At 67.4% G+C, this 52,992-nt stretch carries 61 protein-coding genes (2 of these 61 running past the window's edge); 14 read left to right on the top strand and 47 right to left on the bottom strand.

Going from position 1 to position 52,992, the window contains the following annotated elements; all coding sequences use genetic code 11:
* From mgtE to AASM09_RS05485, 14 genes are all read right to left on the bottom strand, one after another.
* Positions 1 to 700, bottom strand: the 5' portion of a protein-coding gene (gene mgtE, locus AASM09_RS05420) for a magnesium transporter (RefSeq protein ID WP_010483662.1). It extends 662 nt beyond the left edge of the window; the window shows 700 of its 1,362 coding nt (coding positions 1-700); it begins with the start codon at positions 698 to 700; its stop codon lies beyond the left edge, outside the window.
* A gap of 274 nt (positions 701 to 974) precedes the next feature.
* On the bottom strand, positions 975 to 2,744 hold the full coding sequence (gene ptsP, locus AASM09_RS05425; protein WP_049427624.1) for a phosphoenolpyruvate--protein phosphotransferase: 1,770 nt from the start codon (positions 2,742 to 2,744) through the stop codon (positions 975 to 977).
* Positions 2,745 to 2,746: 2 nt separating this feature from the next.
* Complete coding sequence (locus AASM09_RS05430; protein ID WP_005408385.1) at positions 2,747 to 3,016, bottom strand: HPr family phosphocarrier protein; 270 nt, start codon at positions 3,014 to 3,016, stop codon at positions 2,747 to 2,749.
* Entirely contained in the window at positions 3,009 to 3,401 is a 393-nt protein-coding gene (locus tag AASM09_RS05435; RefSeq protein ID WP_005408386.1) for a PTS sugar transporter subunit IIA, read from the bottom strand. The genes AASM09_RS05430 and AASM09_RS05435 overlap by 8 nt, the downstream gene beginning before the upstream one ends.
* 405 nt (positions 3,402 to 3,806) lie before the next feature.
* Positions 3,807 to 4,691: an RNase adapter RapZ gene (gene rapZ, locus AASM09_RS05440; protein ID WP_049427492.1), complete on the bottom strand. Its 885-nt coding sequence runs from the start codon at positions 4,689 to 4,691 to the stop codon at positions 3,807 to 3,809.
* 26 nt (positions 4,692 to 4,717) lie between these two features.
* Positions 4,718 to 5,668 (bottom strand): HPr(Ser) kinase/phosphatase, encoded by a 951-nt coding sequence (gene hprK, locus AASM09_RS05445; RefSeq protein WP_005408388.1) that lies wholly within the window; start codon positions 5,666 to 5,668, stop codon positions 4,718 to 4,720.
* Positions 5,665 to 6,117 carry a PTS sugar transporter subunit IIA gene (locus AASM09_RS05450; RefSeq protein ID WP_049427489.1) on the bottom strand — a complete coding sequence of 151 codons (453 nt, stop codon included), beginning with the start codon at positions 6,115 to 6,117 and terminating at the stop codon, positions 5,665 to 5,667. Before AASM09_RS05450 ends, hprK begins: the two co-directional genes overlap by 4 nt.
* Positions 6,118 to 6,138: 21 nt before the next feature.
* Positions 6,139 to 6,456, bottom strand: a complete 318-nt coding sequence (gene hpf / locus AASM09_RS05455) for a ribosome hibernation-promoting factor, HPF/YfiA family (RefSeq protein WP_005415556.1) — start codon at positions 6,454 to 6,456, stop codon at positions 6,139 to 6,141.
* Between the two features lie 58 nt (positions 6,457 to 6,514).
* Positions 6,515 to 8,023, bottom strand: a complete 1,509-nt coding sequence (locus AASM09_RS05460; protein ID WP_370671849.1) for an RNA polymerase factor sigma-54 — start codon at positions 8,021 to 8,023, stop codon at positions 6,515 to 6,517.
* The gene (gene lptB, locus AASM09_RS05465) at positions 7,977 to 8,696 is read right to left on the bottom strand and encodes an LPS export ABC transporter ATP-binding protein (RefSeq protein WP_049427486.1); all 720 of its coding nucleotides are present in this window, start codon (positions 8,694 to 8,696) and stop codon (positions 7,977 to 7,979) included. The genes AASM09_RS05460 and lptB overlap by 47 nt, the downstream gene beginning before the upstream one ends.
* A complete protein-coding gene (gene lptA / locus AASM09_RS05470; protein WP_049427484.1) occupies positions 8,696 to 9,247 on the bottom strand; it encodes a lipopolysaccharide transport periplasmic protein LptA in 552 nt (183 codons plus the stop codon). Before lptA ends, lptB begins: the two co-directional genes overlap by 1 nt.
* Before the next feature lie 103 nt (positions 9,248 to 9,350).
* Positions 9,351 to 9,926 carry an LPS export ABC transporter periplasmic protein LptC gene (gene lptC / locus AASM09_RS05475; protein ID WP_049427482.1) on the bottom strand — a complete coding sequence of 192 codons (576 nt, stop codon included), beginning with the start codon at positions 9,924 to 9,926 and terminating at the stop codon, positions 9,351 to 9,353.
* Positions 9,923 to 10,471, bottom strand: coding sequence for a KdsC family phosphatase (locus AASM09_RS05480; RefSeq protein ID WP_049427480.1), 549 nt, complete (start codon positions 10,469 to 10,471; stop codon positions 9,923 to 9,925). The genes lptC and AASM09_RS05480 overlap by 4 nt, the downstream gene beginning before the upstream one ends.
* Positions 10,472 to 10,537: 66 nt before the next feature.
* Positions 10,538 to 11,539 (bottom strand): KpsF/GutQ family sugar-phosphate isomerase, encoded by a 1,002-nt coding sequence (locus AASM09_RS05485; RefSeq protein WP_049427478.1) that lies wholly within the window; start codon positions 11,537 to 11,539, stop codon positions 10,538 to 10,540.
* A gap of 54 nt (positions 11,540 to 11,593) precedes the next feature.
* Here AASM09_RS05485 and AASM09_RS05490 point away from each other — a divergent pair, with 54 nt between their 5' ends.
* Genes AASM09_RS05490 through AASM09_RS05500 form a run of 3 tightly spaced genes read left to right on the top strand, consistent with a single transcriptional unit; the run spans position 11,594 to position 13,431 of the window.
* Entirely contained in the window at positions 11,594 to 11,824 is a 231-nt protein-coding gene (locus AASM09_RS05490) for a BolA family protein (protein WP_005408396.1), read from the top strand.
* Positions 11,825 to 11,845: 21 nt separating this feature from the next.
* A complete protein-coding gene (gene murA, locus AASM09_RS05495) occupies positions 11,846 to 13,117 on the top strand; it encodes a UDP-N-acetylglucosamine 1-carboxyvinyltransferase (protein ID WP_049427476.1) in 1,272 nt (423 codons plus the stop codon).
* Positions 13,114 to 13,431, top strand: coding sequence for a hypothetical protein (locus tag AASM09_RS05500; protein WP_049427475.1), 318 nt, complete (start codon positions 13,114 to 13,116; stop codon positions 13,429 to 13,431). Before murA ends, AASM09_RS05500 begins: the two co-directional genes overlap by 4 nt.
* Before the next feature lie 123 nt (positions 13,432 to 13,554).
* Here AASM09_RS05500 and AASM09_RS05505 read toward each other — a convergent pair whose 3' ends face one another.
* From AASM09_RS05505 to purM, 7 genes are all read right to left on the bottom strand, one after another.
* Positions 13,555 to 14,238 (bottom strand): DUF3108 domain-containing protein, encoded by a 684-nt coding sequence (locus AASM09_RS05505; RefSeq protein WP_049427472.1) that lies wholly within the window; start codon positions 14,236 to 14,238, stop codon positions 13,555 to 13,557.
* Positions 14,239 to 14,240: 2 nt separating this feature from the next.
* Positions 14,241 to 15,068 (bottom strand): DUF3108 domain-containing protein, encoded by an 828-nt coding sequence (locus AASM09_RS05510; RefSeq protein WP_049427470.1) that lies wholly within the window; start codon positions 15,066 to 15,068, stop codon positions 14,241 to 14,243.
* A 67-nt stretch (positions 15,069 to 15,135) separates the two neighbouring features.
* On the bottom strand, positions 15,136 to 15,795 hold the full coding sequence (purN, locus tag AASM09_RS05515; RefSeq protein ID WP_049427469.1) for a phosphoribosylglycinamide formyltransferase: 660 nt from the start codon (positions 15,793 to 15,795) through the stop codon (positions 15,136 to 15,138).
* Positions 15,792 to 16,454 (bottom strand): DUF2238 domain-containing protein, encoded by a 663-nt coding sequence (locus tag AASM09_RS05520; RefSeq protein ID WP_049427467.1) that lies wholly within the window; start codon positions 16,452 to 16,454, stop codon positions 15,792 to 15,794. Before AASM09_RS05520 ends, purN begins: the two co-directional genes overlap by 4 nt.
* A 40-nt stretch (positions 16,455 to 16,494) precedes the next feature.
* The gene (locus AASM09_RS05525; RefSeq protein WP_049427465.1) at positions 16,495 to 16,917 is read right to left on the bottom strand and encodes a hypothetical protein; all 423 of its coding nucleotides are present in this window, start codon (positions 16,915 to 16,917) and stop codon (positions 16,495 to 16,497) included.
* Positions 16,914 to 17,402 carry a hypothetical protein gene (locus AASM09_RS05530; protein WP_049427463.1) on the bottom strand — a complete coding sequence of 163 codons (489 nt, stop codon included), beginning with the start codon at positions 17,400 to 17,402 and terminating at the stop codon, positions 16,914 to 16,916. The genes AASM09_RS05525 and AASM09_RS05530 overlap by 4 nt, the downstream gene beginning before the upstream one ends.
* 21 nt (positions 17,403 to 17,423) lie before the next feature.
* A complete protein-coding gene (gene purM / locus AASM09_RS05535) occupies positions 17,424 to 18,482 on the bottom strand; it encodes a phosphoribosylformylglycinamidine cyclo-ligase (protein ID WP_049427462.1) in 1,059 nt (352 codons plus the stop codon).
* Positions 18,483 to 18,581: 99 nt separating this feature from the next.
* On the opposite strand from purM, the gene AASM09_RS05540 reads away from it, so the two are divergent.
* From AASM09_RS05540 to hda, 3 genes are read left to right on the top strand one after another with little or no spacing between them, the layout of a single operon-like run.
* On the top strand, positions 18,582 to 19,721 hold the full coding sequence (locus tag AASM09_RS05540; RefSeq protein ID WP_049427460.1) for a DUF2066 domain-containing protein: 1,140 nt from the start codon (positions 18,582 to 18,584) through the stop codon (positions 19,719 to 19,721).
* Positions 19,718 to 20,887 (top strand): AI-2E family transporter, encoded by a 1,170-nt coding sequence (locus tag AASM09_RS05545; protein ID WP_049427458.1) that lies wholly within the window; start codon positions 19,718 to 19,720, stop codon positions 20,885 to 20,887. Before AASM09_RS05540 ends, AASM09_RS05545 begins: the two co-directional genes overlap by 4 nt.
* Complete coding sequence (hda, locus tag AASM09_RS05550; RefSeq protein WP_049427455.1) at positions 20,887 to 21,594, top strand: DnaA regulatory inactivator Hda; 708 nt, start codon at positions 20,887 to 20,889, stop codon at positions 21,592 to 21,594. Before AASM09_RS05545 ends, hda begins: the two co-directional genes overlap by 1 nt.
* 464 nt (positions 21,595 to 22,058) lie before the next feature.
* Here the strand turns inward: hda and murU are convergent, their stop codons facing one another.
* The 4 genes from murU to AASM09_RS05570 all read right to left on the bottom strand — a co-directional run bounded on the left by murU (position 22,059) and on the right by AASM09_RS05570 (position 25,688).
* On the bottom strand, positions 22,059 to 22,769 hold the full coding sequence (gene murU / locus AASM09_RS05555) for an N-acetylmuramate alpha-1-phosphate uridylyltransferase MurU (protein ID WP_049429349.1): 711 nt from the start codon (positions 22,767 to 22,769) through the stop codon (positions 22,059 to 22,061).
* Positions 22,766 to 23,791: an aminoglycoside phosphotransferase family protein gene (locus tag AASM09_RS05560; protein ID WP_049429350.1), complete on the bottom strand. Its 1,026-nt coding sequence runs from the start codon at positions 23,789 to 23,791 to the stop codon at positions 22,766 to 22,768. Before AASM09_RS05560 ends, murU begins: the two co-directional genes overlap by 4 nt.
* Positions 23,792 to 23,855: 64 nt before the next feature.
* Positions 23,856 to 24,125: a GlsB/YeaQ/YmgE family stress response membrane protein gene (locus tag AASM09_RS05565; RefSeq protein WP_005415577.1), complete on the bottom strand. Its 270-nt coding sequence runs from the start codon at positions 24,123 to 24,125 to the stop codon at positions 23,856 to 23,858.
* Between the two features lie 69 nt (positions 24,126 to 24,194).
* Positions 24,195 to 25,688 carry a M20 family metallopeptidase gene (locus AASM09_RS05570; RefSeq protein ID WP_100443776.1) on the bottom strand — a complete coding sequence of 498 codons (1,494 nt, stop codon included), beginning with the start codon at positions 25,686 to 25,688 and terminating at the stop codon, positions 24,195 to 24,197.
* Positions 25,689 to 25,888: 200 nt separating this feature from the next.
* Here AASM09_RS05570 and AASM09_RS05575 point away from each other — a divergent pair, with 200 nt between their 5' ends.
* The 4 genes from AASM09_RS05575 (at position 25,889) to AASM09_RS05590 (ending at position 29,036) form a co-directional block, all read left to right on the top strand.
* Positions 25,889 to 26,215: a ComEA family DNA-binding protein gene (locus tag AASM09_RS05575; RefSeq protein ID WP_049429368.1), complete on the top strand. Its 327-nt coding sequence runs from the start codon at positions 25,889 to 25,891 to the stop codon at positions 26,213 to 26,215.
* A gap of 352 nt (positions 26,216 to 26,567) precedes the next feature.
* Positions 26,568 to 27,653, top strand: coding sequence for a L,D-transpeptidase (locus AASM09_RS05580; RefSeq protein ID WP_049429351.1), 1,086 nt, complete (start codon positions 26,568 to 26,570; stop codon positions 27,651 to 27,653).
* 17 nt (positions 27,654 to 27,670) lie between these two features.
* Positions 27,671 to 28,396 (top strand): murein L,D-transpeptidase catalytic domain family protein, encoded by a 726-nt coding sequence (locus tag AASM09_RS05585; protein ID WP_010483599.1) that lies wholly within the window; start codon positions 27,671 to 27,673, stop codon positions 28,394 to 28,396.
* 34 nt (positions 28,397 to 28,430) lie between these two features.
* Entirely contained in the window at positions 28,431 to 29,036 is a 606-nt protein-coding gene (locus tag AASM09_RS05590) for a HutD/Ves family protein (RefSeq protein WP_049429352.1), read from the top strand.
* A 115-nt stretch (positions 29,037 to 29,151) separates the two neighbouring features.
* Here the strand turns inward: AASM09_RS05590 and AASM09_RS05595 are convergent, their stop codons facing one another.
* The 13 genes from AASM09_RS05595 to AASM09_RS05655 form a co-directional block, all read right to left on the bottom strand.
* A complete protein-coding gene (locus tag AASM09_RS05595; protein WP_049429353.1) occupies positions 29,152 to 30,756 on the bottom strand; it encodes a sulfite reductase subunit alpha in 1,605 nt (534 codons plus the stop codon).
* Positions 30,753 to 31,724 (bottom strand): FAD:protein FMN transferase, encoded by a 972-nt coding sequence (locus AASM09_RS05600; protein WP_049429354.1) that lies wholly within the window; start codon positions 31,722 to 31,724, stop codon positions 30,753 to 30,755. The genes AASM09_RS05595 and AASM09_RS05600 overlap by 4 nt, the downstream gene beginning before the upstream one ends.
* A gap of 54 nt (positions 31,725 to 31,778) precedes the next feature.
* Complete coding sequence (locus tag AASM09_RS05605) at positions 31,779 to 32,582, bottom strand: DUF4198 domain-containing protein (protein ID WP_049429355.1); 804 nt, start codon at positions 32,580 to 32,582, stop codon at positions 31,779 to 31,781.
* 121 nt (positions 32,583 to 32,703) lie between these two features.
* Positions 32,704 to 33,222, bottom strand: coding sequence for a DUF2271 domain-containing protein (locus tag AASM09_RS05610; RefSeq protein WP_005408420.1), 519 nt, complete (start codon positions 33,220 to 33,222; stop codon positions 32,704 to 32,706).
* 26 nt (positions 33,223 to 33,248) lie between these two features.
* A complete protein-coding gene (locus tag AASM09_RS05615; RefSeq protein ID WP_049429356.1) occupies positions 33,249 to 33,887 on the bottom strand; it encodes a PepSY-associated TM helix domain-containing protein in 639 nt (212 codons plus the stop codon).
* A gap of 163 nt (positions 33,888 to 34,050) precedes the next feature.
* Positions 34,051 to 36,471 carry a TonB-dependent receptor domain-containing protein gene (locus AASM09_RS05620; RefSeq protein WP_049429357.1) on the bottom strand — a complete coding sequence of 807 codons (2,421 nt, stop codon included), beginning with the start codon at positions 36,469 to 36,471 and terminating at the stop codon, positions 34,051 to 34,053.
* A gap of 145 nt (positions 36,472 to 36,616) precedes the next feature.
* Entirely contained in the window at positions 36,617 to 37,018 is a 402-nt protein-coding gene (locus AASM09_RS05625; RefSeq protein WP_049429358.1) for a hypothetical protein, read from the bottom strand.
* 165 nt (positions 37,019 to 37,183) lie between these two features.
* A complete protein-coding gene (locus tag AASM09_RS05630; RefSeq protein WP_049429359.1) occupies positions 37,184 to 37,861 on the bottom strand; it encodes a Fe2+-dependent dioxygenase in 678 nt (225 codons plus the stop codon).
* A 10-nt stretch (positions 37,862 to 37,871) separates the two neighbouring features.
* On the bottom strand, positions 37,872 to 38,591 hold the full coding sequence (locus tag AASM09_RS05635) for a tetratricopeptide repeat protein (RefSeq protein ID WP_049429360.1): 720 nt from the start codon (positions 38,589 to 38,591) through the stop codon (positions 37,872 to 37,874).
* Positions 38,592 to 38,659: 68 nt separating this feature from the next.
* The gene (locus AASM09_RS05640; RefSeq protein ID WP_049429361.1) at positions 38,660 to 40,966 is read right to left on the bottom strand and encodes a TonB-dependent receptor; all 2,307 of its coding nucleotides are present in this window, start codon (positions 40,964 to 40,966) and stop codon (positions 38,660 to 38,662) included.
* A 147-nt stretch (positions 40,967 to 41,113) separates the two neighbouring features.
* Positions 41,114 to 41,518, bottom strand: a complete 405-nt coding sequence (locus AASM09_RS05645; RefSeq protein ID WP_049429362.1) for a hypothetical protein — start codon at positions 41,516 to 41,518, stop codon at positions 41,114 to 41,116.
* 174 nt (positions 41,519 to 41,692) lie between these two features.
* Positions 41,693 to 42,025, bottom strand: a complete 333-nt coding sequence (locus AASM09_RS05650) for a non-heme iron oxygenase ferredoxin subunit (RefSeq protein WP_049429363.1) — start codon at positions 42,023 to 42,025, stop codon at positions 41,693 to 41,695.
* Positions 42,022 to 42,561 carry a GNAT family N-acetyltransferase gene (locus AASM09_RS05655; RefSeq protein WP_049429364.1) on the bottom strand — a complete coding sequence of 180 codons (540 nt, stop codon included), beginning with the start codon at positions 42,559 to 42,561 and terminating at the stop codon, positions 42,022 to 42,024. The genes AASM09_RS05650 and AASM09_RS05655 overlap by 4 nt, the downstream gene beginning before the upstream one ends.
* A 212-nt stretch (positions 42,562 to 42,773) precedes the next feature.
* Between AASM09_RS05655 and AASM09_RS05660 the strand changes: the two genes are divergently transcribed.
* Positions 42,774 to 43,424 carry a transposase gene (locus AASM09_RS05660; RefSeq protein ID WP_049429365.1) on the top strand — a complete coding sequence of 217 codons (651 nt, stop codon included), beginning with the start codon at positions 42,774 to 42,776 and terminating at the stop codon, positions 43,422 to 43,424.
* Positions 43,425 to 43,439: 15 nt separating this feature from the next.
* On the opposite strand, the gene AASM09_RS05665 is transcribed toward AASM09_RS05660, so the two are convergent.
* The 5 genes from AASM09_RS05665 to AASM09_RS05685 all read right to left on the bottom strand — a co-directional run bounded on the left by AASM09_RS05665 (position 43,440) and on the right by AASM09_RS05685 (position 48,732).
* Positions 43,440 to 44,696 (bottom strand): cysteine desulfurase, encoded by a 1,257-nt coding sequence (locus AASM09_RS05665; RefSeq protein WP_100443777.1) that lies wholly within the window; start codon positions 44,694 to 44,696, stop codon positions 43,440 to 43,442.
* A complete protein-coding gene (gene sufD / locus AASM09_RS05670; protein ID WP_049429366.1) occupies positions 44,693 to 45,955 on the bottom strand; it encodes a Fe-S cluster assembly protein SufD in 1,263 nt (420 codons plus the stop codon). Before sufD ends, AASM09_RS05665 begins: the two co-directional genes overlap by 4 nt.
* Complete coding sequence (gene sufC / locus AASM09_RS05675; RefSeq protein WP_049429367.1) at positions 45,955 to 46,719, bottom strand: Fe-S cluster assembly ATPase SufC; 765 nt, start codon at positions 46,717 to 46,719, stop codon at positions 45,955 to 45,957. Before sufC ends, sufD begins: the two co-directional genes overlap by 1 nt.
* Positions 46,720 to 46,783: 64 nt before the next feature.
* Complete coding sequence (gene sufB, locus AASM09_RS05680; RefSeq protein WP_006423171.1) at positions 46,784 to 48,259, bottom strand: Fe-S cluster assembly protein SufB; 1,476 nt, start codon at positions 48,257 to 48,259, stop codon at positions 46,784 to 46,786.
* A 17-nt stretch (positions 48,260 to 48,276) separates the two neighbouring features.
* Entirely contained in the window at positions 48,277 to 48,732 is a 456-nt protein-coding gene (locus AASM09_RS05685; RefSeq protein WP_005408436.1) for an SUF system Fe-S cluster assembly regulator, read from the bottom strand.
* 208 nt (positions 48,733 to 48,940) lie between these two features.
* Here AASM09_RS05685 and AASM09_RS05690 point away from each other — a divergent pair, with 208 nt between their 5' ends.
* Positions 48,941 to 49,408, top strand: coding sequence for an SET domain-containing protein (locus AASM09_RS05690; protein ID WP_012479369.1), 468 nt, complete (start codon positions 48,941 to 48,943; stop codon positions 49,406 to 49,408).
* A gap of 162 nt (positions 49,409 to 49,570) precedes the next feature.
* Positions 49,571 to 50,113, top strand: coding sequence for a type 1 glutamine amidotransferase domain-containing protein (locus AASM09_RS05695; RefSeq protein WP_049430050.1), 543 nt, complete (start codon positions 49,571 to 49,573; stop codon positions 50,111 to 50,113).
* Positions 50,114 to 50,151: 38 nt separating this feature from the next.
* On the opposite strand, the gene AASM09_RS05700 is transcribed toward AASM09_RS05695, so the two are convergent.
* The 4 genes from AASM09_RS05700 to AASM09_RS05715 all read right to left on the bottom strand — a co-directional run bounded on the left by AASM09_RS05700 (position 50,152) and on the right by AASM09_RS05715 (position 52,373).
* On the bottom strand, positions 50,152 to 50,748 hold the full coding sequence (locus AASM09_RS05700) for a DUF1439 domain-containing protein (RefSeq protein ID WP_005408439.1): 597 nt from the start codon (positions 50,746 to 50,748) through the stop codon (positions 50,152 to 50,154).
* 82 nt (positions 50,749 to 50,830) lie between these two features.
* Positions 50,831 to 51,361, bottom strand: a complete 531-nt coding sequence (locus AASM09_RS05705; RefSeq protein WP_049430049.1) for a hypothetical protein — start codon at positions 51,359 to 51,361, stop codon at positions 50,831 to 50,833.
* Between the two features lie 50 nt (positions 51,362 to 51,411).
* Positions 51,412 to 51,720 carry a DUF3861 family protein gene (locus tag AASM09_RS05710; protein WP_049430048.1) on the bottom strand — a complete coding sequence of 103 codons (309 nt, stop codon included), beginning with the start codon at positions 51,718 to 51,720 and terminating at the stop codon, positions 51,412 to 51,414.
* 254 nt (positions 51,721 to 51,974) lie between these two features.
* Entirely contained in the window at positions 51,975 to 52,373 is a 399-nt protein-coding gene (locus AASM09_RS05715; RefSeq protein ID WP_010483539.1) for an HU family DNA-binding protein, read from the bottom strand.
* A 370-nt stretch (positions 52,374 to 52,743) separates the two neighbouring features.
* On the opposite strand from AASM09_RS05715, the gene AASM09_RS05720 reads away from it, so the two are divergent.
* Positions 52,744 to 52,992, top strand: partial view of an OsmC family protein gene (locus tag AASM09_RS05720; RefSeq protein ID WP_049430047.1) — the 5' portion only. 183 nt of this gene lie beyond the right edge of the window; 249 of the gene's 432 nt are visible here — the first part of the coding sequence; its start codon is at positions 52,744 to 52,746; its stop codon lies beyond the right edge, outside the window.

The following is a 52,992-nucleotide window of genomic DNA, read 5'->3' on the forward strand; positions in this document are numbered from 1 at the left end:
AGATCCAGTCGTGGTCGGAGAACTGGCGGGCGACTTCCTGGTCGCTCTCGCCGACGTCGATGGCTGGCTGCTCGTCGTCGATCAGGCGGTTGATCGGGGTGGTGTCCTCGTGGGTCACCAGTGCCGCCAGCGACACCCGGCCGAGGTACTGGTGGCGGCGGCTGACCACGAACAGGTGGTCGGTGTGGTCGGGCAGTTCACCGCGCAGGCGCAGGTAGCGCAGCACGACGTCGACATTGACGTCGGCGCGCACGGTCACCACGTCCGGGTTCATCAGGCGGCCGGCACTGTCCTCTGGATAGGACAGCACCTGTTCCAGGCGCTCACGGTTCTCGCGGTCCATCGACTTGAGGACTTCGTCGATGACCGTATCCGGCAGGTCCTCGACCAGGTCGGCCAGGTCGTCGATGTCCAGGTCTTCGACCGCGGCGATGATCTCGTCCGGGTCCATGTCCGCGAGCAGGCTTTCGCGCACGTCGTCGCCGACGTGGACCAGCACCTCGCCGTCATCTTCCGGATCGACCAGGCCCCACACCACCTCGCGCTTGCCCGGTGGCAGTGACTCGAGCAGGTTGCCGATCTCGGCCGGGGCCAGGGTGTTGACCAGGCGACGCACCGGGCCCAGCCGGCCGCTGTCCAGTGCATCGGACAACATCCGCAGTTGGCGCGCAGTCTTGTCGTGGCGTACAGCTTCAGCCATCGCAGCTCCCGCGGGTATAAGAAAAGCCGCGATCCCGGCAAGGATGCGGCAACAGGGGTGTTCAGCGCGTCATTATCGCAAGGGGATGTTTCAACGCATACCCCGCTGGCCTGCGGCCACCGGGGTCCACGCATTCAACCTTATCCCCGCGCCTGTCGGCGCGCCCCTTGAACAACAAGGGGCTGTTTCTGCGGATCGAATCTGCGTCGGGCCAGCGGCCAGCGGGGTCCACAAATTCCGCCGGGCCATGCCCGGCGAGCGCGTGGCGCGGAAATCAGGACGCGTCCGCCACCAGCGCCAGCCAGCGCTCGATGGCGCGGCGGTCGCGCGCGGCCAGCAGCTTGGGCGCGCGTGCACGCAACGTCGCCAGATCGGCCTCGCGGATCGCGCGGCGGACCTCGAGCAGGGTGCCGGGATGCAGACTGAATTCGGTCAGGCCCAGTGCCAGCAGCAGTGGCGTCATCCGCGCATCGCCGGCCATCTCGCCGCAGACCGCCACCGGGATGCGGTGGCGCGCGCCGGTCTCGATCACCATCTGCAGCAGCCGCAGCACCGCCGGGTGCAACGGCGAATACAGCTCGCCCAGCGCTTCATTGTTGCGGTCGGCCGCCAGCAGGTACTGCACCAGGTCATTGGTACCGATCGACAGGAAATCGACCAGGTCGATGAAGCTTTCCAGCGCCAGTGCAGCGGCCGGGACTTCGATCATCGCGCCCAGTGGCACGTGGTCGGACACCATGTGGCCTTCGTTGCGCAGCTGTTCGGTCAGCTTGAGCATGCGCCGGCGCACCGCCAGCAGCTCCTCGCGGGTGCTGACCATCGGCACCAGCACCCGCAGCTTGCCGTAGGCCGAGGCGCGCAGGATCGCGCGCAGCTGGGTGTCGGCTACCTTCGGCCGTGCCAGCGACAGGCGTACGCCACGCAGGCCGAGCGCCGGGTTTTCCTCGTTGCTCAGGGTCAGGCCGGTGCGATCAGCCTTGTCCGCGCCCAGGTCGAGGGTGCGGATGGTCACCGGTCGCCCGCTCATGCCCAGGGCGGCATCGCGGTAGGTCTGGAACTGTTCTTCTTCGTCGGGCAGCTCGTTGCGCTGCAGGAACAGGAATTCGGTGCGGTACAGGCCCAGGCCGTGGGCGCCCAGCGCATGCGCCTGGGTCACGTCCTCCAGCGATTCGGCATTGGCCAGCAGGGCGATGTCGACCTGGTCGCGGGTGCGGCTGGGCTTGCTGCGCAGGCGGCCGAGCTCGCGCTGTTCGCGCGCGTGTTCCTTCAGTCGTGCGCGATAGTCGCGCAGATTATCGGCCTGTGGATTGGCGGTGATGCTGCCGTCGGCGCCATCGATGATCAGCACGTCGCCATCGGCGATGCGGCTGAGAAGCTGCGGCACGTTGACGATCAAGGGCAGGTGCAGGCTGCGCGCAAGGATCGCGCTGTGCGAGAGCGCGCTGCCGGCGGCGGTGACGATGCCGACTACGCCCTGTGCCTGGAGCTGTGCCAGTTCAGAGGGCGCGATGTTGTCGCAGACCAGGATCTCGCCGGCCAGGCCTTTCACCGCAGGTGGGCGTTCGGGCTGCAGGAAGGCATGGATGCGGCCGATCACATGGTCGAGGTCGTCCATGCGGCTCTTCAGGTAGGCATCGTCCATCCCGTCGAAGACCTTGGCCAGGCGGTCGCGCTGCAGGCGCAATGCATAGCCGGCGCTGTACGGTCCGCTGCGGATCAGTTCGTCCAGGCCATAGAGCAGCTCGGGATCGTCCAGCAGCAGCGCATGCAGGTCGAGGAACTCACCCACTTCCTGGTTCAGGGCCCCATGCAGGCGCTGGCGCAGCTCGTGCATCTCCGTGCGTGCGGCATCCACCGCGCGATGCAGGCAGGCCAGCTCGGCCTCGACCTGGTTGGCGGCAACGCGCTGCTCGGCCACTTCCAGTGCATGCGGCAGGCGCACGCGGGCGCGGCCCATTGCCGTGCCGCGGGCGGCACCGTGGCCCGCCAGCAGCAGTACCGGCCGTTGGCCGGAAGGGGGCTGGCCGGCGCGTGCGCGTGGCACGCTCAGCTGTCCTCGTCGAAACGGCGTTCGAACAGGCCGACCACCGCCTCCATCGCGGCGGCTTCGTCCTCGCCATTGATGCGCACGGTGACCGGGGTGCCCTGGCCGGCGGCCAGCAGCATCACGCCCATGATGCTCTTGGCGTTGATCTCACGGCCTTTGGCGGCCATGGTCACGTTGCAGCGGAACGGCGCCAGGGTCTGCACCAGCTTGGCGGTGGCCCGGGCGTGCAGGCCCAGGCGGTTGCTCACGGTGAGTTCTCGTTCAAGCATCGTCGACTATCGCTCCATTACGGGTACCCGCCGCGGCTGTGGCGGGCAGTTGATCCAGTCCCTGTTCCGGATAATTCATCACCCGCAGCAACATCGGCAGGCTCAGCGCCGACACCCGGCGAACCGGGGTCCCCAGCCGGGCCAGCTGCCCGGCAAGGTTGGCGGGGCTGGCGCCGTACAGGTCGGTCAGGATCAGCACACCGTCACCCCCATCGACCCGCCGCAGGGCGGCCGAGGCGAGCGGGAGCAGGGCGTCCAGGTCTGCGTCGAACGGTACTTCGAAAGCTTCGGTTTTCAGCGGCAATTGCCGCAGGAGCCGGGTCGCCACGTCAAGCAGGGCGGTCCCGACCCCGGGATGTGTTACGAGGAGAATGCCACAGGTCATTACTGCACGTTAACAGGTCAAGGTGAATTGGCGATAGCAGCAGGAGAGGGGCACTGTGTCCCGTATTCAGCGATGCTCGGATCGGAGCCCTTTTTCTGTTGAAAAGGGATCCGACCCTGCCCGTTTTTTGATGCCTGACAGAGATTCATCCACGCATGGCGTGGATCTACCGTGTCGACCAGGGTCGACACCTACCAACAGCAGCAGAGATCTGTCAGAGGTGGGGCGGTCTGGATCGGCAGGACCGTTGGCGCCATGGATGGCGCCATCGAGCCCCCAGGGACGGGTTTACGGCGTGTCCTGCCGATCCAGACCGCCCCGCATCCCTCGAAATGCAGGCGTTTGACGTTGCCGTTGCCGTTGCCTTGGCCTCGGCGGGTGCCGGGCGCAGCCCGGCCGACCCCCTCAATCCTGTTCGCGGTGGTAGGTCGCCACGTCTTCCCAGCCCATCTCGCGGGCATGCCGGGCCATGCGCTCGGCCAGGAACACCGACCGGTGCTTGCCGCCGGTGCAGCCGAACGCCACGGTTACATAACTGCGGGTGCCATCCCCCAGCTTCGGCAGCCAGGTATCGAGGAAGTCCATCAGCTGGGCCACGTAGCGCTGCACATCCGGCTGTGCTTCCAGGTAATCGCGCACGCCGGGTTCGCGACCGCTCATCGCCCGCAGGTCCGGATCCCAGTGCGGGTTGGGCAGCACCCGTGCGTCGAACACGAAGTCTGCTTCGGCCGGCACGCCACGCTTGTAGGCAAACGATTCGAACAACAGCGACAGGCTGGTGGCATGGCCCATCGCGAACTCGGTGACGATGCGACGGCGCAGCTGGTGCACATTGAGGCTGCTGGTATCGATCACCGCATCGGCGTCGCGCCGCAGCGGCGCGGTCAGTTCGCGTTCGCGGGCGATGGCTTCGGGCAGGGACAGCCCCAGCTGGCTCAACGGATGGCGGCGGCGGGTGTCTGCGTAGCGCTTGAGCAGCGTCTCGTCGCTGGCTTCGAAGAACAGCACCTTCACCTCCACGCCGGCGTCGGCGGCCAGCTGCCGCCAGTCGCCCAGCTGGCTCAGGTCGGCCTGCCCACGCACGTCGATGCCTACGGCCAGCCGGCGCGGTGCACTGCGGCCGCGATTGGCCAGCAGGCTGCGTACGAAGTCCGGCAGCAGGTTGATCGGCAGGTTGTCCGAGCAGTAGTAGTCCTGGTCCTCGAAGGTCTTCAGGGCGACGGATTTACCCGAGCCGGACAGGCCGCTGACGATGATCAGGGTCGGGGCGGAGGGGGGGACGGTGCTCATGGACAGGCTCTTCGAAGGGCAGGGGGTCAGGGCGTTCGCCGTTCCAGCAGGTTGCTGTGGCGGGCGATGAACATCGCCGCCGGGTCGATGCCCTTGGTCCGCAGGATATGCAGGCGGGTGGCCGCCTCGGTCAGCACGGCCAGATTGCGGCCGGGCATCACCGGCAGCGTGATCAGCGGCACGTCCAGGTCCAGCACATGGCGGGTGCCCGAATCGCCGGTCAGGCGCTCGTAGCCATGCGGAGTGGGTTCGGTCATCGGCTTGGTCAGGTGGACGATCAGCCGAAGGTACTTGTTCTTCTTTACAGCCGTGTCGCCGAACATCTCGCGCACGTTCAACACGCCCAGGCCGCGCACTTCCAGCAGGTCCTGCAGCAGTTCGGGGCAGGTGCCGTCGAGCACGTCGGGTGCGATCTGGGTGAACTCGGGCGCATCGTCGGCCACCAGGCGATGGCCACGGCTGAGCAGCTCCAGCGCCAGCTCGCTCTTGCCGGACCCCGCTTCGCCGGTGATCAGCACGCCGATGGAGTAGATCTCCATGAACACGCCATGCAGGATCACCCGCGGCGCCAGCGTACGCGCCAGGTGGTAGGACAGGTGGTTGAGCAGTTCGTGGCCGCGCTTGGGCGAGAGCCACAACGGGGTGCCGGATTCATCGGCGGCGGCACGCAGGTCTTCCGGGCACGCCTGGTTGCGGGTCAGCACCAGTGCCAGTGGGTGCGACTGCATGATTTTTTCGATCGTTTCCCAACGCTGGCGCGGTTCCAGCGCATCCAGCCAGGACAGTTCCTCGGTACCGAGGATCTGCACCTTGTTGGGATAGATCGCATTGAGGTAGCCGGCCAGCGAGGGGCGCCGCGAGACCGTATTGCCGGCCTCCAGCTCGCGCTTCTCGCCGGATTTGCCTGCAGCCCAGCGCAGCCCCAGCCGCTCGCGCTGCTGTTCGAACAGTTCACGGGCGGTGATGCTGGTATTCATGCGGCACTCGCAGGTGGGGTCATGTCCAGCGCCTTGCGCAGGGCCCGCGCGTCGCCTGCCTGGCGCAGGGCCTGGCGGATATCCGCCGCCGAGAACAATTCGGCAAGCTCGGACAGCAGCATCAGGTGCTGGTGGGTGTAGTGGGCGGGAACGGCCATCGCGAACACCAGGTCCACCGGCTCGTCGCCACCGAAGTCGACCGGGCTGGTCAGGCGCAACAGGGCGCCACGCGGGCGGTCCAGGGTCGGCGCGCGGCCGTGGGGAATGGCGATGCCGTGGCCGATCGCGGTGCTGCCCAGCGCTTCGCGCTGGCACAGGTTCAGATAGATCTGTTCGGCGTTGGCCTGGCGGCAGGCCAGCAACCCGGCGGCGGCCTGCAGGACGCTGTCACGGTCGGTGGCCGTGCAGAGCTGGGTCTGCACGGCCGCCAGGAGGTCAGTCAGGGGCATGTCTGCGGGGAACGGTGGCGATCAGCCACCATTGTCGCCCACCGGCAGCGGTGCGTGCTGCTGTTTTTTCTCCTTGTGCTTGATCACCAGGCGGTCAAGCTTGTCCGCAAGCAGGTCGATTGCGGCGTACATGGTCTGGCCGCCGGCCTCGGCGTGCAGGGTCTGTCCCGGGATATTGAGGCTGGCGTCGACGTGGTGCTCGGTCTTCTGCAGCTTGAGGGTCACCCGCGCTTCGCAGTGCTGGTCGAAGTGTTTGCCGATCCGGGCCAGCTTCTCCTCTACATAGGACTGCAGGGCCGGGGTGACTTCGACATCTTTGCCAAACGTTTCGATGCGCATCGGGTTTCTCCTGTGTTCGGATGTGCCAATGAACCTCTCCGCCGGGCGCGGCGGCGCGTCAAGCGATTCTGACCCTTTCGTGCGAGGCGGAAATGTTCATGGCTTCACGATACTTCGCCACGGTGCGTCGCGCTACTGGAATTCCCGACGATTTGAGCAGGTCAGCCAGCTTGGCGTCAGAAAGTGGCTTGCGCGGGTTCTCGTCGTCGATCAGGCGGCGGATCATCGCCTGGATGGCGGTGCTGGATGCTTCGCCGCCGCCCTCGGTATCGATGCCCGAGGCGAAGAAGGCGCGCAGCGGCAGGGTGCCGCGCGGGGTACGCACGTGCTTGCGCGCGATCGCGCGCGACACTGTGGATTCGTGCAGGCCGAGCTCGGCGGCGATCTCGCGCAGGGTCAGCGGGCGCAGGGCCTGCTCGCCGAACTCCAGGAAACCGGCCTGCTGCAGGATCAGGCTGCGCACCACCCGCAGCAGGGTCTCGCCACGCTGCTGCAGGCCCTTCAGCAGCCAGCGCGCTTCCTGCAGCTGGGCGCGCAGGTAGCCCGCGTCGGCGTCACCACAGCGACGGATCAGCTGTTCGTAGCCGCGATGGATCACCACCTTCGGCCCGGCGTGCCCGGCCAGCGCCGCACACCACACGCCGTTCTGCCGCCACACCACCACGTCCGGCACCACGTAGGTGTCCTGCGACAGGGGGGCGATCTGGGTACCCGGGCGCGGGTCCAGCGAGCGCAGCAGGGCGACCGCCGTCTCGACCTCGTCCACGGGTTGTTTCAGTTCGTGGGCGAGCCCGGCGACGCCGCTGCGCGGCAACCGCTCCAGCGGTCCTGCGGCAATCTGTCGCGCCAGCAGCAGGCCCGGCGTTTCATCGGGCAGCACGTCCAGCTGCAGCTGCAGGCATTCGCCGAGCGTGCGTGCAGCCACACCGACCGGATCGAAACGCTGGATGCGATGCAGCACGGCAAGGATCTCGTCCTCGTCGGCGTGGATCGCCGGCAACAGGGTTTCGGCGATGGTTCCCAGCGGTTCGCGCAGGTAGCCGTCATCGTCCAGTGCATCGATCAGCGCCGCGCCGATGCTGCGATCGCTGGCAGAAAGATGCGACAGGTGCAGCTGCCACAGCAGGTGGTCGGCGAGCGTCTCGGTTTCGGCCACGCGTTCGGCGGCGCTGCCGGTATCGTCGTCATCATCGAAGCTGCCACCGCTGCCGGTCGCCGTCCAGTCCAGTTCGGCCGGCGCCCAATCGTCGCCTTCATCGCTGCGTTCTGCAGGCGCTTCGTTGTCGTTGCCATCGCTGCCTTCATTGGCGGCGCTGCTGTCATTGCTGTCGGCCCAGTCCAGCAGTGGGTTGCTCTCCACTGCCTGCGCGATCTCCAGCTCCAGCTCGGTGGTCGACATCTGCAGCAGCTTGATCGCCTGCTGCAACTGGGGCGTGAGCACCAGTTGCTGTCCCAACGATGTCTGCAGCCGAGTCTTCATGCCTGTGCCGAAAGGAAGGAAAGGGACCCGGCGACCGCAGTCACAGCTTGAAGGAATCCCCAAGGTAGACCCGACGCACGTCGGCATTGTCCAGGATCGCCTCCGGCGAACCCTGGGCCAGCACGCTGCCCTCGGCGAGGATATACGCGCGGTCGCAGATACCCAAGGTCTCGCGCACATTGTGGTCGGTGATCAACACGCCGATGCCACGCTGCTTGAGATGGGTGACGATGCGCTGGATCTCGCCGACCGAAATCGGGTCGACACCGGCGAACGGTTCGTCGAGCAGGATCAGGCGCGGCTGCGCGGCCAGTGCGCGGGCGATCTCGCAGCGGCGGCGTTCGCCACCGGACAGGCTGGCGCCGAGCTGGTCGGCGACATGGCCCAGCTGCAGTTCGTCGAGCAGGCCGTTCAATTCGCGCTCGCGGCCGGCCGAGTCCAGGTCCTCGCGCAGTTCAAGCACCAGGCGGATGTTGTCTGCCACGGTCAACTTGCGGAACACCGAGGGTTCCTGCGGCAGGTAGCCCACACCCTGCTTGGCGCGGGTGTACATCGGGTCACCGGTGATGTCCTTGCCGTCGAGCACGATGCTGCCGGCATCGGCGGCGACCAGGCCGACGATCATGTAGAAACAGGTGGTCTTGCCGGCGCCGTTGGGGCCGAGCAGGCCCACCACTTCACCCGCATCGAGGGTCAGCCCGAAGTCCTTGACCACTTCGCGCTGCTTGTACGTCTTGCGCAGGCCCTTGGCGACGAGCATTACTTCTTGCTCCCGGCCGGCTGTGCCGGCGTGGCGGCCCTGGGTTGTGCCGCCGGCGCGGCCGGGGTCTTGTTCTTCGGCGGGATGACGGTACGCACGCGGCTGCCGTCACCACCGGAGTTCATCTCGCCGGTACGGGTGTTGTAGACCATGCGCTGGCCGGCATTGGTGCCGCGCGCGCTGGTGACCTTGTAGTTGCCGGTCAGGGTGATGATCTCGGTCTTGATGTCGTAATCGATGCGGTCAGCCAGCGCGTCCATCCAGGTGCCGTCATCAAGCTGCTGCTTCATCTTGGCCTGCTTGCCGGTGAACACCACGCGCACGGCCTCGCCGTCCTTGAGGTAGATCTCGGCCTCGGACGAGCGCAGGTCCAGCGTGCCCTGGGTGATGATCACGCCCTGCGACAGCACGGTCTTGCCGTCGCCGGTGAGCATGCCGGACTGGGCGCCGGAATCGATGTGCATGTCTTCGTTGCGGTCGGTGGACTTGGCGAAGGCGGCGCTGGGGACAAGAAGAGCGAGCGCGAGTACGGCGGCAAAGGGAATCTTCATCGGGGTCCGTTCTACCGGTGAGGGCCTCCCGGGCGGGCCGGGGGCGGAGGGTGGGGCTGCCGGCCCTGCGCCTGTCCGGAGACGTCGCGGGCTGGCGGCGGAATCAGCGTTTGGGCGTGTAGCGGCCCTTGGACTGGCTGAGGAAATGATACGTGTTGTTCTTCGAATCCACCTCAAAGCCGACGCCGGACTGTTCCATGCCCGGGCGGGTCATGGTGACCAGCGCATCGGTGCGGGCACGGTTCTCCTTCGGGAACACGTCCAGGTGGTCGGTGCGGAAGGTGGTCGGCACCACGCCCGGGCCCGCCGGGCTGTCGCCGGCGACATTGCCGCGCAGCTTCATCTCGTCGCCCTTGGCGCTGAGCCAGCCGGTCTCGGCACGCAGGGTCCAGTGCTTGCCATCCTTGTCCGGCATCTCGAACAGCGGGGTGGCGATGTTGATGGTCTGGTCGCCGCGCTGGCGTTCCAGCAGCGGTGCGCGCAGGGTGGTCGATTCCTTGCCGTGCTCATCCAGGGCGACAATCTGGAAGTCATGCAGGATGTAATCCACGCCGACCTCCTGGCCGGCACTGGCCGGGCCCTTGTCGCGGTTGCGCAGCGCCGCCCAGCTGCTGAGCAGTGCCGCCAGCAGCAGGCCGATGCCGAGCAGGGTGCGCCAGTTCAAGGTGGGCAGGTTCATGCGCCGAACCTCGCCAGCACCGCATCCACGCGGCCCTGAGCGGCCAGCAGGATGTCGCACAGCTCACGGGCTGCGCCACGGCCGCCATCGGCGCGGGTCTGCCAGTGCACGCGCTCGGCGATCCACGGGTGGGCGTTGGCCGGGGCCACGGCCAGGCCGACCGCACCCAGCGGCGCCAGGTCGGGCAGGTCATCGCCCATGAACGCCACCTGTTCCAGGCCGATGCCGTGCTGCGCACACAGCGCCTGCACGCTGGCCAGCTTGTCGCCCACGGCGATCTGGGTATCGATGCCGAGGTCGGCGCCGCGCTTGAGCGCGGACTGGCTGTTGCGCGCGGTGATCAGCACGGGATGGATGCCGTGCTGCTGCAGCAGTTTCAGGCCCAGGCCGTCCTGCACGAAGTACGCCTTGCTCTCGTTGCCGTCCTTGTCGTAGTACAGCCGACCGTCGGTGAGGGTGCCGTCCACGTCGAAGCAGGCCAGGCGGATCTGGGCCGCAGCGGCATGCAGGTGGGCGGGGAAGGCGGGCAGGGGGGACCAGGGCATCAGGGCGGCAGGCTCGTTGTGGGCGGGTGCGGCGTTACAGACTGAATGGGGTCTATGGACTGTCGGTTAAACCACCCGGGCCCGCAACAGGTCATGAATGTTCAGGGCGCCGACTGCGCGGCCCTGGCCATCAACCACGATCAGGCCATTGATTTTCTGGGTTTCCATCTGCCGGGCGGCCTCTACTGCCAGCTGGTCGGCGCCGATGGTGCGCGGGTTGCGGGTCATTACATCGGCGATCTTCGCGGTGCGCACGTCCAGCGCGCTGTCCAGCGCACGGCGCAGGTCGCCGTCGGTGAACAGGCCGATCAGCACGCCGTCGGCGTCGACCACGGCGGTCATGCCCAGCCGCTTGCGGCTCATCTCCATCAGCGCTTCGCTGAGGCTGGCGTCGGCGCCCACGCTGGGCAGGTCGTCGCCGGTGTGCATGACGTCGGTGATGTGCAGCAGCAGGCGGCGGCCGAGGCTGCCGGCCGGGTGAGAACGGGCGAAGTCATCGGCGGTGAAGCCACGTGCGTCGAGCAGGGCCACGGCCAGCGCATCGCCCATCGCCAGCGAGGCGGTGGTGCTGGAGGTGGGCGCCAGCGCCAGCGGGCAGGCCTCGGCCGGCACGCTCACGTCCAGGTGGACGTCGGCGGCGGTAGCCAGGCTGGACTGCGCACGGCCGGTCATGGAAATCAGTACGTTGCCCTGGCGCTTGAGCACCGGCAGCAGCATCAGCACCTCGTCCGATTCGCCCGAATAGGACAGGGCCAGCACCACGTCGTCCTCGGTGATCATGCCGAGATCGCCGTGGCCGGCTTCGCCGGGGTGCACGTAGAACGCCGGCGTTCCGGTAGAGGCCAGGGTAGCGGCGATCTTGCGGGCGATATGCCCGGACTTGCCCATGCCGGTGGCGACCACCCGGCCACGGCTGGCCAGGATCGCCTGGCAGGCCTGCTGGAAGGCCTCGCCGAGGCGGTCGGCCACCGCATCCAGCGCCTGCCGCTCGATCTCGAAGACGCGGCGGCCGCTGGCGATCAGGCCGGCAGGATCGACGGAACGGGGGGGCAACAGGGATTCGGCCATGCGGACGCCACGCAGCGGAAGTAGAATGGAGGCACATTTTATTAGGAAAGCCCGTTGGACGCCGACACCATCCGCAATCTGATCGAAACCGGCCTTCCCGGCGCCCGCGCCGACGTGCAGGGCGACGATGGCGTGCATTTCGAAGCGACCGTGGTCTGCGAGGCCTTCGCCGGCAAGATGCCGCTGGCCCGCCACCGCATGGTGTATGCCACCCTGGGCGACCTGATGGGCGGCGCGATCCACGCGCTGGCGCTGAAAACCGTGACCCCGGCCGAAGCCGGCTGAACCGCAGAAGATCCCGAATACATGGCCAAGATCGTTGTGACCGGCGGCGCTGCGCTGCACGGTGAAGTGAGCATCTCCGGCGCCAAGAACGCCGTCCTCCCCATTCTCTGCGCGACCCTGCTGGCCGATGAGCCGGTGGAGATCACCAACGTGCCGCACCTGCACGACGTGGTCACCACGGTGAAGCTGCTGGGCGAGCTGGGCGCCAAGGTCACCATCGACCAGGGCACGCTGTCGCGTGGCAGTGCGATCGTGGTCGATCCGCGCTCGGTGAACCAGCATGTTGCGCCGTACGAGCTGGTCAAGACCATGCGCGCCTCGATCCTGGTGCTGGGCCCGCTGCTGGCGCGCTTCGGCGCGGCGGAAGTGTCGCTGCCCGGCGGCTGCGCGATCGGTTCGCGCCCGGTTGACCAGCACATCAAGGGCCTGCAGGCGCTGGGCGCCGAGATCGTGGTCGAGAACGGCTTCATCAAGGCCACCGCCAAGCGCCTGAAGGGTGGTCACTTCACCTTCGACATGGTCAGCGTCACCGGCACCGAGAATGTGCTGATGGGCGCGGTGCTGGCTGAAGGCACCACCATCCTCGACAACTGCGCGATGGAACCGGAAGTGACCGATCTGGCGCACTGCCTGATCGCCCTTGGCGCGAAGATCGAAGGCCTGGGTACCGCCCGCCTGGTCATCGAAGGCGTCGAGCGCCTGTCCGGTGGCCGTCACGAAGTGCTGCCCGACCGCATCGAGACCGGCACCTTCCTGGTCGCTGCGGCGATGACCGGCGGCAAGGTCACGGTGAACCGTGCGCGCCCGAGCACCATGGATGCCGTGCTGTCCAAGCTGGTCGAGGCCGGTGCGAAGATCGACACCACCGACGACAGCATCACCCTGGACATGCAGGGCAAGCGGCCGAAGGCGGTCAACCTGACCACCGCGCCGTACCCGGCGTTCCCGACCGACATGCAGGCGCAGTTCATGGCACTCAACTGCGTGGCCGACGGTGTGGGCGTGATCAACGAAACGATCTTCGAGAACCGTTTCATGCACGTCAACGAACTGCTGCGCCTGGGCGCGGACATCCAGGTCGAAGGCCACACCGCCATCGTGCGTGGCAGCGAGCACCTGAGTGGCGCACCGGTGATGGCGACCGACCTGCGTGCGTCGGCGTCGCTGATCCTGGCCGGCCTGATGGCCAGCGGCGACACCACCATCGACCGCATCTACCACCTTGATCGTGGCTACGAGAACATCGAAGAGAAGCTGTCTTCGCTCGGCGCCACCATCCGGCGCGTGCCATGATCCTGCGCGGCAAGTTCAGCCCGCGCCGCAAGGCGCTGCTGGCCCTGGTGCTGATCGTGCTGGCGTGGCTGGGCTACGCCTGGTACGCCAACATCGCCATCACCCAGGGCATCGAGCAGAAGGACATGGACTGGAACGGCGACGGCACGGTCACGCGTGACGAGATCATCGAGTCGTTCTATGCGGTTGCGGTGAACGACAGCCAGGACGGCAACCGCCATTGCCGTACGTTTGTCTGGCGCAGCACCGGCGAGCAGATCCGCGTGGACTGCCGCACCGAGTTCACGCCGGCCGCGGCCGACGAAAAGAAGTAAGCAGAACGCCCGCGAAAGCGGGCGTTTTTTTACGGTAGATCCACGCCATGCGTGGATGAAGGCGCCGGGTCGCTGTCGGGGTCAGGAGCCCTTCCCGTTGGAAAGGGATCAGACCGCGGGCGCTCAGTTCATCGCCTTGATGGTCAGGTCCAGCGCATCGCGGCCGCTCTCACGCTGCAGCATCCGCGCCGGCACCGGGAAGTCCGGTACGATCCAGGCGATCAGCTCCTTGTTGCCATCGGCACGCGAGACCTTCGTGGCCTCGTAGCTCTTGCCGCCCACGGTGATCGACTCTTTGCCGATCACGCGGTAGGTCATGTTCTTGATCCGGCCCTCGTCCACCATGCGGTAGGTCAGCGGCTTGCCGGCCGCCAGGTCACGGGCGATCGCCAGATTGATCAGCAGCGCATCCATGTCACCGGACTTCAGAGCAATCGGTCCGGCGCGGTCCGGCTTGATGTCGCCGGTCCAGGTGGCCTGGTTGCTGCTCCAGTTGTAGGTGGCCTGCACGTTGCGCTTCTTCACCAGCAGGGCCGAACGGTCCTGGCTGCTGAGCGGGCGCAGCTGGCCGCGCACTTCCTCGAACACGGTGCTCTGGCTGAGGTCGGCCAGCTGGTTCTTCACCTGCAGGCTGTAGCGCCACTTGTTGGCGCCTTCGCTGGACAGGGTCATGGTGCCGTTGGCCTGCATGCCCATGTAGCTGGCCAGGTAGTCGGCCTTGAACGGCTCCAGCGCCATGGCCGGCAGGCTGGCCACAGTCAGGGCAGCGGCTGCGATCCAGGTGAGGGGGCGGGTCAGGGTGTTCATGCTCAGACTCCTTGGTATTCGATCAGGCGCAGGTCGACGCGGTCTTCGCCGTCTTCGCGTTGCAGGATGCGCACCGGGGTGGGGACACCGTTGGCGATCCAGAGGATGGTTTCGTTGTTGCCGCCGTTGGTCCGGTAGACCCGCAGCGCGTTGTAGGACAGGTCGCCGACCTCGACGTTCTCGGTCTGCGGCGCGGCCTGGTAATCGTGCTGGCGGACCTTGCCCATGTCCACGTAGCGGTAATGCATGGCGGCGCCCGGGCGGGCGTCGCGCATGATCGCCAGGTTGATCAGCAGTGCGCTCTGGTCGCCCGGCTGCAGCGGGATCGGCTGCGCACGTTCCTTCTTGACGTCACCGGTCCACTGCGCGGTACCGGCCTGCCAGTTGTAGGTGCCCACGGCCTTCTTGCCGAGGAACAGGCCCTTGCGCACCGTGCTCTGGCTGAGCGGTGCGTAGACGCCACTGCGCTCTTCGAACACCGTGCTCTGCTCGATGTTCAGGCCGAGCACGCTGGCAAAGCCGCGGCGGCCGACCACCTGCATGTCCACCCGCCACTGGCTGCCGCCGGTGTGGGTGACCTGCATGCTGGCATCACCTGCTTCCTTGCCCTTGTAGAAGGCCTGGTAGGTGGCGGTGAACGGCTGCAGCGGCGGCGGCTCCCAGGCCAGTGCCGGCAACAGCGGCACGCTGGGCTCGTTCGGTGGCAGCGCAGTGGGTGCGGGTGGCGGTGCCGGTGAAGCAGCAGGCGGCTGCGCCTGGCCCCAGCCCACGCCGGGAAGCACGGCAAGCGACAACAGCAGTGAAGTGGACAGCAGCGTCGTGGTCTTCATGGGGGACAGGGGCCGCAGGAGGGGGCAGGATGCCAGCCCCGCAGTCAGCGGGGCGTGTGCAAGGGCGTTACTGGTTCAGGTTTCCGGCGGAATCTAGGGCCAGGGGGCTAAACAGGGGGTGACCGTCCAACCAGGGCTGGCCCTCCCGTTCAGCCAGGCGACCCGCGCACAGCAGCTGCAGCGTAGCGATCAGCAGCGGGTGCTCCACCGCCAGTACCCGCTCGGCCAGGCTGCGCGCGTCGTCGCCCGGCAGCACGGGAACCCGTGCCTGCGCCAGTACGGCTCCGGCATCCAGCTCCGGCACTACCAGGTGCACGCTGGCACCGTGCTCGGCATCGCCGGCCTGCAGCGCCCGCGCGTGGGTGTCCAGGCCCTTGTGCAGCGGCAGCAGCGACGGGTGGATGTTGACCAGGTGGCCAGCGAAGCGCTGCACGAAGGCCGGACCCAGGATGCGCATGTAGCCGGCGCAGACGATCCAGTCCGGCTGTACTGCTGCCAGCGCATTGCCCAGTGCCTGCTCGTAGGCGGCGCGGTCGCTGAACGCCTTCGGCGCATGCGCCCAGCGCAGGGGCGGTGCGACGCGCTGTAGTGCTTCTGCAGCGGGGCGGTCGGAGAACACGCCGACCACCTTGGCCGGCAGGCGGCCGCTGCCGATCGCGTCGAGGATGGCCTGCAGGTTGCTGCCGCGGCCCGAGGCGAGCACGGCGATGCGGGTTGGGGCGGTCATTGCAGGGAACTCCGGCGGATCAGTGGCCAGGTCAACAGGCTGCCGACGGTCGCCATCAGCATGTCGGCATGCGCATCCCACAGGTCACCCTGCTGGCCGTTGTAGGCCTCGGCGGCATCCGGAGACAGCGCCAGCGCGATGGCCCATTCGAACCATTCGTAGACCAGGCTGGCGCACACCACCGTCATCACCGCCAGGGTGAAGGCCTGGCCCAGCCGCAGTGCTGGCCACGCGTGGCGCGCCAGCTGCAGCAGCGCGGGGGTGAAGCAGACACCGAACAGGAAGTGGATGAGGCGGTCGAAGTGATTGCGCTGCCAGCCGAACGCCGCATTGGGTGACCAGCCGGTCAGCGCCTGCGCCCAGGCGTCGTAGGGCACGTTGGAATACAGCCAGCGCGCCGCCACGCAGTGCAGAGCGATGAAGCCGCAGATGGCGATGAAAGCGCCATCGCCCAGCCAGCCACCGCGACGGTCGACCCATAGCAGGGCGACCAGCCCGACCACGGTCAACGTGCTGTGCAGGGCCTGCTCGGTGGGCCACAGCGGGTGGATCCAGCTGATCGCGAAGACCGCCAGTACGGCGGCGAAGGCCAGCTTCTTCGGGCCCGAGAAGCGGTGGCGGGTGGGTGAGACGGTCGTTGAGAAGGCGGGCGAGGACATGTCGGGTCGATCAGGGAAGGGCGGCTGTCTGCCCACGGGCTCAGACACTGAGATGGTCGCCGCGGTCGAACAGCGCAGCCATCTCCGGCTTGCACAGGAACACCCAGGCATAGGCGGTCAACGCCATGCCCAGTGGGCCAGCCAGCACAGCCAGCCACGCCGCGCGCTGGCACCAGGCCAGGCCCGTGCGGCGTGAAAGCAGGCGCGCGGTATGCAGCTGCACGAAGCCCAGCAACGCAGCCAGCAGGGCGATCGAGGCATAGACTGTGGTCAGCAGCCAGGCATCGTCCAGCCCGCGTGAGTGGGCCACCCATCCACTGAGGCCAAGGAACGCCACTGCGGCGACCCAGTGGAAACCGGCCAGGGCGTAGAACAGCACGCTCAGTGTCTGCAGATGGCTGACCCGCTGCAGCTGCGCCAGGGTCCGATGCGGCAGTGGCGGTGGATTGCCTGAGGCGGTCATGCGGTCGTGGTGGGAGCGTCGAAGGCAGCCTTGACCTGCGGACGCAGCAGAGTGATCAGGCTGAACACCCCCAGCACCGTGCCGACCGGCGTGAACAGGCAGGCCAGGCCAGCCGCGATCAGGCACAGCAGATGGCGGCGACGGCGGGCCAGGCAGCGGCCGGCATAGGCCACGAACGCGCCCAGCGCGATGCCGCCGAACACGACGACGCAGCCGAGAACAGTGAACACCCAGCCCATCAGGCGCTGTTCCTCCGGCGAGGAGGGCTCGCCGCCGGACTTCATCGGCAGGCTGCCGGTCAACGCAGCGATGCCGATCACGATGTGCAGGATGAAGATCAGCGAGAACAGCACGATCAGGCCACCGACCACGTAGTGTGCGATGACCAGCATGCGCAGGTGGTCGGCATCCTGCGCGCTGAACGGCGGTACCGTCACCAGCGGCGGCGGCACGGGGGCGGGCGACAAGGGGGGCGATGCGTCCATGCGGGCTCCTGGTTGCCGGGCTCAGCCGATGTGGACGCGCTCGGCGCCTTCGGCGGTGACCACCTGGCCGATGGTCCAGTGCTCCAGGCCCTGCGCCTTGACCGCCTCGGACACCGCAGCCACCTGGTCCGGCGCGACGATCAGCACGAAGCCGATGCCGCAGTTGAAGGTGCGCCACATCTCGCTGTCGGCTACCGCGCCCTCCTTCTGCAGCCACTGGAACACCGGCGGCAGGGTCCAGGACGACGCCTGGATGTCCAGGCCGAGGCCGTCGGGCACCACGCGGATGATGTTCTCGGTCAGGCCGCCACCGGTGATGTGGGCCATGCCATGGATGGCCTCGCCATGCGACTTCAGCAGCGACAGGATCGGCTTGACGTACAGGCGGGTTGGTGCCATCAGCGCATCGACCAGCTTCACGCCGCCTTCCAGCTCCAGATCGGCCGGGCGGCCGGCGCGGTCGTAGATGCGGCGGACCAGCGAGTAGCCGTTGGAGTGCGGGCCGGAGGAGGCGATGCCGATGAGCACGTCGCCAGCGGCCACGCTGGCGCCGTCCTTCAGCTCGCTCTTCTCTACCGCAGCGACCGTGAAGCCGGCCAGGTCGTACTCGCCCGGGGCATACATGTCGGGCATTTCAGCCGTTTCGCCGCCGATCAGCGCGCAGCCGGCCTCGGTGCAGCCGTTGGCGATGCCGCCCACGACCGCCGCCGCGGTGTCGATGTCCAGCTTGCCGGTGGCGAAGTAGTCCAGGAAGAACAGCGGCTCGGCACCCTGCACCAGCACGTCGTTCACGCACATGGCGACCAGGTCGATGCCGATCGTATCGTGGCGGTTCAGCTGGTGGGCCAGCTTCAGCTTGGTGCCCACGCCGTCGGTGCCCGACACCAGTACCGGTTCGCGGTACTTGTTGGACAGGTCGAACAGGGCGCCGAAGCCACCCAGGCCGCCCATCACTTCCGGGCGGAAGCTGCGCTTGACCAGGGGCTTGATCCGCTCGACCAGCTCGTTGCCGGCGTCGATGTCGACACCCGCATCACGGTAGGTGAGGGGGGAGGGGGCGGAAGACGGGGTGTTGGTCACGGGCGTCGGCGCTGGCAGGGGTTGAACGGGCGATTTTAACAGGCCGCATTGGCGCAAAGACCGTATTCGGGCAACAATTCCCCCGGATACGTCGAGCCAATGGATGTCCTGATGCGCCGCAGCCTGATTCTGACCCTGCTCCTTGCGCTGAGCCTGCCGGTGGCCACGATGGCCCAGAGCGGCCTTCGCACCGAGGGTGATGTCGCCACCGCCAGTGGCGCGTACGAGGCCGAAGTGCCCGTCAACAGCCAAGCCGAGGCCGATCGCAACGGCGCCCTGGCCCGCGCCCTGAGCGTGGTACTGGGCAAGCTGTCCGGCGACCGCAGCGTGATGTCCCGCCCTGGCGTGGTGCAGGCGCTGCGCAACGCCAAGGACTACGTGGCCAGCTACGACTACAAGCAGGACCAGAGCGTGAGCGCCAACGGCGCCCCCAGCTTCCGTACCCTGCTGGTGGCCCGCTTCCGCGAGGACGACGTGGATTCGCTGGTGTCGGCGCTGGGCCTGCCACTGTGGCCGCAGCCGCGACCGAAGCCGGTGCTGTGGCTGGCCGTCGACGATGGCAGCGGCCCGCGCCTGGTCAGCGTGCAGCAGGCCAACGCCGCTCGGCCGTTGCTGAACCGCGCCATCGAGCGTGGCTACAAGCTGGGGCTGCCCACTGGGGGGGCTGCCGAACAGGCGCTGGCCGGGGCCATCTGGCGCCAGGACAGTGCCGCCGTGGCCCGTGCCTCCTCGCGCTACTCGCCGCCGATGCAGCTGATCGGCAAGCTGTACCGGGCCAATGGCGGCTGGCAGGCGGATTGGGTGTTCGTCGACAACGGCCGCGAACTGAACAAGTGGACCAGCAAGGACGCCAACGCCATGCGTGCGATGGCCGCCGGTGCCGACGGCGCCGCCGATGCGCTGGTCAAGCGCTATGCCAAGGCGGGCGCCGCCGTCGGCCAGGCCGGGACCTACCGTGTGGTGGTCACCGGCATCAACAGTGCCGACGACTACCTGCGGCTGGCTGCCGGCCTACGCGAGGTACCGGTGGTGCGCAACGTCACCCCGCTGCACGCTTCGGCCGGCCAGCTGGAGCTGAGCCTGGAGATGACCACCGGCCTGGCAGGCTTCAACCGCATGCTGGGCGACAACGGCGTACTGGTGCCGAGCGCACCGCTGCCTGCCCTGCCGACGCCAATCGATGACACCACCGGGGCTCCGGTGGCCCCGCCGGTCAGCAACGAGTACCGCCTGCGATGACTCTGACCCCGGAAGCGGAAATCGCGCAGTTCCTGCGTCGCCTGAAGTACATCCTGTTCGCCGGCCTGATCGGCTGGGTGGTATGGCTGCTGGCGCCGATCCTGACCCCGTTCGTGCTGGCGCTGGCGCTGGCCTGGCTGGGTGACCCGCTGGTGGACCGCATCGAGGCCACCGGCCGCTCGCGCATGACCGGCGTGGTGCTGGTGTTCGCGGCGATGGTGCTGGTGATCGTGGCGCTGCTGCTGGTGCTGGTGCCGATGATCGAGCGCCAGATCACCACCCTGATCGCGGTCGCGCCGCAGGCACAGGCGTGGCTGATGGAAAAGGGCATTCCCTGGTTCGAGCAGAAGACCGGCCTGGAAGTGATGCAGTGGCTGGACCCGGACCGCCTGATCGAATGGGTGCGCAGCCACTGGCAGCAGGCCGGCGGCTTCGCCACCACGTTCATGGGCTACGTCTCGCGCTCGGGCTTTGCGATGGTGACCTGGGTGGTCAACATCCTGCTGCTGCCGATCCTGGCGTTCTACTTCCTGCGCGACTGGGACAAGCTGGTCGAGCGGGTCGCGTCGGTGATTCCGCGCAACCAGATCGGCACCATCAGCGCGCTGGCGCGTGAATCCAACGAGGTGCTGGGCGCGTTCATCCGCGGCCAGTTCCTGGTGATGCTGGCGCTGGGCGTGATCTATGCCGGTGGCCTGTCGCTGGTTGGCCTGAAGCTGGGCCTGCTGATCGGCCTGATTGCCGGCCTGATCAGCTTCATCCCTTACCTGGGCGCGACCACCGGCATCCTGATGGCGATCATCGCCGCACTGGTGCAGGCGCAGGGCTTTGACCTGAAGCTGCTGATCCTGGTCGGCGTGGTGTTCACCGTGGGCCAGCTGCTGGAAAGCTACGTACTGACCCCGCGCATCGTCGGCGACAAGATCGGCCTGCACCCGGTGGCGGTGATCTTCGCGGTGATGGCTGGTGGCCAGCTGTTCGGCTTCCTCGGCATGCTGCTGGCGCTGCCGGTGGCGGCGGTGACCAACGTGCTGCTGCGCTATGCACACCAGCGTTATCGCCAGAGCGAGCTGTACGTGGGCGAGAAGCCTTCGATCGTGCTTGATGGCGTGGTCGATGCCCCCCATATCATCATTCCGAACGACAAGGGCCCCGACCTGAAGTGATGGGTGTGCCGCAACTGCCGCTGGCCCTGCATTACCCGCGGGACCAGCGCCTCGAGACCTTCATCGGCGCGCCGGATGGCGCGCTGGCGCAGCTGCGCGCGATCGCGGTGGGTGCCAGCCACGACTGGGTCTACCTGGAAGGTGCGGCGGGCACGGGCAAGACCCACCAGGCGCTGGCGATGTGTTCCAGCGCCGAGCAGGCCGGGCGCCTGCCGACCTACGTGCCGCTGGCCAGTGCGGCCGGCCGCGTGCGTGCGGCGCTGGATGGGCTGGAGGTGCGCGAGCTGGTGGCGCTGGATGGCCTGGATGAGGTTGCCGGCCATCGCGAGGACGAGATTGCGCTGTTCGATTTCCACAACCGCGCACGCGCCGCGGGGGTGACCGTGTTGTACACGGCGCAGAAGGCGCCGGAAGAACTGGGCCTGTTGCTGCCGGACCTGCGTTCGCGGCTGGGCCAGTGCGTGCGCGTGCTGTTGCAGCCGCTGGACGAAGAGGGCCGTGCGGCGGTGCTGCGCGAGCGTGCGCTGCGCCGTGGGCTGGCGATCGACGAGGCGGCCATCGAGTGGCTGTTGTCGCACACCGGGCGCGAGCTGGGTGGGTTGATCACGCTGCTGGACTGGCTGGACCGCGAGTCGCTGGCGGCGAAGCGGCGGATCACCGTGCCGTTCCTGCGCCAGGTGCTGGAAGAAGGCCGGCCTCGTTACTGAGGGTGGGGTTTGTTTGCAGGGCTGCGCCCTGCACCCGCCGAAGCCGAAGCCGAGGCAACGTCAACGTCAAAGGCTGGCTTCCTGAGGGGAGGCGGGGTGGCTCAGGTTGCGGGGGACGGCGCAAGTACGTCCATGTAGCCTCGATCGCGCCATCCATGGCGCTCACGCCCCCGCAACCTGAGCCACCCCGCCTTCGACAGGTTCCCGCAGCTGTTGGTGGGTGTCGACCTTGGTCGACACCTGAGCAAGCGCAGCGAAGCGACCCGCTTCTGCTTTTCTTTCTTTCTTCCGTGGCTGGACGCCCACGGAAACTGTCAGAGGCCGGGCGGGGTGGGTTCGCGGGGGGGGCCGCGGCATGGATGCCGCGGCCAAGCCCCCAGGGACGGGTTCACGGCGTCCCCCGCGGGACCACCCCGCCCGGCCAAGCAAGGCTTCTGCTCTCAAAACGTCCAGCCACGAGGGGCTCAGCCGTTCGCCGCCAACTCAACATCCAGCGCGCGCAGGCGATCCACGGTACCCACATCGGTCCAACGCCCGCGATGGTGCTGCCCCGTCATCAACCCCTGCGCCATGAAATGCTTCTGCAGCGGCACCACCGAGAACTTCGGCGGCACCCGCTCGCTGCCCGGCGCATCACCGATCACCGCGCGCCAATCGGCCACGACGGAAGGGCGATAGACGCCGATGCCGGCATAAGTCAGGCACGGGCCCTCGCGGTCGTGATGCAGCACGCCTTGCGAGTCCAGCCGGTAGTCGCCGTCGGGGTGCTGCACCGGATTGTCGACCAGCACCAGGTGCGCCTGGCCCTGTGGCTCTCGTGGCAGCGTGGCGAAATCGAAATCAGTCCAGATGTCGCCGTTCACCACCAGGAACGGGGCGTCGCCCAGCACCGGCAGTGCGTTGAGGATGCCGCCGCCGGTTTCCAGCGGGGTCTCGCCTTCGTGCACGAAGTGCAACTGCAGGCCCCACTGGCTGCCATCGCCCAGCGTGGTCGGGAACTGCTCGGCCAGCCACGCGGTATTGACCACCACCTCGCGCACGCCGAGTGCGGCGAGGCGTTCCAGGTGCCAGGCGATCAGCGGCTTACCGGCCACTTCCAGCAACGGCTTGGGCGTGTGCAGGGTCAGCGGGCGCATGCGCTCGCCGAGGCCGGCAGCAAAGACAAGTGCTTTCATCGGGCCACGCGCATCGGTGCGGCCAGCTCGGCCAGCGCCGGCTTGATGCGGTCGTCCAGCAACTGCTGCAGCGGCGCCAGTTCGCGATAGCGTGGCAGCACTTCATCCAGATAGGTGATGAAGCGCGGCGCGTCGTCGAGGTAATGGCCCTTGTTGTCGCGGTAGCGCAGGCGGCAGAACAGGCCGAGGATCTTCACGTGGCGCTGGATGCCCATCCAGTCGGCATCGCGCAGGAAGGTGGCGCGGTCGGGCACCGGCAGGCCGGCACCGCACGCACGCTCGTGGTACTGCGCCAGCCACTCGTCCACGCGCTGCAGCGGCCAGCTCAGGAAGGCGTCCTTGAAAAGGCTTACCGCGTCGTAGGCGATCGGACCGCGCACCAGGTCCTGGAAGTCCAGTACCGCTGGGCCGTCGTCGACTGGCATCAGGTTGCGCGGCATGTAGTCGCGGTGGGTCATCAGCTGGGCCTGGCCCAGCGCGTTGTCCATCAGGCGGCGGTGCACCAGCTGCAGCCCTTCAATCTCGCCGCAGTCCAGTTCCAGGTTCAGGTGGCGCTGCAGGAACCATTCGTCGAACAGGCCGGCATCGCGCTGCAGCAGCGCTTCGCCGAACTGGCCGAAGTCGGCCGGCACCGGGATCGCCTGCAGGCGCAGCAGCTGTTCGATCGAACGGTCGAACCATTCATCGGCATTGCGCTCGTCGAGGATCTTCGCCAGGGTCGGGCCGCCGAGGTCTTCCAGCAGCAGGAAGCCGGCCTCCAGATCCTGGGCGAGCAGCATGGGCACGCGCAGGCCGTTGTCGTGCAGCAGGCCGCGCATGCGCAGCCACGGCCGCGGATCTTCCAGCCCCGGCGGGGCGTCCATCACGATGTGGCTGCCGCGCGTGCTGGTGGTGCGCCAGTAGCTGCGCATGCCGGCATCGACCGAGGCGCGTTCGACCACTGCATTGGCATCTTCGAGCTGGGTACGGGCCCACTGCAGGCGCTGCGCGCTGCGCTGGGGATCGGAGGCGGGTTCGGTCATGCAGGCATATCCGGGCGCGCCGGGCGCGCCAACGTCGGGAACAGGAAGGGAAGGGGATGCGGGCTCAGCGGCGGCCGCTGAACAGGCGCAGGACGGCCAGCACGGCCACCGCGCCCACCACCGCACCGAGGAAACCGGCCGGTTCGCCGGGGGCGTACCAGCCCATGTACTGGCCGAACCAACCGGCCAGCAGCGCGCCAAGGATGCCCAGCACGATGGTCAACAGGCAGCCCATGCGGTTGTTGCCGGGCATGAAGAAGCGCCCGAGCAGGCCGACGAAGAAGCCCACCAGCAGGATGTACAGCCAGCTGCTGCTGCCGAACAGACCATTCATGCGCGCGGATTCCGCTTGAGTGTGGACGCAGCCTAGCAAGGCCAGGCTGCGTCCGTCACGGGTGCCGGATCAGCAGCAGCCGTGGTCGCCGTGGCGGGTGCCGCTATCGGCGGCCACCGGCGAACCGCTGGTCTCGCCGCGCAGGCTGGCGGCGTAATGCTCGCTGATCACCTTGGATACGCAGGCGGTGACCTTCTTGCCCATCGGGATGTGCAGGAATTCGTTCGGGCCGTGCGCGTTGGAGTGCGGGCCGAGCACGCCGGTGATCATGAACTGCGCACCCGGGAACTTCTCGCCGAGCATGCCCATGAACGGGATCGAGCCGCCCTCGCCCATGTACATCGCCGGCTTGCCGAAGAAGGCCTGGCTGGCGTCGTCGATGGCCTGGGTCAGCCACGGCGCCATGGCCGGGGCGTTCCAGCCGGTGGAGGCCTTTTCAAGGTCCAGGGTGACCTGTGCGCCGTTCGGCGGGTCGCGCAGCAGCGCTTCCTTCAGCAGCTCGCCGCAGGTCTTGCCATCGGCGGTCGGCGGCAGGCGCAGCGACAGCTTCACCGAGGTCTGCGGGCGCAGCACGTTGCCGGCCGATTCCAGCGGCGGCATGCCGCCGACGCCGGTGACCGACAGCGCCGGGCGCCAGGTGCGGTTGAGCACCAGCTCGGTCAGGTCCTCGTTCATCGGGCGCAGGCCGTCGACCATCGGGAACTTCTCGAAGATCTCGGTATCGACCACTTCGGCGGCACGCTTGGCCTGCTCCTGGCGCTCGGCCGGGATCTCGACGTTCATGCCCTCGATCAGGATACGGCCGGTATCCTGGTCCTCGATGCGCGAAAGGATCTGGCGCAGCAGGCGGAAGCTGGATGGGATCACGCCGGAGGCATCGCCGGAATGCACGCCTTCGTTGAGCACCTTCACGGTGAAATTGCCGCCGGTCAGGCCGCGCAGCGAGGTGGTGCACCACAGCTGGTCGTAGTTGGCACAGCCCGAATCCAGGCAGACCACCAGCGAGGGCTTGCCGATGCGGTCGGCCAGGTGGTCGACGTAGGCCGGCAGATCGTAGCTGCCCGATTCTTCGCAGGCTTCGATCAGCACCACGCAACGCGCGTGCGGCAGGCCCTGGGCCTGCAGCGCCAGCACGGCGGCCAGCGAGCCGAAGATGGCGTAGCCGTCATCGGCGCCACCGCGGCCGTACAGCTTGTCACCGCGCAGCACCGGGGTCCACGGGCCGAGGTCGTCGTCCCAGCCGGTCATTTCCGGCTGCTTGTCCAGGTGGCCATAGAGCAGGATGGTGTCGTCGCCGGTTTCGGCGCCGGTGGCCGGAATTTCCAGGAAGATCAGCGGGGTACGGCCTTCCAGGCGCACCACTTCAACCTTCAGGCCCGGCAGCTGCTGGGCCTTGGCCCAGTTCTCCATCAGGGTGACTGCCTGTTCCATGTAGCCGTTCTGCACCCAATTGGCGTCGAACATCGGCGACTTGTTGGGAATGCGGATGTAGTCGACCAACTGCGGGACGATCTCGCTGTCCCACTTGTCATTGACGAATTGGCCGAGCTTGGCGCTGTCCATCTGAAACTCCGGTTGCATGGGCTGTGATCGCGCCATTCTACGCCTGTGCCGGGGTAGGGTTTTTCCTACATCACGTCGGGTATTTGGCTGGCTTACGGAAATACGGGAAACCGATAGGCTGTGCACATGTGGTGACGGACACTGTTCCTGCCGACGGGATTGCCGGTCGGGACGGCCAGAATCACAAGGAGATACACGTTGTGCCTTGGTTTGTCGTGTTGAGGGTGCTGGTACTGGTAGTGGGGATCGCTGGGGCGCATGCCGCCGAACCGATCGACATCAACCGCGCCGATGCCCAGGCGCTGCAGCAGGGATTGACGATGGTCGGAGCCGCCAAGGCCGAGGCGATCGTCGAGCACCGGCGCAGACACGGCCCGTTTCATCGCGTCGAGGACCTGACGCAGGTGAAGGGAATAGGGAATGCAATCGTCGAACGGAATCGACAGCGGATCACCGTAGGCAACAGGTTGTTGCCGGCGGATCCGGTACCCGGATCGGTACCGGTGCGAACCGTACCCAGGCGCTGACAGCAGGAATCGTCGGAACCGGCAGGAAGCTGGTTCACCGGACACAGGCAGGACGCCTGTGCCCACCGACCGCCGCAGGACGCGGCACCAATCACCAGGATGGTGGCATCACAGACCTGTGGAAGGGGCTGAGATACAAACAGGACCGACGCGGCCGCGTGCAGGATGCAACGCTACCCCCAGAGCGCAGGATGCGAGGGGGCGGCAGCAGGCCGACAGGGACGTAACGATTGCCCGGTACGACACATGGCTGTGTCGCCGGGCAGTTTCATTTCCGGCGCCCGGTTTTGCCGCGGCCACCACGGGGCGATGGTGTACGGTGGCCGCTCCGCATGGAAAGGACACCCGCTGGATGTTTCCGCATCGCCCCACGACCCTGATGCTCGCCCTTGCACTGGCCCTGCCGCTGCTGGCCCAGGCCGCTGCACCGACGCCGGCCGCCAAACCCGCGGCTGCCGCTGCGGCCACCCCCGAGGTACGCGGGCCGACCGACCTGAAGCCGGGCGAATACCTGTGGCATCCGGAAATCTCGCCGACCGGCCCGATCGTGCTGGTGGTCAGCCTCGATGAGCAGCGCGCCTATGTGTACCGCAACGGCATCGCCATCGGCCTGACCACGATCAGCTCGGGCAAGGCCGGGCACGAAACACCAACCGGTGTGTTCACCATCCTGCAGAAGGACAAGGACCACAAGTCCAACCTCTACAACAGCGCGCCGATGCCGTACATGCAGCGGCTGACCTGGGACGGCATCGCCCTGCATGGCGGCAGCCTGCCCGGGCATCCGGCCTCGCATGGCTGCGTGCGCCTGCCGCAGGCCTTCGCGCAGAAGCTGTTCAGCGAAACCCAGCGCGGCGATACCGTGGTCGTGGCCGATGCCAAGAGCTCGCCGATGACTCTGGCCTATCCGTCGGTGCTGGCGCCGGTCAACGCACGTGGCCAGGCCTTGCCGGAGACCGAGGGCGGCGCGCCGGCGCAGGCCTGGTGGGATGACAGCGCGGCCCCGGCCGGGCAGGTCGGCATCCTGGTCAGCCTGCACGACCAGCGCCTGTACGTGCTGCGCGATGGCGTGATGATCGGCGAGTCGCCGTTGAAGGCCGACGCGCTGCCGGCGTTCCAGGGCACCACCCTGTTCGTGATGGGGCAGGGTTACAGTGATACCCCCAGCCCGCTGGACGCGAACCAGCGCCTGCACCAGTGGACGGCCTACCCGCTGCTGGGCCAGGACCGTGCCCAGGCCACGCCGGACCTGCTGGCCACGCCCTCGCTGCCGATGGCGCTGCCGACCGATTTCGCTCGCCAGCTGTACCAGGTGCTGGTGCCGGGCACGACCCTGCTGGTCACCTCGCTGCCGGCGGTCCGCCCAAGCCCGGCTGAATCCGGAATGCAGCCGGTCTTGGAATCCGAGCCGCCAGGGTCCACCCTCAAGGGCAACTGAGTCCCCTCGTTGTGCCCATGACTGCATCCCGCCTGTGCCGGCTGGCCGCGTTCGGCCTGCTGGCGACCTCGGCCAGCGCCCCGGCGCTGGCACAGACGCCCGCCCTCGCCACCTCTGCCGATGATCTGGCTGCCCTGCTGTCGCGCAGTGCGCCCAAGGCCGACCGCCACGTGCTGCAGCTGGCGGCGCACGCCATGCGCTGTGCGTTGCAGCGGCCGGAACTGGGCATCAATGGTGATCGCCTCAGCGTGATCGATTACTCGCGCCCGTCCACCGAGCCGCGGCTGTGGGTGTTCGACCTGGCCCATCAGCGCCTGTTGTTCGAAGAATGGGTGGCGCATGGCCGCAACAGCGGCGAGAACCGCACCGAGCACTTCTCCAACCGCGACGGCAGTTTCATGTCCAGTCTCGGCGCGTTCACCGCGCAGGAGACCTACATGGGCGGCAATGGATATTCGCTGCGCCTGGCCGGTCTGGAACCGGGCTTCAATGACCGCGCGCGTGACCGAGCGATCGTCATCCATGGTGCGCCGTACGTGAACCCGGCTACCGCGCAGCTGCAGGGGCGGCTGGGACGCAGCCTGGGTTGCCCGGCGGTGCGGCTGTCGGTGGCCAAGCCGCTGATCGATGCGTTGCGTGGTGGCACGATGGTGTTTGCTTACTACCCCGACCAGGATTGGCTGAAGCACTCGCAGCTGCTGGCCGGCGGGTGCGGTGGCCAGGGCACGCTCGCCACGCGGTGATGCACGACGGCGCGCGGCATGATGCAATGCGTGGATGAACATCGACTCCCTGCTGCACACTCCGAGCCAGGTCATTTCCAGCCTGGACTATCGCCGCGAACGCTGGCGGAATGGACTTGGCTGGACCCGCGAGATCCTGCGCCTGCCTGCGGAGGGCGATGACTGGGCGCTGCGCCTGTCGGTGGCCGAGATCGAGCAGGACGCCGCGTTCTCCGCCTTCCCCGGCGTGGAGCGCGAGCTGGTGCTGCTGCAGGGCAATGGCGTGCGCCTGCGCTTCGACGATGGCCGCGTTGCCGAGGTGCTGCCGCCGCATGGACGGGTGCGCTTTGCCGGCGAGGAAACCCTGCACGGTGAACTGGTCGATGGCACCACCCACGACTTCAACCTGATGTGGAAGCGCGAGCTGCTGCAGGCCGAACTGCTGCACCGGCCACTGGTGGGCGCGATGTTCTTCTTCTGCGAACCGGGCGTGGCCTGGGCGCTGCATCTGCTGTCCGGTCAGGCGGAGTTCGGTGCCGACAGCGGCCTGCCCGCGCTACGGGCCGGCGATACCGCGTGGTTGGCGGCCGGCGAGCGTCAGCGGCACGCGTTGCAGGGCGGTGGCGAGTTGTTGGCGATACGGGTGGCGAGCGCCGGGTAGCGCCGGACCATGCCCGGCGTCATGGTGCGAACCAAGGTTCGCACCCACCAGAGAGCATTTGTGGTTGGGGTCAGAGCCCTTTCCTGCGGAAAGGGATCCGACCCCGAGGGTTCGTTCAATACACATCGCGCCGGTAGCGACCGGCCAGCAGCAGCGCTTCCTTGCCCGAAATACCCAGCACCTGCTCGATCACCGCATCCACCGCCGGGGCCATGCCCTGCAGGCTGCCGCAGACCAGGATCGTGGCGCCTTCATCCACCCACTGCCGCAGCGTTGCCGCTTCGGCCAGCAGCCGGTCCTGCACATAGCGATGCGCGCCGCCGTCGCGGCTGAACACGGCATCCAACCGCGCCAGTGAGCCGTCGGCCAGCATTGCCTGCAGTTCTTCACCGAAGTGGAAGTCATGCGCGGCGGTGCGCTCACCGAACAGCAGCCAGGTCCGTCGTGCGCCACTGCGGATACGTTCGTGCAGATGCGCGCGCAGGCCGGCAATGCCGGTGCCGTTGCCGATCAACAGCAGCGGCACGTTGGCGGCCACGCCATGGAAGTTGTCGTTGCGACGCAGCCGCAGCTGCACCGGTTCGCCGATGGCCGCGTGGTCGCACAGCCAGCCGCTGCCGATGCCAGGCGTGCCGTCCGCGCGCAGCTGTCGGCGCAGCAGCAGCTCGACCGCACCGTCGGCCATCACCGAGGCGATCGAGTACTCGCGATGGGGCAGCGGTTGCAGGGTCGCCAGCAATGCGGGCAGATCACCTGGGGGAACCAATGAGGGCAGGTGCGAGCGCGCGACGCGTGCCAGCAACGTCTGCCCATCATCCAGCACGGTATCCGCATCGAAGCGTTGCGCGTCCAGCCACGCGCGCGCGATGTGGCGGGCGTGTTGTGGCCCGATCTCGGCGATGTCACCGGCCTGCCACTGCGCATCTGCATCGGCCGGAGGCTGCAGGCGCAGCCAATACACGGGGCCGCCGGGGCTGCCCGGATTCAGATGCTCACGTTGCAGCAGCGTCCACGGCTGGTACTCGGCCGGGCTCCAGTCGGGCAGTTCACTGGCGCCGCCGGCAAGTTGTCCCAGCAACTGCTGCCAATGGCGCAGTGCCGCCGGATCGGCGTTGTCGACTTCGATCGCGTCGAACAGCGGATGCGCGCCGTGCTGGCGCAGCCAAGTGTCCAGCTGGTGGCCGAATCCGCAGAAGTGGCCATAGCTGCGGTCGCCCAGCGCGAGCACGCCGTAGTGCAGGTGCTGCAGCGAAGGCGGCGCGGCCATCACCCCGCGCAGGAACGGCAGGGCATGATCGGGTGGGTCGCCTTCGCCAGTGGTGCTGGCGATGAACAATGCACGCTGGCTACCGGCCAGCAAGGTGGCGTCGACCTCATGCAGGCCTCGCACGCGCACCGGCACGCCGGCACCACGCAATGCCTCGGCACTGCGTTCGGCCAGTTCGCGGGCGAAGCCCGTCTGGCTGGACCAGACCAGCAGGATCGGTGCGACGTCGGCAGAGGCAGCATCGTCGCGCGGTCGCCCACGCCACCACAGTGCGGCACAGGCCAGCGCATACAACGCGGTGGCGATGATCGCGACCTGCGTTTGCCGTGCAGGTGGCGCGCCCTGCCACCAGGCTTCGCTGAGGTGCAGGCGCAACAGCGCCCAGGCGATCAGCGCCAGCAGGATCAGTACAAGCGCGTTGCCGAGCAGCGCGCGCGACGGCCGTGCGCTCATGCGTCCTGCTCGTCGAGCAGGCGCTGGAAGGCGCTGCTGAGAAATTCGTGCGGGCCATCCGCTGCGCGATGCAGGTAGCGTGCGGCCAGTCCTTCGCGTTCGGCCAGCGCCATGCCGTGCTCGCGGCCTAGTACGGTCAGTGCGGTGGCCCAGGCATCAGCATGCATCGCGTCGTCGGCGACCACCGTCACTGCCGCTGCAACCTGGCGCACCGGTCTGCCAGAGCGCGGGTCCAGGCTGTGACTGTAAGCCTCGCCATCGGCCTGGTACTGGTGCCAGCGATCACCGGAGGTGGCCACCGCCTTGTCCTCCAGCGCCAGCACCCGCGGTGGTGTTTCGGTGTGCGCGTCTTCTTCCGGTGCGGATTCCACCAGTACGCGCCAGGGGTGGCCGTCGGGCTTGCGGCCGTAGCCGGCCAGTTCGCCACCGACCTCGATCAGTGCAGCAGCGATGCCCTGATCGCGCAGCCAGGCGGCCACGTGATCGACGCCGAAGCCCTTGGCGATCGCAGAGAGATCCAGTTCCAGTCCACCCGGTTGCAGCAGCGCATCGTCCTGCCACTGCAGGTGCTGCCAACCGCAGCGATCACGCGTGGCCTGCAGGGTAGCGTCGTTGGGCTGGCGGCGTTCGCCAGCATGTGCACCGAAACCCCACAGTGCCACCAACGGGCCGACGGTGGGATCGAATGCACCATCGCTGGCGGCGGCGATGGCCTGTGCGCAGGCCAGCACCTGGCGGGTCTCAGCCGGCAGCACGCACCATTGGCCAGCGTTGGCGCGGTTGTAGCGGCTCAGGTCCGAGCCGGGCTCCCAGGTGCTCATCTGCGCGACCACCTCGTCCAGCCGCGCCTGGATGCCGGCATGCAGCGGGTGCAGGTCGCGCTGGCGCGGCGCGACCAGCGACACGCTCCAGGTGGTGCCCATGGTGGTGCCACCGAGGCGGGCGATGTCGAGCTGGGGATCGGTCATGGTGGTGTGCTGCAGATGCGATGCCGGGGCTGCCCGGCATCGCGTTCCACGTCATTACTGCGGCAGCACTTCCAGCGTGGCCACGTAGCTCAGGCGGCGCTTGGCGGCTTGCTTCACCGAGGTCTTGTTGTCCTCGGTGCCGGTTTCCAGCCAGTACATGCCAGCTTCCGGCCAGGTCACCTTGATCTCGCCCTTGGCATCGCTGGTGACCTTCAGTTCGTCCTGCGCGTTGCGGTAGCGGGTGGCGCCACGCACGATCTCGAATTCCAGGCCGGCGGCCGGCTTGCCGTCGACCAGCACGCGGAAGGTGGCTTCCTCGCCGGCGAACAGGTCGTTCGGGTGGCCGACGGCGACCAGCTCGATGCCACGGTTGGTGGGCTTCAGCGCGGTGTCGTTCGGCGCACCGTTGGTGACGAAGGTCTCCACGCGGCCCACCGACTGGCTCACTTCCAGCTTCTTTGCGTCCTTGGGCAGTTCGCCGAAGGTGGCGGCGGTACCGCGCCAGCGCTTGCGCTCGCCGTTCTGTTCGTAGGTGGCGAACAGGCCGTCGTTGACTGAGGCGATGCGGTAGGTGCCCGCCTGCTTCAGTTCGAGGTCGAACACGCTGCGGTACTTGCCGGTGGCCGCGTTCTGCGGCTGCACGGTGCTGCCGTCCGGCGCGGTGATCACCACCGACTCCAGGCGCAGCGGCACGTGGTTGAAGTAGAACAGGTCGTTGGAGACCGCACCGTCGACAGTGATCCACGGCGCGCTGCCGGCGATCACGGTCTGCGAGGGCAGCAGCCAGGCCTTGTGGGCCAGGGCGGAGAAGGGAAGGGCAGCGGCCAGGGCGGCGGCGAGGACGAGCGTGCGCTTCATGCGGAGGACTCCAGTTGGAAGGGGTCGGATCCCTTTCCAACGGAGAGGGCTCTGATCCCGGGGATGTGGCGATGGGGTCAGAGCCCTTCCTGTGGAAGGGATCTGACCCCGGAACAAACGGTCAGGGTTTGACGGCGAGGGTGACCTGGCCCAGTTCGGTGGCGCCCTGCGCCTTGCCGTTCTGTGCGGCGGTGGCCGGCCAGGTGAAGGGAATCTTCAGCAGTTCACGGCCGCCGACTTCGCGCACCGCTTCCACCACCAGGGTGTAGTTGCCCGGGGCCAGCTGCTTCAGCGCCGGCTGCCTGTCGTTGAACGACAGCGCGTGCTTGCCGGCCGGGCGGGTCGGGCCGGTCACGCCGTCCACCGGCACCTGCAGGGTGCGGCCGCTCTTGCGCCACCACTGGCGCAGGTCGGGCAGCCACTTGGTGCCATGGCCTTCACTGTTGCTGGTCTGCTGGTACCAGACCGACAGGTTGGCCGCGACTTTCTGGTCGGCGCCTTCCAGCCACACGGCCACATACGGGCGGTGGTATTCGGCCACGTTGAGCTTGGGCACTTCGACGTTGATGTCGAGGGTGGTGGCATAGGCCGGCGAGGTGGCCAGCAGGCCGCTGAGGGCGATGGTGAGGGTGACGCGCATGGGGCGGCTCCGGAAACGAGGGAAAGTCAGTGGATCAGCAGCAGGGCGATCAGCAGCGGGATCATCAGACCGAGGCCGACCAGCGGCCAGGTCATGCGCCGCTGCCGCGCATGCAGGTGCAGCAGGAACAGGCCGGTGATGCAGAACACCAGGCAGGCCACGGCGAACACGTCCAGAAACCAGCCCCATGCCGGTCCGGCGTTGCGGCCCTTGTGCAGGTCGTTGAGGTAGGACACGACGCCGCGCGAGGTTGATTCGTACTCCACCGCGCCGGTCTCGCGATCGATGCTCAGCCAGGCGTCGCCGCCGGGGCGTGGCAGCGACAGATAGATCTCCTCGGCCGACCACTCGGCCGGGCGGCCGCCGATGGCGATGCCCAGCTGCGTGTCCAGCCATTGCCGGACAGGTCGCGGGATCGGCGCATTGCCGTCTTCGCGCGTGCCCAGCTGGCCGAGCAGATCGGCTGGCAGTTCCAGGTGCTGGTTCTGCACCTGGGGCTTGGCCTCGATCTTCGCCGCGTGGTTGAGGGTCAGGCCGGTCACCGCGAACAGCAGCATGCCGATCAGGCACACTGCCGAACTGATCCAGTGCCACTGGTGCAGCGTCCGCAGCCAGAAGCCACGGCTTTGTTGCTGCTGCACGGTGGAAGAGGCAGGACGGCTCACGGCACGGTTCGAGGCGGACGGGGACTGCCCATTACATCATTGGTGAGAATAGCTCGCAATTGCGTGTCGTTCTGTATCCCGGAGGCGGTAGATCCACGCCATGCGTGGATGAAGCGGTGCCGACCAAGGTCGGCACCCACCGAAGCAGGGAGGAGCGCGGTGATCAGAACTTCGCGTTCAACGAAATCCAGTAGCTGCGGCGCTGGTCCTTGGTCGCGTAGTCGTCCACGCAGTTGAACTCGCTCTGGCTGATCAGCAGGCACGACTGCGAGACGAAGTTCTTGTCGAACAGGTTGTTGACCCGCGCGTTCACCGTCAGCCATGGCGTGGCCTTCCAGCTGCCACCCAGGTGGAAGAGGGTGTAGTCCTCGTAGTAACGGGTCTGGCTGACGCCGTTGGCGTCGAGCAGGGTGTCGCGGTAGCGGTCGTAGCGGCCCTCGCCGATCAGCGACAGGCTGATGGCCTCGTTGAGCTGCCAGTTCAGGCTGGCATTGGCCATGTGCCTGGCCGGGGTGGTGCCGGTGATCGGCAGACCCTTCTGCGGGCCACTGGTCTGCTCGCTCCTGGTCCAGGTGTAGTTGCCGCGCAGCTGCAGGGTGTCGAGAAGGTCGATGTGGCCGGCCAGTTCGGCGCCGCGGGTCTCGGCCTTGTCGATGTTCACGCTCTGGGTGAAGGTGCTGTAGCCCAGCGCGGCCCAGCCCGGGCCGATGTCCACGCAGTAGCCGCTGCTGGCCGGCGCCACTTCGCAGTTCGGGAAGGTGCCACCGCTGGCGATCTTGTCCTCGAATTTGTTGAAGAAGCCGGTGACGTTGAAGCCCCAGCGCTGGCCTTCGAAGTACGCGGCCAGTTCGTAGTTGGTGCTGGTTTCAGGCTTCAGGTTCGGCGAACCCACCAGTGGCAGCACGCCCTGGCCACCGAAGCCGGTGATGCCCGGGAACAGCTGGTCCGGACGCGGGGTCTTGTAGCCGGTGCTGACGCCGCCCTTGAAGGTCCACGCATCGCTGGCGTTCCACACCAGGTAGCCGCGCGGGCTGAGATGGCTGCCGAAGATGTTGTGGTCGTCGTAGCGCAGGCCGAAGGTGGCAGTGAGGGCATCGGTCAGCGCCCAATTGTCCTCGGCGAACAGCGCCCACATGCGGTGCTTCTGCTTGGTGTTGCTGCGGTAGCCGGCGCCGTCCATGCCGAACACGCCGTCGATCATGTCGGTGTCGTTGTACTGGCCGCCGACAGCGAGCTTGTGCGCGCCGAAGTCCAGATCCAGCATCGTGTCGAGCACGTAGCCTTCCAGTTCCATGGTGCGCAGCGGACGCGGCAGGAACGCCTGCAGGCGCGCCATTTCGCTGGGATTGAGTGCGGTCAGCGCATTGCCACGGCCGGCCGCGCAGTTGTTGGCCGCGCCGGTGCGACGGCAGACGTCATTCCACAGCGTCTGCAGGTTGGCACGCTCGTCCAGGGTCAACGGCAGCGAGCGGCCGAGGTTGCTGCTCTTGCTGTGGGTCAGCGAGGTCTGCCAGGTGCCGAAGCTGTAGCGGCCCTGGTGGGTCAGCGACAGCTGGTCGCGCTCGTAGCGCTGGTAGGCGGTGTAGCCCACGCGCGGCTGCACCACGCGGCGGGTGACCGTGCCGCTGCCGTTCGGGTTCGGGATGACCGCATTGCCGACGCGCCATAGGCTGGCCAGGCTGTCCAGGGTGCCGGTCTGGCCTTCGCTGTTGTCGTACTTCTGCCGCGACACGTCGTAGTCCAGCCACAGCTCGTGGTCATCGTTGACGCGGAAGTCCAGGCGCACGCCGGTGTTCCAGTTGGTGTTGGCCACCGACTTGCCACCGCCACCGAAGCCGATGCTGCGCTCCCACAGCGTGCCGTCGGGCAGGGTCAGTGCATCCCATTCCGGATTCGATGCCTTGGCATCGTAGTAGCTGCCGCGCACTGCCAGGCTGAGGCGCTCCTTCAGCAGCGGGCCGCTGAGGTACAGGTCGGTGGTGCGTGCATCACCGAACTGGTCATCCTGCTGCACGGTGAAGCCCTGGGTCACGGCGCCGTGCCAGCTGTGCTGGTTGCGGCGGGTGATGATGTTGATGACGCCGCCCATCGCATCTGAGCCGTACAGCGTGGACATCGGGCCGCGCACCACTTCGATGCGTTCGATCGCGTCCAGCGGCGGCAGGTAGGCGAACTGGCCGCCGCCGAAGTTGTTCGGGTACAGCTGGCCGACATTGCTCTGGCGGCGGCCGTCGATCAGCACCAGGGTGTATTCGGACGGCAGGCCGCGCATCGAGATGGTGGCGCGGCCGTTCTTGTCGGTGGCCTCCAGGCCGACGTCGATGCCTTCGACGTCGCGCAGCGCATCGACCAGGTTGGTATACGGGCGCTTGCTCAGCTCCTCGCGGCTGACCACGCTGATGCTGGCCGGCGCATCGACCACCTTCTGTTCGAAGCCGGAGGCGGTGACCACCACCTTGTCCAGCGTCTGCGGGGCGCCGGCGATCTCTGCATGTGCGAAAGCAGGGGCCGCCATCGCCGCCAGCACGGCGCTGGTCAGCAGGGGGCGGGACAGGGACGAACGGACACGATGGCGCTGGGCCATGGCAGTTACCTCGAAAGATGCAGAGAGGTGCGATGCCGGGCGCGAAGGGCGCGGCATGCACGGGAAGCCCGGTCAGGGGCGGCAGGGATGAAGCAGGCAGCGGCGTGCGGGTGCGACCGCGCAGGCGGTCACGTCGGGCCGTGGATCAGGCGAGCGGCGGCGCCTGGCCGCGTTGCTGGCGACGCCCGGGCGCGTCGGCCCAAGGCGTGTCCGGAGCGGCCAGCGGCCAGTCCGGGCGCACGCCGGGCATGGCCGGCGTGGCGGGTACGAGTTCACGTTCGGTACGCAGCCACTGGCTGGCCAGCAGCAGCGGCGGACGTGCCTTCTCGGCCGCTTTCACCGGGGTGGAAGCACAGCGGCGCAGCTTGGCCGGGGCTTCTTCCTGCAACGGGCCTTCGCCGCCGCGTTCTTCCAGCGGTACCTGCACGGTCGCTGCTGTCGCCGGGTGCGGCAGCAGCGGCAGGGTGCCCAGCAGCAACGCCAGCATCGCCACCCACGCCAGCAGGCTGGCCAGCGCAGGACGCTGGCCGCGCATGGCGGCACCCATCTTGCGATGGATCAGTGGGCGAGGGCGAAGCGGGCGCAGCAAGCAAGGGTCCCCAGGTGGTTTGCCGGCAGCGGCCAGCATCAACGGGGCGTGATTGTAATGAGAGCCGTTAGCTGTTGCAAATGAGAATGATTGCCAAAATGTCGCAGGCCGGCCAGATGGGGCTCAGACTTCGCTCCAGCGCCGCAGCAGGTTGTGGTACACGCCGGTCAGCTGCAGCACCGCTTCGGTGTCGCCGCCAGTCTGCCGCAGGCGTTCGATCGAGCTGTCCATCTCCCACAGCAGGCGCCGCTGCACGTCGTCGCGGATCATGCTCTGCACCCAGAAGAACGAGGCCACGCGCGCACCTCGGGTCACCGGCCGCACTTGGTGCAGGCTGCTGGACGGATACACGATCAGGTCGCCAGCCGGCAGCTTCACTTCATGCTCGCCGTAGGTATCGCTGATGATCAGCTCGCCGCCCTCGTACTCGTCCGGATCGGACAGGAACAGGGTGCAGGAGATGTCCGAGCGCAGCTGCTCGCCGTTGGCCAGGTTCATCACCGCGCCATCGACATGGAAACCGTAGGTGCCTCCACCGCTGTAGCGGTTGAAGCGTGGCGGCAGGTACTTCAGTGGCAGCGCCGCGCTGAAGAACAGCGGGTGCCGGGCCAGCGCGACGAGGACGGTCTCGCCCAGCTCGCGGCGCAGCGGCGAGGCCTCGGGCAGCTGCTGGTTGTGCTTGGCCTGCGCACCCAGATGGCCAACCGTCTCGCGGCCATCGGTCCAGTCGGCGACGTCGAGGCGGCGGCGGAACTCGGCCACCTGCGCGGCGCTGAGGATGTCGGGGATGTGCAGCAGCATGCGGAACTCCTCAGTGGGACGGCGGTGCGACCAGGGCGCGCACCTGCGGATGCGGGGACGCTGCCAGCTCCGGCACGATGTGGGCCATGAACGCCGGGCTGCCGTGGGCCAGCGCCAGCCGCAGCCAGTGCACGGCCTGATCGACCTGGCCGGCCTGCAGCAGGATCGAGGCGTAGTTGGCCTGGCCGCGGAAATCGCCGGTCTCGGCGGCGCGCCGGTACCAGTCCAGCGCGGCCTGTGGATCGCGCTCGATCTCCAGGCCGTCCTCGAGATGGCGGGCCAGCAGGTTCATCGATTTGGCGTGGCCCAGGTGCGCGGCGCGCGTGTACAGCGCCAGCGCCTGCGCGCGGTCCAGCGGCACGCCGCGGCCGGTGGCCAGCAGGTTGGCCAGGTTGTACAGGCCCCAGTCCAGCCCGGTGTCGGCCGCGCGGCGGTACCAGACGGCCGCCAGCGCCGGGTCGGGCGCAGTGCCCTGGCCCAGCTCATGGCAGCGGCCGAGCATGTTCATCGCCATCGGCACGCCGTTGTTGGCGGCGGTTTCGTACCAGAGCAGCGCGGCAGAGGCATCCTGCGCGGTGCCTTTGCCTTCCATGTGCATCTGCGCGAGCAGCAGTTGTGCATCGACCTGGCCGGCCTGCGCGGCATCGCGGATGTGCACGAACGCGGCTGCCGGGTCGTGCTGCAGCAGTTCGGCCAGGGCGTCGCTGTCGATGGGGGTAAGGGTCGCCATGGGGTGAGTATCGCCGGAAACAAAAACGGCGGCAGGAGAGCCTGCCGCCGTGGTGGAGCGAAGTTACATCAGAACTTCACGTTCAGTGCCAGGGTGGCCGAGCGACCCGGGGCGATGCTCGCGTAGTGCGAGGCATAGGCCTTGGTGAAGTAGGTCTTGTCGGTCAGGTTCTGCACGTTCAGCTGCAGGCTGATGTTGTCCTGGATCGCGTAGCTGGCCATCGCATCGAAGCGGGTGTAGCTGGCGATCCACTTGGTGTTGGCGACATCACCGTACTGCTTGTCCGAGTAGAACGCGCCGGCGCCGATGGTCAGGCCGATCGGGAAGCGGTAGGTGGTCCACAGGTTGGCGCTGTGCTTGGCGGTGTTCGGGAACATGTTGCCGTTGTTCGGCGACGGTACGTAGATACCGCTCGGGCAGGTGCGGCCCGACACGGCGCAGACGAAGCCGTTGTCCTTCAGCTCCGAATCCAGGTAGGTGTAGCCGCCATACAGGCTCCAGGCGTCGGTCAGCTGGCCGTTGAAGCCCAGCTCGAAGCCGTTGATCTCCTTCTTGCCGGCGTTCTGGCTGGTACCGTTGTCGACGGTCACGCGTGCGTTGTTCATCACGGTGTGGAAGATCGCGGCGGTCAGGTTCAGGCGGTTGTCGAGCAGGTCCCACTTGGTGCCGAGTTCGAGGTTCCTGGTGTCCTGCGGCTTGAGGTCGGCCACCAGCCCGGTCAGGCCGTCGGAGCCATCGCCACCGTCCATACCCGGCGGGGTCGAGGAGGTGCCCCAGGACAGGTAGATGCTGCCGTTGGCCACCGGCTTGAACACTACGCCGGCCTGGTAGTTCACGAAATCGTTGTCGTTGCGCAGGCGGGTCGGCGCTGCGTTGAGCACCGGCGTGGTCAGCGTGGTGCTGTAATCGTCATAGCGCAGGCCGACGTTGAAGCTCCACTGTGCATTGAGCTCGATGGTGTCGAACAGGTAGGCGGACTTGGTCTTGGTGCGCTGTTCAACGTCCAGCGCCTTGTTGCTGCGGTAGACGATCTGACCGGCCGCCCACGGATCGTTCGGGTTCGGATTGTTGAAGTCGGTGCAGTTGAAGTTGGTGGCAGCGCCGGACACCCGGCACACCGAGCTGTTGGCCGCGAGAGGTTCCAGCGGATTGGCGGTGCCCGGCGTCATCTGATAGCTGCCGCGGGTCATCTTCTCGTCGCTGTACTCCACGCCCGCGCTGTAGCTGTGCTTGAGCGCGCCGGTCTGGAAGGCGCCGGTCAGGCCCAGCTGGTCGGCGAAGCTCTTGACGTCGACGGCGCGGCTGTTGGTGCGGCGCCACAGGGTGCCGTAGTTGTTCGGATTACCCTTGCTGTCGTCCGGCTGGGTCCACAGGTAGTCGTTGCTGGTGTTGCCCAGGCGCGCGATGTTGCGCAGCTTGTGGCCGCCGAAATCGTAGCTGGCGTCGAGGGTGCTGATATCGGCGCGGGTACGCTGGAAATCACGGTCGACCAGGCCGTAGTAGTTGTTGCGGTCCGGCACCATCGGGCGGCCGTCGCCGTTCTTGGCCACGTTCGGGCCGCTGGTGAACGGGTTGTTGTACGGGAAGCCGCCGGCATCGGGCAGGTCATCGCTCTGCATGTGGTAGTGGCTGGCGATCAGCTGCGCCGGGCCGTTCAGGCCGAACGCGATCGACGGTGCGATGCCCCAGCGGCTGACGTTGGCCGCATCACGACCGGCGATGTCCGACGCGTGCTTCATCAGGTTCAGGCGGGCGGCGACGCCATCGCCCAGCACATAGTTGGCGTCCACGGTGCCGCGCGCGTAGCTGTCGGTGCCGATGCCCATGCTGGCGCTGGTTTCGTTCTTCAGCTTCGGCGTCTTGCTTACCAGGTTCAGGCTGCCACCACCGGAATCACGGCCGCCGTAGGCCGAGCTCGGGCCCTTGACCACTTCCACCTGCTCCAGGTCGAAGATCTCGCGGGTCTGCGAGCCGACGTCACGCAGGCCGTCGACGAAGATGTTGCTCTGGGAGTCGAAGCCGCGGATGAAGGGGCGGTCGCCGGTCGGGTTGCCGCCTTCGCCGGCACCGAAGGTGATGCCCGGCACCATGCGCAGCGCATCCTGCAGGTTGGTCGCGCCGGTCTCGGCAATCAGCTTCTCCGAGACGATCGACACCGACTTCGGGGTGTCCAGCAGTTCGGCGGTGAACTTCGGCGAGGACGGATTGAACCAGCTGCCGCGCACCTGCACCTTGTCCAGGTCGGTGGCCTTGTTGGTGCCGGAGGCGGCGCCGTCGGCGGCCTGTGCGGCCAGCGGTGCGAAGCCGGCGGCCAGGGTGGCCGAGGCGAGCAGGGAAACGCGCGGGGCGTACTTGCGGGTCTTGATGTGGGTCATGGTCTGGGTGGCGGTGGCTTGGATCAGGAAAGGGCGCGGGCCGGCACGCAGGCGTGGCGGCAGGCAGGAGACGGGTGCTGTAGAGCCGAGCCGATGCTCGGCTTGCCCGAAACGCAATGAGGCGCACGGCAAAGGCCGCAGGGCGCCTCAGCTGGCGTGCGGTGCGGGCGGTGCGTGGCCGGGGTTCAACCGCAGTGCGGGATCGTGCAGCTGCCAGCGCAGGGCGTCGGAGCGCCACAGCGGGATGTGTGCGACAAGCGCGGCGCGCGGTGACGCCAGGCCGGTGCAGGGTGTACTGCCCTCGCCATCGAGCGGTGGCTCGGGGGCAGGGGCGGCGTGTTGCGGGCATTCGTCGGCCGGCGCTTCCGGCAGCGGCAGGGCCTGCAGCAGATCATCCGCGTGGGCCTGCCAGCCGTGTGCGGCCGGATCGCTGCCGCGCCCCTCGTGCAACGCCGACCAGCCCAGCAGCAGCGTCAGCAGCACGGCCACAAGCAGCGGCCACCCGTGGCGGGCGAGCTGGCACAGCGTGGCGGTGGGCGCGGGCGAAGCCATGGCGCAGGGGCGGAGTCGTTACGAAGATGTTACGTAGAATAACATCAACGATAATGATTCGCATGTACGGAATGTGGCCAGCCGCCGGGGTGTCCCCGAAACGCCTTGGGAAGGCCCTCAAGGCGCTTCCGTAGATCCGCCCCATGGGTGGTGCCCTGGGGCGGGCGCGCGGCCTCAATCGCGGTCGTCGCGGGTCCAGACCGCGTCGTGCTCCCGCTTCACCGGGAACTTGGGCACCGGGGTATAGGCCGGGGCGCACAGGGCGCGGCCATCGCGCACGTCGAAGCGCGCACCGTGCAGCACGCACTCCACACTGCCTTCGGTGGTGTCGAACTCACCCGAGGACAGCTCGAACTCTTCATGCGTGCACTGGTCTTCCAGTGCGTACAGCTCGCCGTCGAGGTTGAACACCACGATCGGGGTGCCGGTCACTTCGTCGAACACGCTCTTCATTTCACCCGGCAGCAGCTCGTTGCCGGCACAGACAAAGGTCCAGGCCTCGCTCACGCGGCGGCTCCGGCCAGCGGCTTTTCCAGGATCTCGAAGCGCAGGTCGTCGCGCTTGGGAATGCCGAAGCGTTCGTCGCCATACGGGAACGGCTTCTTGATGCCGGTGCGGCTGTAGCCGCGGCGCTCGTAGAAGGCAATCAGTTCGTCGCGCACGTCGATGACGGTCATCTGCATCACCGGCACGTTCCATTCGCGCGCGGCGTGCGCTTCGGCGGCATCCATCAGCTGCTTGCCGACGCCACCGCCCTGCTGGGCCGGGTCGACCGAGAACATGCCGAAGTAGCCCTTGCCGTCGACATCGGCGACGTGGGCGCAGGCCACCAGTTGGCCCTCGCGTTCGGCCAGCAGGATGGTGGAGCGCGGGCGGTCGAGGTCGCCCTGGATGCCTTCGGCGTCGATGCGGGCGCCATCCAGCAGGTCGGCTTCGGTGGTCCAGCCGACGCGGCTGGCGTCGCCACGGTAGGCCGAGGTGACCAGGGTGATCAGGGCGGGGATGTCGGCCGACGTCGCGGCGCGGAAGGTCAGGGTGCTCATGGGCACATTCTAGGTGGGGTGGGGGCGGGCGCAAATGGGGGCGCGGCGTGGGGTCAGATCCCTTTCGCCGGGCGAAAGGGCTCTGACCCCGGCGTCTACCGACCGAGCGGCAGGTCATGGACCGACTGGTACGGGCACGGAATCAGCAGATGCTCGGGGTCAGATCCCTTTGCGCAGCGATGGGTTCTGACCCCTATTCCCAGGAGACACCTATGCCAAGGCCACCACGCATCGATGCGCCCGGTTACCCGCAACATGTCGTTCAACGTGGCAACAATCGCCAGCCCGTGTTCTTCACCGATGGCGACCGCGTGGCCTACCTGCGCCTGCTGTGTCATCACGCAGGCCAGCAGCACTGCCGGGTCCACGCGTATGTGCTGATGGACAATCACGTTCATCTCCTGGCGACGCCTGATGTCTCCGGCGGGCTGTCGCGGATGATGCAGGCCGTAAGCCGGACCTACGTGCGGCGGGTGAATGATCGGCAGGGCCGCACGGGAACCCTGTGGGAGGGGCGTTTCCATTCCACGTTGGTGGATACGGATCGCTATCTGCTGGCTTGCCAGCGCTACATCGAGCTCAACCCTGTCCGTGCGGGGAGGGTGGCGCGTCCAGGGGACTATCGCTGGTCGAGCTATCGGGCGAATGCGCAGGGCAGGCCGAATGCGCTGCTCGAGCCGCATTCGGCATTCGAGCTGATTGCCCTGGATCTGGATGAACGGCGCAGGCGCTATGCGGAGTTCATCGAGGAGGGTATTCCTGCCGCGGATGTGGCGGCGATCCGGCGAGCATTGCAGTCGCAGCGACGACTGGCCGGTTCGCTAGCGGGGTCAGAGCCCTTTCGCGATGCGAAAGGGATCTGACCCCGGTGTGCCGGGTCACCCCAACAGCTTGCGCACCTTGGTCAGTGCGGTCATGAAGCGCTCGATCTCGGCGTGGGTGTTGTAGAACGCCAGCGAGGCGCGGCAGGTGGCTGCGACGCCGAAGTACTGCAGCAGCGGGTGCGCGCAGTGCTGGCCCGAGCGCACGGCCACGCCTTCCAGATCAAGCAGCGTGGCCAGGTCATGGGCATGCGCGCCGTCGATCAGGAACGAGACCACGGCGGCCTTTTCCGGCGCTTCGCCGATGATGCGCAGGCCATCGACGCGGCGCAGCTCTTCGGTGAAGTGCGCCAGCAGTTCGGCTTCGCGCGCTTCCACGTTGTCCTGGCCGAGCTGCTGAAGGTAGTCGGCGGCCACGCCCAGGCCAATGAAGCCGGCGATGTTCGGGGTGCCGGCTTCGAACTTGTGCGGGGCATCGTTGAACACGGTGCCGTCGAAGCTGACTTCCTTGATCATCTCGCCGCCACCGAGGAATGGCGGCATCGCGTCCAGGTGCTCGCGGCGTGCCCACAGCGCACCGGTGCCGGTCGGGCCACACATCTTGTGGCCGGTGATGGCGTAGAAGTCGCAGCCGATCGCGGCGACGTCGACCTTGCGGTGCGGCACCGCCTGCGAGCCGTCGACCACGGTGATGATGCCGCGCTTGCGCGCCTCACGGCAGATCTCGCGTACCGGGTTGACCGTGCCCAGCACGTTGGACACATGGGTGACCGCCAGCAGCTTGACCTCGGGGGTCATCGCCGCACGCAGCGCATCCAGGTCCAGCGCGCCATCGGGGGTGATCTCGGCCACGCGGATGGTGGCGCCGGTACGCTGTGCGACCAGCTGCCATGGCACGATGTTGGCGTGGTGCTCCATGCGCGAGACCAGGATCACGTCGCCGGCCTTCAGCCGCGGCAGCGCCCACGAATACGCCACAAGATTGATGGCGAAGGTGGTGCCGCTGCACAGCACCAGGTCGCTGGCACGCACGTTGAGGAAGCGCGCCAGCTTGTTGCGCGCGCCTTCGTAGGCGTCGGTGGCTTCGCTGCCCAGTGCATGCACCGCGCGGCTGACGTTGGCGTTGTAGCGGCGGTAGAACTCGTCCACCGCGCCGATCACCTGCACCGGCTTCTGGCCGGTGTTGGCATTGTCGAAATAGACCAGCGGCTTGCCGTGCACTTCGCGCATCAGCAGCGGGAAGTCGAGGCGGACGCGGTCCCAGTCGGGCGCGCCGTTGGGGGTTTCGATCGGGCGCGGGGTGGACAGGTTCATGCCACACCCGCCTCGGCCAGGGCCTTGTCCAGGCGGCGTGCCAGCTGTTCGCGCAGGGCTTCCGGCAGGATCTTCAGCGGTTCGTGGCAGAACGCGGCACTGAGCAGTGCCTGCGCCTGTGCCTGCGGCAGGCCGCGCGAGCGCAGGTAGAACAGCGCATTGGCATCGAGCTGGCCGACGGTCGCGCCGTGCGCGGCCTTCACTTCATCGGCGTCGATCACCAGCGTCGGCTGGGTATCGATCTCGGCGTCGGCCGACAGCAGCAGGTTCTTGTTGGACAGGTTCGCGTCGGTACCATCGGCGCCTTCGCGGATCTGGATGCCACCATGGAACACCACGCGGCTGCGGTTGGCGGCGACGCCGCGCCACAGCAGTTCGCAGCTGGTGTCGCGCGCGATGTGATCGATGCCCAGCCGGGTCTCGACGTGGCGGCGGCCATTGCCGAGCAGCACGCCGTTGGCGGTCAGCTGGGCGTTGTCGCCTTCCAGGCGTACGTTCAGTTCGTGGCGGCTGAGTGCGGCGCCCAGTTCCAGGTCGACGCGGTGGTACTGCGCGTCGCGGGCCAGCACCGCGTCGGTACGCAGGAAGCTGGTCTGGCGTGCGCTGCCGGTCTGCACGCGGGCGTGCTTGAGCACGGCATCGCGGGCGACATGGGCGTGCAGCACGGTGTTGTCCAGGTGGGCCGAATCGCCGACGCTGAAGCGGTGCTCGACCACGCCCAGGCTGGCGCCGGCACGCAGTTCGATCAGGTGGCTGTGGTGCCAGGCCAGATCGGTCTCGCCGGCGACGCTGGCGAATACCAGCTGCAGCGGCGCTTCGACCTGCACGCCTTCGTCCACGCGCAGCACCACGCCTTCATCGGCCAGTGCGGCGTTGAGGCGGGCGAAGATCTCCTCGCTGCGCTCGTAACGGCGGCCAAGGAAACGCACGGCGTCTTCGCCGGATGCCAGTGCGGCCGACAGCGGCTGCGCCTGCACGCCGGCCGGCAGGGCCTGCGCATCGCTCAGCGCGGCATCCAGGCGGCCATTGACGAACACCAGGCGCGGTGCCGGGATGTCCTCCAGCAGTGCGGCATCCAGTGCCGGCGGGGCCAGCGGTGCAGCTGCGAACGCACGGCGCTCCAGCTGGCGCAGCGAGGTGTACTTCCAGGCTTCGTTGCGTGCGGCCGGCAGGCCGTCGCGCAGGGCCGCGTCGAGCACTTCGCGGCGCGCATCGCTGCCACAGAAGGCCTGGGCCATGGAGTCGAGCAGGGCGCTCATCAGACCGCCGCCTCGCGCACCACGCGATCCTTCAGGAAATCGTAGCCGTGCGCTTCCAGTTCCAGGGCCAGTTCCGGACCGCCGGTCTTGACGATGCGGCCATCGGCCAGCACGTGCACCACGTCCGGCTTGATGTAGTCGAGCAGGCGCTGGTAGTGGGTGATGACCAGGAACGAACGGTCGGCCGCACGCAGTGCGTTGACGCCGTCGGCCACGCTCTTCAGCGCGTCGATGTCCAGGCCCGAATCGGTTTCGTCGAGGATCGCCAGCTTCGGCTCCAGCACGGCCAGCTGGAAGATCTCGTTGCGCTTCTTCTCGCCACCGGAGAAGCCTTCGTTGACGCCACGGTGCAGCAGTTCGTCCTTCAGGTGCAGCACGGCCAGCTTCTGCCGCACCAGCTTCAGGAACTGCATGGAATCGAGTTCTTCTTCACCACGCGCCTTGCGCTGTGCATTCAGTGCGGCGCGCAGGAAGTAGGTGTTGTTCACGCCCGGGATTTCCACCGGGTACTGGAAGGCCAGGAACAGGCCGGCGGCGGCGCGGGCTTCCGGGTCCTGGTCCAACAGGTCGGCGCCCTCGAACTGGACGCTGCCTTCGGTCACTTCATAGCCGTCACGGCCGGCCAGGACATTGCCCAGGGTGGACTTGCCGGCGCCGTTGGGGCCCATGATGGCGTGCACCTGGCCGGGCTTCACGTCCAGCGACAGGCCCTTGAGGATTTCCTTGTCGCCGATGCGGGCGTGGAGGTTTTCGATCTTCAGCATGGTATGAATCCAGTAGAGCCACGCCACGCGTGGCTGAAATATTCAGACGAAGGTGGTTGGCGTGTTAACCGACCGACCCTTCCAGCGAGACTTCCAGCAGCTTCTTGGCTTCCACCGCGAACTCCATCGGTAGTTCGCGGAACACCTGCTTGCAGAAGCCGTCGACGATCATCGACACCGCGTCTTCCTGGCTGATGCCACGGGCGCGGCAGTAGAACAGCTGGTCGTCGGAAATCTTCGAAGTGGTGGCCTCGTGCTCGACGGTGGCGCCCGGGTTCTTCACCTCGATGTAGGGGAAGGTATGGGCACCGCACTGCTTGCCGATCAGCAGCGAATCGCACTGGGTGTAGTTGCGTGCGCCATCGGCGTTGCGGTCGACCTTCACCAGGCCGCGGTAGGTGTTCTGGCCGCGGCCGGCACTGATGCCCTTGCTGACGATCTTGCTCTTGGTGCGCTTGCCGACGTGGATCATCTTGGTGCCGGTGTCGGCCTGCTGGCGGTGGTGGGTCAGCGCCACGGAATGGAATTCACCGACCGAATCGTCGCCCAGCAGCACGCAGGACGGGTACTTCCAGGTGATCGCCGAACCGGTCTCGACCTGGGTCCAGGTGACCTTGCTGCGCGCGCCACGGCATTCGGCACGCTTGGTGACGAAGTTGTAGATGCCGCCGACGCCGTTCTCGTCGCCCGGGTACCAGTTCTGCACGGTGGAATACTTGATCTCCGCGTCTTCCAGCGCGACCAGCTCGACCACCGCGGCGTGCAGCTGGTTCTCGTCGCGCATCGGCGCGGTGCAGCCTTCCAGATAGGAAACGTAGGCCTTGTCCTCGCACACGATCAGGGTGCGCTCGAACTGGCCGGTGTGGCCGGCGTTGATGCGGAAGTAGGTGCTCAGTTCCATCGGGCAGCGAACGCCCTTGGGGATGAACACGAAGCTGCCATCGGAGAACACCGCCGAGTTCAGCGCGGCGAAGTAGTTGTCGCCCACCGGCACCACGGTGCCCAGGTACTGGCGCACCAGCTCCGGGTGTTCCTTGATGGCCTCGGACATCGAGCAGAAGATGATGCCCTTCTCGGCCAGTTCCTTGCGGAACGTGGTGCCGACGGACACCGAGTCGAACACCGCATCCACCGCCACGCCGGCCAGCTTGGCACGCTCGTGCAGCGGCACGCCCAGCTTGTCGTAGGTGTCGAGCAGTTCCTTGGGCACGTCATCCAGCGAGGCGTACTTCGGGCCCTTCGGCGCGGAGTAGTAGCTCAGCGCCTGCAGGTCGATCGGGGCGATCTCCAGCTTGGCCCAGTCCGGCATCGGCATGGTCAGGAAGTGGCGGTAGGCGTCCAGGCGCCACTGCGTCATCCACTCCGGCTCTTCCTTCTTGGCCGACAGGGCACGGATGGTGTCCTCGTCCAGGCCCGGCGGCAGGGAGTCCGATTCGATCTCGGTGATGAAGCCGGCCGAATACTTGCGGCCGAGCTGCTCGTGGATCTCGCGGTTGGGGGTGTCGTCGTGGGCGACGTTTTCGATGGTTTCGGTGGCCATGGGGGGCTGCCTACGGATCAGGAGACGACGTCGACAGCGATGGTGCGGCGCTGTTCGTCATCGGCAAGGGGGAGAGGGGGCAGGATCTGCGCCAGGGTGACATCGCGCAGGGCCTCGGAGACCACGTCGTTGATCAGCCGCCAGCTGCTGCGCGCGCCGCACTTGGGCGCCATGCCGCACTGGTGGTGGTCGTGGCTGCATTCGGTCAGGGCCAGCGGCCCTTCCATCGCTTCGACCACTTCGAACAGCGAGATCTCGATGGCCGGGCGGGTCAGGCGGTAGCCGCCTCGGACACCGCGCAGGCCTTCGACCAGGCCGGCCTGGGCCAGTGGCTTGAGCACCTTGCTGACGGTGGGCGGCTCCAGGCCGGTGAATTCGGCCAGCTCGGTGGCACTGAGCACCTCGCCCGGACGGGCGGCAAGCACGGTCAGTACCACGGTGGCGTAATCGGTGAGCTTGGTGACACGCAACATGGGAATGCGAGCGGTTCTTAAAGCGGACTGAAATTGTACGCTTTTATTCGCCGGCATCCAACCCGGACATTCAGCCGGCGCTGGGACGGACCGGGACGACACACCGGGGCCATTGCCGGGGCGCCATGCTGCGCCAACGGGGTGATTTTCGCAATCACCCGGAATGGGCGAGAATCAACGTTCCTTTCGCTGCAGACCTCCCTTGCCGATGCCCAAGAAGATCCAAGCCCGCAAGTCCGCCATCCATGGCAACGGCGTGTTCGCCGTGGCCCCGATCAAGCAGGGCGAGCGCGTGATCCAGTACAAGGGCCTGTTGCGCAGCCACGGCGACGTTGATGCCGATGACAGCGGCGACGTCGAAAGTGGCCATACCTTCCTGTTCACCCTCAACGACGACTGGGTGATCGATGCCAACTACAAGGGCAATGACGCGCGCTGGATCAACCACAGCTGCGACCCGAACTGCGAGGCAGTGATCGAGGAAGACGAGGACGGTGACAGCCGAGGTGACAAGGTGTTCATCGAGGCGCTGCGTGACATCAAGGCCGGTGAGGAACTGACCTACAACTACGGCATCACCCTGGCCGAGCGCCACACCGCCAAGCTGAAGAAGATCTGGGAGTGCCGCTGCGGCTCACCCAAGTGCACTGGCACCATGCTGCAGCCCAAGCGCTGACCGGTACCGGGTAGTGCCGGCCGCTGGCCGGCAAGGCGCAATCCGGGTGCCGGCCAGCGGCCGGCGCCACCCGGAGGCTCTCCACCTGCCGTGCACGGCAGGGTCACCGCCGTGCAAGGGCCGTTCTTCCATTCTGTCGGCACCCCCAACCGGAGTGCACCCATGGCAGAACGATTGAAGGGCAAGCAGATTGCCATCCTTGCCACCCACGGCTTTGAACAGTCCGAACTGACCGAACCCAAGCGTCTGCTGGAAGCCGAAGGCGCGCGCGTCAGCGTCGTGTCGCCTGCAAAGGAGGCGACGATCAAGGGCTGGAAAGAGAAGAACTGGGGCGACGCCGTCGCGGTGGATATTCCGCTGGATGAGGCCGATCCGGCCAGCTTCGATGCGCTGGTGCTGCCGGGAGGGGTCATCAATCCGGACACGCTGCGTACCGACGAGGCTGTACTCGGCTTCGTCCGCGCAGTAGACGAGGCCGGCAAGCCTGTGGCGGCGATCTGCCATGGCCCGTGGCTGCTGATCAACAGTGGCCTCGCCGATGGCCGCGAGCTGACGTCCTGGCCTTCCCTGCAGCAGGATCTGACCAATGCGGGGGCGAACTGGCGCGGTGCCGAGGTCGTGGTCGACGGCAACGTGATCACCAGCCGCAAGCCGGATGACATCCCGGCCTTCAGTGAGGCGGTGGTCAAGGCACTTGCCGCCTGATGCGCTAGCGGTAGTGCCGGCCGCTGGCCGGCACCACCTTACTTGCCCAGCACGCCTGCCGGCACCAGGTTGCCCAGGTTCTGGTTGAAGGTGACCACCAGCTTGCCGTTCTTCACCTGTGCCGACTGCACCTGCAGCGCGCCAAGCACGCCGGCCACGGCCGGATCCAGCTTGTAGATCGGCTCCCGCTGGGCGTAGTCGCTCAGCCAGGCGTTGAGCAGGCCGCGGGTACGGGAGTCGAGACGACCACCCTGGTTGGCCGGGGTGAAGTCATCCACGCTGGGCTGCTGCAGGTGGAAGCCCTGGGTCTGTGCGTCGTAGCGCAGGCCGCTGCTGAGCTTCACCGTACCCAGCTTGGCCGGATTGCCACCGGCAGTGGCCAGTGCAACGTCCATGCCGAGGTTCAAACGCTCGCCGGCCGGGAGGCTCAGCTGAGGGTGGCTCATGGTCAGGGCGATCAGTCCGCCCAGGGCGTCCTGGGTGCGCGGGAAGCTGCCATCGAGGTATTGCTGCACATCGCTGGCGCCCACCGACAGTTCGCGGCCGGAAATGGAAGGGGCGGCCTGGGCACCGATCGCGGCTGCGATCAGTACGGTGGAGGCGGCGAGGCGGGTCATCAGGGAACGCAGGCGCATGGCGGTGGCCGCTGGACAGGGAATGGATGGAGGAAAGAGTAGCCGGGTCGGCTGAATCGTGCGTGCATGCCGCTGCAACGGTTCAGTCCAGCGTTGGCCGCAGTTGCGCCGACTGGATCTGCCAGGCGCGACCGTCCGGGCTGGGCTGCACGCGATACCAGCCGCGGAAGCGGAAGGTGCCTTGTGCGGTGGTCGCGCGGAGCCGCACCGGCACCTCCAGCAACCGGGATGGCTGCCGGCCATCGCGTGCCAGCGGGGTGCCACTGTCCAGGCGCAGCGTGCGCAGGTCCTGCAGTTGGCGTATGGCAGCGTCATCTGCGCGGTGCGGATCGACCGGTGGAATCGCCCATGCCGCGTCGCTGGCGCTGCGGTTGCGGTTGAGCAGCGCGATCACGTAGCGGTTGAGCATCACCGATGGTGGTTCGGCGTCGGCAGCGACCGCGGCGAACAGCGGATCGATCGTTGCTCGCTGCAGCGGTGCTGCGTCGGTGTCTGCAACGGCCTGTGCATCGGCGCTCGCTGGCGCCGGCACTGGCGCAACCTCCGGTTGTGCAGTGGGTCTGGAACAGCCCAGCAGCACCAGTGGCGCGATCAGGAAAAGCGTCCTGCGCATGCCTCCTCCCCGAGGCGATGTGGGTTGACAGTGTATCGGCTGCGCGGGAATCAGCGGGAGGAGGGCAACTGTTCCAGTGCATCCAGCGCCGGCAGCACCTGCCCGGCGATGGCGGCCAACGCATGTCCATCGGTTTCGGCGTGGCGCTGCACGATGTCGCGCAGCAGCTGGGTGGCAATCACCAGGGTCGCGCGTTCATCGCCGCTGAGCCCTGCCGTCCGCGGTGCCGCTTCCAGCAGGCGCATCAGGTCGCGGCTGGCGCGATGTTCCAGTTCGATGGTGCAACGCCCGGTGCACTGCACCCCGTCCTTTTCGATGGGGGTCACCGAGATCCGGTAGCGGGTGGAGGGGCTGGCCATGAGGAGATGCTCGCCGTAGCTGTGGAGGATGTGCCAACCATAGGCAAGGCCACGGTCGGCGGCGACGGCCGGCGCTGCACGCAGTGTTCCACCCGGTACGTTCCGGCACCGCCGCAGGCGGGGCCCAGCCAATGGCGACGGGCCTGTACGGGCATTCCCTGGGATGCGGCAACGCTGTGTTGCGGGCCGTGGTTGGGACAAAAAAAACGGGACGGCCAGAGCCGTCCCGTCGGAATCCGCGTTGGGGCGCGCGCTTACAGCGCGGCGTCCTTCAGCTTCTTCAGCGGACGCACCTTCAGCTTGGTGGTGGCCGGCTTGGCGGCGAACCACTGTTCTTCCTTGGTGAACGGGTTGATGCCCTTGCGCTTCGGCTTGGCCGGCACATTGACGGTGGTGATCTTCAGCAGGCCCGGCAGGGTGAAGGAGCCAGCGCCCTTCTTGTGCACCGAGGATGCGACGGCGCTTTCCAGCGAGGCCAGCACAGCGCGGACGTCCTTGGCGATGACGCCGGAGGCTTCAGCGATGTGTGCAACCAGGCCGGACTTGGTCAGCACTTCCTTGATCGGCTTCGGAGCGGCCGGCTTGGCGGCTGCCTTCGTCGCGACTTTCTTCACTGCCTTCTTCGGGGCAGCCTTCTTAGCGGTCTTTGCCATGGTTTCCTGTTCCGTGAACGGTTGGTTGTTTGGTCGGCGCCGAACCCCGTCGGCAAGCGCAATGTAGGGCAACTCTCGGGCGCCGCCAATAGCCCGAAGCGCGGAAAGTGCATGTTTTTTCATATCCAGGCCGATTCAGTACATGGCCGGCGATGGGGGCGGGGGTGTCGGGACGCGGCTGGCCGCCAGCGCCCGGTCATTGGAGGAATGCGCGAAACCACTGAAAACAAGGGGGAAATGCGTTTCCGGCTGGCGAGGAAGTGTCCATCTGCCCGGCGCCGGAGCGACGTGGCGCGTGCGGCGGAGCGACGCAGGGCTAACGCGCCACGTGCGAGGGTGATCGTTCATCACCGTCACGCAGGAGCAGCACATGGGAATCTCGCGACACGCCACCGCGCACTGGGAAGGCGACCTGAAGTCGGGCAAGGGGCAGTTGAGCACGCCGCAGAGTGGCCTGCTGGACAAGACCCGCTACGGCTTCAACAGCCGCTTCGGCGACGAGAAGGGCACCAATCCGGAAGAACTGATCGCTGCCGCGCATGCTGGCTGCTTCACCATGGCGCTGTCGGCCAAGCTCGGCGAAGCCGGTTTCACCCCGACCTCGCTGGACACCGAAGCC

The sequence above is a fragment of the Stenotrophomonas maltophilia genome (genome assembly GCF_039555535.1).
Classification (GTDB): Bacteria; Pseudomonadota; Gammaproteobacteria; order Xanthomonadales; family Xanthomonadaceae; genus Stenotrophomonas; species Stenotrophomonas maltophilia_Q.

What these genes read in the sequence shown, in the direction of transcription:
- AASM09_RS05580 (WP_049429351.1), top strand. Translation starts at nt 26,568, where the DNA reads ATGTTTCCGCATCGCCCCACGACCCTGATGCTCGCCCTTGCACTGGCC.
- AASM09_RS05645 (WP_049429362.1), bottom strand. Translation starts at nt 41,518, where the DNA reads ATGGCTTCGCCCGCGCCCACCGCCACGCTGTGCCAGCTCGCCCGCCAC.
- AASM09_RS05700 (WP_005408439.1), bottom strand. Translation starts at nt 50,748, where the DNA reads ATGCGCCTGCGTTCCCTGATGACCCGCCTCGCCGCCTCCACCGTACTG.
- AASM09_RS05520 (WP_049427467.1), bottom strand. Translation starts at nt 16,454, where the DNA reads ATGTCCTCGCCCGCCTTCTCAACGACCGTCTCACCCACCCGCCACCGC.
- AASM09_RS05610 (WP_005408420.1), bottom strand. Translation starts at nt 33,222, where the DNA reads ATGCGCGTCACCCTCACCATCGCCCTCAGCGGCCTGCTGGCCACCTCG.
- AASM09_RS05685 (WP_005408436.1), bottom strand. Translation starts at nt 48,732, where the DNA reads ATGTTGCGTGTCACCAAGCTCACCGATTACGCCACCGTGGTACTGACC.
- AASM09_RS05430 (WP_005408385.1), bottom strand. Translation starts at nt 3,016, where the DNA reads ATGCTTGAACGAGAACTCACCGTGAGCAACCGCCTGGGCCTGCACGCC.
- lptA (WP_049427484.1), bottom strand. Translation starts at nt 9,247, where the DNA reads ATGAAGATTCCCTTTGCCGCCGTACTCGCGCTCGCTCTTCTTGTCCCC.
- AASM09_RS05450 (WP_049427489.1), bottom strand. Translation starts at nt 6,117, where the DNA reads ATGCCCCTGACTGACCTCCTGGCGGCCGTGCAGACCCAGCTCTGCACG.
- murU (WP_049429349.1), bottom strand. Translation starts at nt 22,769, where the DNA reads ATGAAAGCACTTGTCTTTGCTGCCGGCCTCGGCGAGCGCATGCGCCCG.
- AASM09_RS05485 (WP_049427478.1), bottom strand. Translation starts at nt 11,539, where the DNA reads ATGGCCGAATCCCTGTTGCCCCCCCGTTCCGTCGATCCTGCCGGCCTG.
- hda (WP_049427455.1), top strand. Translation starts at nt 20,887, where the DNA reads ATGGGTGTGCCGCAACTGCCGCTGGCCCTGCATTACCCGCGGGACCAG.
- AASM09_RS05605 (WP_049429355.1), bottom strand. Translation starts at nt 32,582, where the DNA reads ATGAAGCGCACGCTCGTCCTCGCCGCCGCCCTGGCCGCTGCCCTTCCC.
- AASM09_RS05695 (WP_049430050.1), top strand. Translation starts at nt 49,571, where the DNA reads ATGGCAGAACGATTGAAGGGCAAGCAGATTGCCATCCTTGCCACCCAC.
- AASM09_RS05630 (WP_049429359.1), bottom strand. Translation starts at nt 37,861, where the DNA reads ATGCTGCTGCACATCCCCGACATCCTCAGCGCCGCGCAGGTGGCCGAG.
- AASM09_RS05510 (WP_049427470.1), bottom strand. Translation starts at nt 15,068, where the DNA reads ATGAAGACCACGACGCTGCTGTCCACTTCACTGCTGTTGTCGCTTGCC.
- AASM09_RS05565 (WP_005415577.1), bottom strand. Translation starts at nt 24,125, where the DNA reads ATGAATGGTCTGTTCGGCAGCAGCAGCTGGCTGTACATCCTGCTGGTG.
- purN (WP_049427469.1), bottom strand. Translation starts at nt 15,795, where the DNA reads ATGACCGCCCCAACCCGCATCGCCGTGCTCGCCTCGGGCCGCGGCAGC.
- AASM09_RS05545 (WP_049427458.1), top strand. Translation starts at nt 19,718, where the DNA reads ATGACTCTGACCCCGGAAGCGGAAATCGCGCAGTTCCTGCGTCGCCTG.
- AASM09_RS05600 (WP_049429354.1), bottom strand. Translation starts at nt 31,724, where the DNA reads ATGACCGATCCCCAGCTCGACATCGCCCGCCTCGGTGGCACCACCATG.
- AASM09_RS05435 (WP_005408386.1), bottom strand. Translation starts at nt 3,401, where the DNA reads ATGACCTGTGGCATTCTCCTCGTAACACATCCCGGGGTCGGGACCGCC.
- AASM09_RS05625 (WP_049429358.1), bottom strand. Translation starts at nt 37,018, where the DNA reads ATGGGTGCCGCCATGCGCGGCCAGCGTCCTGCGCTGGCCAGCCTGCTG.
- rapZ (WP_049427492.1), bottom strand. Translation starts at nt 4,691, where the DNA reads ATGAGCACCGTCCCCCCCTCCGCCCCGACCCTGATCATCGTCAGCGGC.
- AASM09_RS05480 (WP_049427480.1), bottom strand. Translation starts at nt 10,471, where the DNA reads ATGCCCTGGTCCCCCCTGCCCGCCTTCCCCGCCCACCTGCATGCCGCT.
- AASM09_RS05705 (WP_049430049.1), bottom strand. Translation starts at nt 51,361, where the DNA reads ATGCGCAGGACGCTTTTCCTGATCGCGCCACTGGTGCTGCTGGGCTGT.
- AASM09_RS05460 (WP_370671849.1), bottom strand. Translation starts at nt 8,023, where the DNA reads ATGCCGACGTGCGTCGGGTCTACCTTGGGGATTCCTTCAAGCTGTGAC.
- AASM09_RS05665 (WP_100443777.1), bottom strand. Translation starts at nt 44,696, where the DNA reads ATGAACCTGTCCACCCCGCGCCCGATCGAAACCCCCAACGGCGCGCCC.
- AASM09_RS05570 (WP_100443776.1), bottom strand. Translation starts at nt 25,688, where the DNA reads ATGGACAGCGCCAAGCTCGGCCAATTCGTCAATGACAAGTGGGACAGC.
- AASM09_RS05635 (WP_049429360.1), bottom strand. Translation starts at nt 38,591, where the DNA reads ATGGCGACCCTTACCCCCATCGACAGCGACGCCCTGGCCGAACTGCTG.
- AASM09_RS05690 (WP_012479369.1), top strand. Translation starts at nt 48,941, where the DNA reads ATGCCCAAGAAGATCCAAGCCCGCAAGTCCGCCATCCATGGCAACGGC.
- AASM09_RS05715 (WP_010483539.1), bottom strand. Translation starts at nt 52,373, where the DNA reads ATGGCAAAGACCGCTAAGAAGGCTGCCCCGAAGAAGGCAGTGAAGAAA.
- AASM09_RS05595 (WP_049429353.1), bottom strand. Translation starts at nt 30,756, where the DNA reads ATGAGCGCACGGCCGTCGCGCGCGCTGCTCGGCAACGCGCTTGTACTG.
- AASM09_RS05530 (WP_049427463.1), bottom strand. Translation starts at nt 17,402, where the DNA reads ATGGACGCATCGCCCCCCTTGTCGCCCGCCCCCGTGCCGCCGCCGCTG.
- AASM09_RS05560 (WP_049429350.1), bottom strand. Translation starts at nt 23,791, where the DNA reads ATGACCGAACCCGCCTCCGATCCCCAGCGCAGCGCGCAGCGCCTGCAG.
- lptB (WP_049427486.1), bottom strand. Translation starts at nt 8,696, where the DNA reads ATGCTCGTCGCCAAGGGCCTGCGCAAGACGTACAAGCAGCGCGAAGTG.
- AASM09_RS05620 (WP_049429357.1), bottom strand. Translation starts at nt 36,471, where the DNA reads ATGGCCCAGCGCCATCGTGTCCGTTCGTCCCTGTCCCGCCCCCTGCTG.
- hpf (WP_005415556.1), bottom strand. Translation starts at nt 6,456, where the DNA reads ATGCGCATCGAAACGTTTGGCAAAGATGTCGAAGTCACCCCGGCCCTG.
- AASM09_RS05660 (WP_049429365.1), top strand. Translation starts at nt 42,774, where the DNA reads ATGCCAAGGCCACCACGCATCGATGCGCCCGGTTACCCGCAACATGTC.
- AASM09_RS05590 (WP_049429352.1), top strand. Translation starts at nt 28,431, where the DNA reads ATGAACATCGACTCCCTGCTGCACACTCCGAGCCAGGTCATTTCCAGC.
- murA (WP_049427476.1), top strand. Translation starts at nt 11,846, where the DNA reads ATGGCCAAGATCGTTGTGACCGGCGGCGCTGCGCTGCACGGTGAAGTG.
- AASM09_RS05525 (WP_049427465.1), bottom strand. Translation starts at nt 16,917, where the DNA reads ATGACCGCCTCAGGCAATCCACCGCCACTGCCGCATCGGACCCTGGCG.
- AASM09_RS05640 (WP_049429361.1), bottom strand. Translation starts at nt 40,966, where the DNA reads ATGACCCACATCAAGACCCGCAAGTACGCCCCGCGCGTTTCCCTGCTC.
- lptC (WP_049427482.1), bottom strand. Translation starts at nt 9,926, where the DNA reads ATGAACCTGCCCACCTTGAACTGGCGCACCCTGCTCGGCATCGGCCTG.
- AASM09_RS05710 (WP_049430048.1), bottom strand. Translation starts at nt 51,720, where the DNA reads ATGGCCAGCCCCTCCACCCGCTACCGGATCTCGGTGACCCCCATCGAA.
- sufD (WP_049429366.1), bottom strand. Translation starts at nt 45,955, where the DNA reads ATGAGCGCCCTGCTCGACTCCATGGCCCAGGCCTTCTGTGGCAGCGAT.
- hprK (WP_005408388.1), bottom strand. Translation starts at nt 5,668, where the DNA reads ATGAATACCAGCATCACCGCCCGTGAACTGTTCGAACAGCAGCGCGAG.
- sufB (WP_006423171.1), bottom strand. Translation starts at nt 48,259, where the DNA reads ATGGCCACCGAAACCATCGAAAACGTCGCCCACGACGACACCCCCAAC.
- AASM09_RS05540 (WP_049427460.1), top strand. Translation starts at nt 18,582, where the DNA reads ATGGATGTCCTGATGCGCCGCAGCCTGATTCTGACCCTGCTCCTTGCG.
- AASM09_RS05505 (WP_049427472.1), bottom strand. Translation starts at nt 14,238, where the DNA reads ATGAACACCCTGACCCGCCCCCTCACCTGGATCGCAGCCGCTGCCCTG.
- AASM09_RS05500 (WP_049427475.1), top strand. Translation starts at nt 13,114, where the DNA reads ATGATCCTGCGCGGCAAGTTCAGCCCGCGCCGCAAGGCGCTGCTGGCC.
- AASM09_RS05585 (WP_010483599.1), top strand. Translation starts at nt 27,671, where the DNA reads ATGACTGCATCCCGCCTGTGCCGGCTGGCCGCGTTCGGCCTGCTGGCG.
- AASM09_RS05655 (WP_049429364.1), bottom strand. Translation starts at nt 42,561, where the DNA reads ATGAGCACCCTGACCTTCCGCGCCGCGACGTCGGCCGACATCCCCGCC.
- sufC (WP_049429367.1), bottom strand. Translation starts at nt 46,719, where the DNA reads ATGCTGAAGATCGAAAACCTCCACGCCCGCATCGGCGACAAGGAAATC.